General features: G+C 60.5%; 39 protein-coding genes, 1 tRNA gene and 2 rRNA genes (2 of these 42 only partly in view). 18 read left to right on the forward strand and 24 right to left on the reverse strand.

From position 1 onward, the window contains the following. A protein-coding gene (gene polA, locus C2U37_RS06800; protein WP_103858478.1) for a DNA polymerase I crosses the window boundary here: on the reverse strand, positions 1–2,207 show its 5' portion. 547 nt of this gene lie to the left of the window's left edge; the window shows 2,207 of its 2,754 coding nt (coding positions 1–2,207); it begins with the start codon at positions 2,205–2,207; its stop codon lies beyond the left edge, outside the window. Between the two features lie 401 nt (positions 2,208–2,608). Here polA and elbB point away from each other — a divergent pair, with 401 nt between their 5' ends. Next, positions 2,609–3,259, forward strand: coding sequence for an isoprenoid biosynthesis glyoxalase ElbB (gene elbB / locus C2U37_RS06805; RefSeq protein ID WP_048209468.1), 651 nt, complete (start codon positions 2,609–2,611; stop codon positions 3,257–3,259). 72 nt (positions 3,260–3,331) lie between these two features. On the opposite strand, the gene C2U37_RS24845 is transcribed toward elbB, so the two are convergent. The 4 genes from C2U37_RS24845 to fieF form a co-directional block, all read right to left on the reverse strand. Next, the gene (locus C2U37_RS24845) at positions 3,332–3,541 is read right to left on the reverse strand and encodes a cell division protein ZapB (RefSeq protein ID WP_010672454.1); all 210 of its coding nucleotides are present in this window, start codon (positions 3,539–3,541) and stop codon (positions 3,332–3,334) included. 221 nt (positions 3,542–3,762) lie between these two features. Then, complete coding sequence (locus tag C2U37_RS06815) at positions 3,763–5,043, reverse strand: hypothetical protein (protein ID WP_010672453.1); 1,281 nt, start codon at positions 5,041–5,043, stop codon at positions 3,763–3,765. Between the two features lie 21 nt (positions 5,044–5,064). After that, on the reverse strand, positions 5,065–5,844 hold the full coding sequence (cysE, locus tag C2U37_RS06820) for a serine O-acetyltransferase (RefSeq protein WP_010672452.1): 780 nt from the start codon (positions 5,842–5,844) through the stop codon (positions 5,065–5,067). An 8-nt stretch (positions 5,845–5,852) separates the two neighbouring features. Next, the gene (gene fieF / locus C2U37_RS06825) at positions 5,853–6,764 is read right to left on the reverse strand and encodes a cation efflux pump FieF (protein ID WP_010672451.1); all 912 of its coding nucleotides are present in this window, start codon (positions 6,762–6,764) and stop codon (positions 5,853–5,855) included. An 87-nt stretch (positions 6,765–6,851) separates the two neighbouring features. Between fieF and C2U37_RS06830 the strand changes: the two genes are divergently transcribed. The 3 genes from C2U37_RS06830 (at position 6,852) to trmL (ending at position 9,434) form a co-directional block, all read left to right on the forward strand. Then, a complete protein-coding gene (locus C2U37_RS06830) occupies positions 6,852–7,547 on the forward strand; it encodes a response regulator (protein WP_010672450.1) in 696 nt (231 codons plus the stop codon). Continuing rightward, entirely contained in the window at positions 7,544–8,899 is a 1,356-nt protein-coding gene (locus tag C2U37_RS06835) for an ATP-binding protein (protein WP_039041147.1), read from the forward strand. The genes C2U37_RS06830 and C2U37_RS06835 overlap by 4 nt, the downstream gene beginning before the upstream one ends. A 70-nt stretch (positions 8,900–8,969) precedes the next feature. Continuing rightward, complete coding sequence (gene trmL, locus C2U37_RS06840) at positions 8,970–9,434, forward strand: tRNA (uridine(34)/cytosine(34)/5-carboxymethylaminomethyluridine(34)-2'-O)-methyltransferase TrmL (RefSeq protein ID WP_010672448.1); 465 nt, start codon at positions 8,970–8,972, stop codon at positions 9,432–9,434. A gap of 31 nt (positions 9,435–9,465) precedes the next feature. Here the strand turns inward: trmL and C2U37_RS06845 are convergent, their stop codons facing one another. The 4 genes from C2U37_RS06845 to lexA all read right to left on the reverse strand — a co-directional run bounded on the left by C2U37_RS06845 (position 9,466) and on the right by lexA (position 12,935). Beyond that, on the reverse strand, positions 9,466–10,836 hold the full coding sequence (locus tag C2U37_RS06845) for an MATE family efflux transporter (protein ID WP_103858493.1): 1,371 nt from the start codon (positions 10,834–10,836) through the stop codon (positions 9,466–9,468). A gap of 14 nt (positions 10,837–10,850) precedes the next feature. Next, positions 10,851–11,477, reverse strand: coding sequence for an SCO family protein (locus tag C2U37_RS06850; RefSeq protein ID WP_103858479.1), 627 nt, complete (start codon positions 11,475–11,477; stop codon positions 10,851–10,853). Positions 11,478–11,667: 190 nt separating this feature from the next. Then, entirely contained in the window at positions 11,668–11,958 is a 291-nt protein-coding gene (locus tag C2U37_RS06855; protein ID WP_010672445.1) for a hypothetical protein, read from the reverse strand. Positions 11,959–12,308: 350 nt separating this feature from the next. Further along, positions 12,309–12,935 (reverse strand): transcriptional repressor LexA, encoded by a 627-nt coding sequence (gene lexA, locus C2U37_RS06860; protein ID WP_010672444.1) that lies wholly within the window; start codon positions 12,933–12,935, stop codon positions 12,309–12,311. A 204-nt stretch (positions 12,936–13,139) separates the two neighbouring features. Between lexA and plsB the strand changes: the two genes are divergently transcribed. Then, positions 13,140–15,563, forward strand: coding sequence for a glycerol-3-phosphate 1-O-acyltransferase PlsB (gene plsB / locus C2U37_RS06865; protein WP_103858480.1), 2,424 nt, complete (start codon positions 13,140–13,142; stop codon positions 15,561–15,563). Positions 15,564–15,626: 63 nt separating this feature from the next. Here the strand turns inward: plsB and ubiA are convergent, their stop codons facing one another. Both ubiA and C2U37_RS06875 read right to left on the reverse strand, forming a co-directional pair. Continuing rightward, positions 15,627–16,490, reverse strand: a complete 864-nt coding sequence (ubiA, locus tag C2U37_RS06870) for a 4-hydroxybenzoate octaprenyltransferase (RefSeq protein ID WP_010672442.1) — start codon at positions 16,488–16,490, stop codon at positions 15,627–15,629. Next, positions 16,487–17,038 carry a chorismate--pyruvate lyase family protein gene (locus C2U37_RS06875; protein WP_103858481.1) on the reverse strand — a complete coding sequence of 184 codons (552 nt, stop codon included), beginning with the start codon at positions 17,036–17,038 and terminating at the stop codon, positions 16,487–16,489. Before C2U37_RS06875 ends, ubiA begins: the two co-directional genes overlap by 4 nt. Before the next feature lie 145 nt (positions 17,039–17,183). Between C2U37_RS06875 and C2U37_RS06880 the strand changes: the two genes are divergently transcribed. Together C2U37_RS06880 and C2U37_RS06885 are read left to right on the forward strand one after the other, a co-directional pair. Further along, the gene (locus C2U37_RS06880; RefSeq protein ID WP_010672440.1) at positions 17,184–17,615 is read left to right on the forward strand and encodes a flagellar basal body-associated FliL family protein; all 432 of its coding nucleotides are present in this window, start codon (positions 17,184–17,186) and stop codon (positions 17,613–17,615) included. Positions 17,616–17,671: 56 nt separating this feature from the next. Continuing rightward, positions 17,672–17,842 carry a hypothetical protein gene (locus tag C2U37_RS06885; RefSeq protein ID WP_010672439.1) on the forward strand — a complete coding sequence of 57 codons (171 nt, stop codon included), beginning with the start codon at positions 17,672–17,674 and terminating at the stop codon, positions 17,840–17,842. 57 nt (positions 17,843–17,899) lie between these two features. Here the strand turns inward: C2U37_RS06885 and C2U37_RS06890 are convergent, their stop codons facing one another. From C2U37_RS06890 to C2U37_RS06900, 3 genes are all read right to left on the reverse strand, one after another. Next, positions 17,900–18,244: a DUF2799 domain-containing protein gene (locus tag C2U37_RS06890; protein WP_103858494.1), complete on the reverse strand. Its 345-nt coding sequence runs from the start codon at positions 18,242–18,244 to the stop codon at positions 17,900–17,902. 162 nt (positions 18,245–18,406) lie between these two features. Beyond that, positions 18,407–18,529 (reverse strand): hypothetical protein, encoded by a 123-nt coding sequence (locus tag C2U37_RS25240; protein ID WP_010672437.1) that lies wholly within the window; start codon positions 18,527–18,529, stop codon positions 18,407–18,409. 265 nt (positions 18,530–18,794) lie between these two features. Next, positions 18,795–19,817 carry a LacI family DNA-binding transcriptional regulator gene (locus C2U37_RS06900; RefSeq protein ID WP_039041139.1) on the reverse strand — a complete coding sequence of 341 codons (1,023 nt, stop codon included), beginning with the start codon at positions 19,815–19,817 and terminating at the stop codon, positions 18,795–18,797. A 252-nt stretch (positions 19,818–20,069) separates the two neighbouring features. Between C2U37_RS06900 and C2U37_RS06905 the strand changes: the two genes are divergently transcribed. From C2U37_RS06905 to C2U37_RS06920, 4 genes are all read left to right on the forward strand, one after another. After that, positions 20,070–20,513 carry a PTS sugar transporter subunit IIA gene (locus C2U37_RS06905; protein ID WP_103858482.1) on the forward strand — a complete coding sequence of 148 codons (444 nt, stop codon included), beginning with the start codon at positions 20,070–20,072 and terminating at the stop codon, positions 20,511–20,513. A 32-nt stretch (positions 20,514–20,545) separates the two neighbouring features. Further along, positions 20,546–20,833 (forward strand): PTS sugar transporter subunit IIB, encoded by a 288-nt coding sequence (locus C2U37_RS06910; protein ID WP_026142047.1) that lies wholly within the window; start codon positions 20,546–20,548, stop codon positions 20,831–20,833. A gap of 60 nt (positions 20,834–20,893) precedes the next feature. Then, complete coding sequence (locus tag C2U37_RS06915; protein WP_103858483.1) at positions 20,894–22,150, forward strand: PTS ascorbate transporter subunit IIC; 1,257 nt, start codon at positions 20,894–20,896, stop codon at positions 22,148–22,150. A 215-nt stretch (positions 22,151–22,365) separates the two neighbouring features. Further along, positions 22,366–23,430: a glycosyltransferase family 9 protein gene (locus C2U37_RS06920; protein WP_103858484.1), complete on the forward strand. Its 1,065-nt coding sequence runs from the start codon at positions 22,366–22,368 to the stop codon at positions 23,428–23,430. On the opposite strand, the gene C2U37_RS06925 is transcribed toward C2U37_RS06920, so the two are convergent. Genes C2U37_RS06925 through rfaD form a run of 5 tightly spaced genes read right to left on the reverse strand, consistent with a single transcriptional unit; the run spans position 23,381 to position 29,130 of the window. Next, a complete protein-coding gene (locus C2U37_RS06925; RefSeq protein WP_233768458.1) occupies positions 23,381–24,403 on the reverse strand; it encodes a glycosyltransferase family 9 protein in 1,023 nt (340 codons plus the stop codon). The two genes, C2U37_RS06920 and C2U37_RS06925, sit on opposite strands and share 50 nt — an antisense overlap. A gap of 56 nt (positions 24,404–24,459) precedes the next feature. Beyond that, positions 24,460–25,140: a glycosyltransferase family 25 protein gene (locus C2U37_RS06930; RefSeq protein WP_103244030.1), complete on the reverse strand. Its 681-nt coding sequence runs from the start codon at positions 25,138–25,140 to the stop codon at positions 24,460–24,462. After that, positions 25,137–26,354 (reverse strand): O-antigen ligase family protein, encoded by a 1,218-nt coding sequence (locus C2U37_RS06935; protein WP_103858486.1) that lies wholly within the window; start codon positions 26,352–26,354, stop codon positions 25,137–25,139. The genes C2U37_RS06930 and C2U37_RS06935 overlap by 4 nt, the downstream gene beginning before the upstream one ends. Positions 26,355–26,360: 6 nt before the next feature. Next, the gene (locus C2U37_RS06940) at positions 26,361–28,121 is read right to left on the reverse strand and encodes a polysaccharide deacetylase family protein (protein WP_103858487.1); all 1,761 of its coding nucleotides are present in this window, start codon (positions 28,119–28,121) and stop codon (positions 26,361–26,363) included. A gap of 49 nt (positions 28,122–28,170) precedes the next feature. After that, positions 28,171–29,130 (reverse strand): ADP-glyceromanno-heptose 6-epimerase, encoded by a 960-nt coding sequence (rfaD, locus tag C2U37_RS06945; protein ID WP_039041134.1) that lies wholly within the window; start codon positions 29,128–29,130, stop codon positions 28,171–28,173. Positions 29,131–29,284: 154 nt separating this feature from the next. Here rfaD and C2U37_RS06950 point away from each other — a divergent pair, with 154 nt between their 5' ends. The 5 genes from C2U37_RS06950 to C2U37_RS06970 all read left to right on the forward strand — a co-directional run bounded on the left by C2U37_RS06950 (position 29,285) and on the right by C2U37_RS06970 (position 35,478). Next, positions 29,285–29,929 (forward strand): TetR/AcrR family transcriptional regulator, encoded by a 645-nt coding sequence (locus C2U37_RS06950; protein WP_052815559.1) that lies wholly within the window; start codon positions 29,285–29,287, stop codon positions 29,927–29,929. Positions 29,930–30,112: 183 nt separating this feature from the next. Next, positions 30,113–31,303, forward strand: a complete 1,191-nt coding sequence (locus tag C2U37_RS06955; RefSeq protein WP_052815560.1) for a glycine C-acetyltransferase — start codon at positions 30,113–30,115, stop codon at positions 31,301–31,303. Between the two features lie 89 nt (positions 31,304–31,392). Next, complete coding sequence (gene tdh / locus C2U37_RS06960) at positions 31,393–32,418, forward strand: L-threonine 3-dehydrogenase (RefSeq protein ID WP_010672427.1); 1,026 nt, start codon at positions 31,393–31,395, stop codon at positions 32,416–32,418. A gap of 219 nt (positions 32,419–32,637) precedes the next feature. Then, positions 32,638–33,090, forward strand: coding sequence for a c-type cytochrome (locus tag C2U37_RS06965; protein ID WP_181023089.1), 453 nt, complete (start codon positions 32,638–32,640; stop codon positions 33,088–33,090). An 84-nt stretch (positions 33,091–33,174) separates the two neighbouring features. Beyond that, on the forward strand, positions 33,175–35,478 hold the full coding sequence (locus C2U37_RS06970) for a putative bifunctional diguanylate cyclase/phosphodiesterase (RefSeq protein WP_103858488.1): 2,304 nt from the start codon (positions 33,175–33,177) through the stop codon (positions 35,476–35,478). On the opposite strand, the gene rep is transcribed toward C2U37_RS06970, so the two are convergent. Beyond that, entirely contained in the window at positions 35,465–37,477 is a 2,013-nt protein-coding gene (gene rep / locus C2U37_RS06975; protein WP_103858496.1) for a DNA helicase Rep, read from the reverse strand. The two genes, C2U37_RS06970 and rep, sit on opposite strands and share 14 nt — an antisense overlap. 152 nt (positions 37,478–37,629) lie before the next feature. On the opposite strand from rep, the gene C2U37_RS06980 reads away from it, so the two are divergent. Both C2U37_RS06980 and C2U37_RS06985 read left to right on the forward strand, forming a co-directional pair. After that, positions 37,630–38,850 (forward strand): cysteine desulfurase, encoded by a 1,221-nt coding sequence (locus C2U37_RS06980; protein ID WP_103858489.1) that lies wholly within the window; start codon positions 37,630–37,632, stop codon positions 38,848–38,850. 13 nt (positions 38,851–38,863) lie between these two features. After that, a complete protein-coding gene (locus tag C2U37_RS06985; protein WP_181023090.1) occupies positions 38,864–39,298 on the forward strand; it encodes a SufE family protein in 435 nt (144 codons plus the stop codon). Positions 39,299–39,319: 21 nt separating this feature from the next. Here the strand turns inward: C2U37_RS06985 and tcdA are convergent, their stop codons facing one another. From tcdA to C2U37_RS07005, 4 genes are all read right to left on the reverse strand, one after another. Next, positions 39,320–40,156, reverse strand: coding sequence for a tRNA cyclic N6-threonylcarbamoyladenosine(37) synthase TcdA (gene tcdA / locus C2U37_RS06990; RefSeq protein ID WP_103858491.1), 837 nt, complete (start codon positions 40,154–40,156; stop codon positions 39,320–39,322). A gap of 147 nt (positions 40,157–40,303) precedes the next feature. Continuing rightward, a tRNA-Asp gene (locus C2U37_RS06995) sits at positions 40,304–40,380 on the reverse strand. A 97-nt stretch (positions 40,381–40,477) separates the two neighbouring features. Further along, positions 40,478–40,592 (reverse strand): 5S ribosomal RNA (gene rrf / locus C2U37_RS07000). An 83-nt stretch (positions 40,593–40,675) separates the two neighbouring features. Next, a 23S ribosomal RNA gene (locus C2U37_RS07005) occupies positions 40,676–42,500 on the reverse strand (it continues 1,064 nt past the right edge of the window).

A 42,500-nucleotide genomic window follows, 5' to 3' on the forward strand; every position in this document is an offset into this window, starting at 1 on the left:
GCATCGAGCGCGACCCCGAACACCTCGGCGGCGGTCGCCTTGTGGATGTCCTTGCCCTCGGCGAAGGCGGTCAGCAACCCCTTGTCACCGGAGAGGTGGGCCATGATGCGCAGCTCGATCTGGGAGTAGTCCGCCGCCACCAGCTTGTAACCGGCGCACGGAATGAAGGCCTGCCGAATGCGGCGCCCCTGTTCGTTGCGTACCGGAATGTTCTGCAGGTTGGGATCGGTGGACGAGAGCCGACCGGTCGCCGCCACCGCCTGATGATAGGAGGTGTGCACCCGCCCGGTCTGCGGCTTGATCATCAGCGGCAGCTTGTCGGTGTAGGTGGACTTGAGCTTGGCCAGCCCACGGTGCTCCATCAGCAGTTGCGGCAGCTCATAGGTCTCCGCCAGCTCGGCCAGCACCTCTTCCGCAGTGGATGGCGCTCCCTTGGGGGTCTTTTTGATGATAGGCAGCCCCAGCTTGGTGAAGAGGATTTCACCCAGCTGCTTGGGCGAGGAGAGATTGAACTCCTGCCCGGCCAGCTCGTGGGCCTGCTTCTCCAGCTCTGCCAGACGCACTTCGATCTCCTGGCTCTGCTGATGCAGCAGCTTGGGCTCGATGGTGGTACCGAGTCGCTCCATCCGCGCCAGAACCGGCAGCAGCGGCAATTCGATCTCTCTGAATACCTTGGCAAGTCCCGGCTCGGCAGAGAGCTTGCCCCACAGCGCCTGATGCAGACGCAGGGTGATGTCGGCATCTTCCGCCGCGTAAGGAGCCGCCTGCTCCAGTTCGATCTGGTTGAAGGTGAGCTGCTTGACCCCCTTGCCGGCAATGTCCTCGAACGAGATGGTCTCGACGTTCAGATACCTGCGGGCCAGGGAATCCATGTCGTGGCGGCTGGCGGTAGAGTTGAGCACATAGGATTCGAGCATGGTGTCGTAGGCGATACCCTGCAGCTCGATGCCGTGGTTGAGCAGCACATTGCGGTCGTACTTGAGGTTCTGCCCCACCTTGAGACGGGCCGGATCTTCCAGCAGCGGTTTGAGCTTGCCGAGTACCACGGCCTCGGTCAGCTGCACCGGCGCCCCCAGATAGTCGTGGCCGAAGGGCACGTAGGCCGCCTTGCCCGGTTCGATAGCAAAGGAGACGCCAACGACGCGCGCTTCCATATAGTCGAGACTGGTGGTCTCGGTGTCGAAGGCAAACAGCGGCGCCGCCTGCAACCGTGCCAGCCACTCGTCGAATTCGGCCTCATCCAGAATGCAGCGATAGTCGGTTTCGATGGCGGCTGCCGGGGCGGCGCCTTCCTCATCACCTTCTGCTTCGCTCTCCTCGGCGCCGCCGGACTCCAACTCTTTGATCAGGTTGCGCAGCTCGTACTCGCGATAGACCGCCAGCAGAGCCTCCTTGTCGATGGGGCCGAGCTGCAGCTCTTCCAGGCTCTGCTCCAGCGCCACATCGGTCTTGATGGTGGCCAGCACGTAGGAGAGGCGCACCTGCTCTTCCTGCTCGCGGAACTTGTCGGCGAACGCCTTGGAGCCACGGAAGCCGAGCGTAGCCACCTTGTCGAGGTTGGCGGCGATCTCGTCGATGCTGCCGATCCCCTGCAGCAGGGCCAGCGCGGTCTTCTCGCCGACGCCGGTCATGCCGGGAATGTTGTCCACCTTGTCCCCCATCAGCGCCAGGTAGTCGATGATGAGCTCGGGCGGTACGCCGAACTTCTCGATCACCCCTTCCCGATCGGTCTTCACATCTTTCATGGTGTCGATCAGGGTGACATGGTCGGAGACCAGCTGCGCCATGTCCTTGTCGCCGGTGCTGATGAGCACAGGCAGCTGTTTCTCGGTCGCCTGACGGGCCAGGGTGCCGATCACGTCGTCAGCCTCCACCCCTTCGACCATCAGGAAGGGGAAACCCATTGCCTTGATCATCTGGTGAATAGGGGCGACCTGGCTGCGCAGATCGTCCGGCATGCTGGCGCGTGTTGCCTTGTATTCGGGATAGATGTCGTCACGGAAGGTCTTGCCCTTGGCGTCGAACACCACGGCCACGTGGCAGTCAGGGTACTGCTTGCGAAGGCTGCGCATCATGTTGGCCATGACACGGACGGCGCCGCTCGGCAAGCCGGTCGAGGTGCGCAGATCGGCCTGCTGCGAGGCAAAGAAGGCGCGGTAAAGATATGAAGAGCCGTCGACCAGAATAAGAGGATTGCTAGAGGCCATGAAAATCGTCCTGCCAAGAATAAACAGCCGCTAGGATGCCACAGGGCCCGCACCACACCAAGGGGACTCCCACCATCACCCCGGCGCACCGGTGGGGCATATTGCTGTGGATAACTCTGTGCTCAAAAATGGCACCATTGCATCACTGCCGTGACAAAGCTGTGGATTAAAACAAAAAATATATTTTAAAACATTGTGTTGAGAACATGAAAACTCAACATGACACACTCATCATGATCTCGATCAATGTGGAAAAAAATTCAAGGGGGGTACTGAGGCAGGATCCAAAACGAAACAATCCTAGCACAGGGAGATGACTTGACCAGCGGAGGTCGAACGATAACCATACAAAAGTACAACAATCTACCCTGGCTCACATTTTCAACAACGAGGAGTCTGTCATGAAAAAAGTGGCCGTGATCTTGAGTGGTTGTGGCGTGTTTGACGGCGCCGAAATCCACGAGGCCGTCATCAGCCTGCTGGCGCTGGCCCGTCAGGGAGCATCCGTTCAATGCTTCGCCCCCAATGTCCCTCAGCTTCATGTCATCAATCACCTGACCGGCGAGGTCAACGAGGGAGAGAGCCGCAACGTGCTGGTCGAGGCGGCCCGCATCTGCCGCGGCCAGATCAGGGATGTGGCTGAACTGGATGCAGCTGACTTCGACGCCCTGCTGGTGCCGGGCGGCTTCGGCGCCGCCAAGAACCTGTGTGACTTCGCCATCAAGGGCGCAGAATGCCGCATCCAGCCGGATGTGCTGAAGGCCTGCCAGAGCTTTGCCAGAGCAGGCAAACCGGCCGCCTACATCTGTATCGCACCGGCCATGATCCCGCTCATCTATGGGGCAGGCACCCTGGCCACCATTGGCAACGACGAGGGCGCCGCCAACGCCATCGAAGCCATGGGTGGCAGTCATCTCGACTGCCCGGTGAGCGAATTCGTGGTGGATCAGGAGCGCAAGGTCATCTCCACCCCTGCCTACATGCTGGCCAACAATATTGTGGAGGCGGCGGACGGCATCGAGAAGACCGTCAAACAGCTGCTGGCACTCTGATTGCCCGGCAGACCAAAACAAGCGGGCCGCTCAAGGAGCGGCCCGCTTTCATTCCGGTCAGTCTAGACGAGATCAGATGGCATCGCCCATCTGGTCCATCTTGCCCAGCAGGGCACGCAGACGCTCTTGCCAGGCAACGTGCTCGTTGCGCAGTTGGTGGTTTTCGTCTTGCAGCTTGCTGTTCTGCTCTTTCAGCTCGTCCAGCTCCATCTTCAGCAAGGAGATGTTGTCGACGGCGGATTGTACTTTGGATTCGAGTTGCTCAAGGACTTCTAGTGACATATGCATACCTGTATGTTCAATTGCGATGCCCCACAGAGGGCGATTCAAGCGCGTGGAGCCAGCATACCCTGATGCGCTCGGCACAAACAAGCCAGCACGTTGCAAAATGCGCCCTGCGGCCCGGTATTGCTTAAATATGCGTCGGTTTTTCTCGCAGGCAGCAGGAACCTCGATCCCGGGCGTCCGCCGTGGCACAACCCGCCCTCCTGCCGATGCCGCCATCAGCCATGCAAGGCGATGAAGCCCCCCATCATCAGACAGGCCACGGCGTACATCAACAGGCCGTAGAGCAGGTTCCAGCGCAGCAGCAGCCCGGCGCTCAGGTTGTAGCGGGACGCCAGCGCCAGATTGGAGCCGGAGAGCGGGCTCGTCCCGGTCGCCAGCCCCCACCCCATGAGGAAGCACATGCCAAGCAGGCTGGGATCCGGTGCCAGCGGCCAGAGCAGCGGCGCCACCCCCGAGATGCTGATGAGAGGATGCACGCCCACTATGGCCACCAGGAAGATCAGCAGCAGGGTCAGACAGGCTTCCAGCCAGCCGAAGTGGTTGAACAGCGGCAGGCCGTGGCCACTGCCAAAGTCCAGTACTGACAGCGCGCTGTTGATGCCAGCCGCCAGCAGGCCGGCCCCCAGAAACAGCACAAGCTGGCCACCGATGGCCGGGAAGCGCTCCACCACCTGGCGCTTGAGAGCAGCCCCTCGCCCCGCTTGCGGCATGAACAGCAAGGCCAGCAAGGGCGCCACCAGGGCGATCACCGCCAAAATGCTGAGTCCGGGCCAGAAACGGTGGATCACCAGCACCAGCAGTGCCAGGGTCACCGGTAGCCCCAAGGTCTGGAGCCGCAGCGGATAACCTTCAAAGGTCTCCACGCCGAGCCGCTCTACCTGCCAGGCCGTCAGCCCCATGGCCAGCAAGGCCGCCAGTATGCCAAAAGGCAGTATGCTGCCCAATTGCAGACCCGGTGCATAGGTGAGGGCCACTGCCATGGCGACGAAGAAGGGGGACCAAAATGCAGCCGCACAGAAGATCCGGCTCAGCACCATGACCTGACGCCGCTCCAGCGTCCCGTTGCGCTCCAGCCGATCGCCGATGATGAAGAGCACCGAAAGATTGATGACGGCCCCCAGCAGATTGAGGCTGGCCATGGTGCTCCACAGCCCCTTGCGACCGGACCAGGAGGCGGTGCCGGTCAAGAGGCCGGAGGTAGCCAGATTGAGGGTGCTCACTGCGGCAAACATGGTCAGCATGTTGATGTTCGGCAAGAGCCAGTCACCTGGGCTGAGGCTGGCCCCCCGCCACCAGGAAAAGAGCAGCAGCAGGAGCGCCGCGCCGTAGAGGGCCAGCGCCTGGCGCCGTGCGGCACCCACCAGCCAGGGCCAGGTGAGCAGGGAAGCGGCCCAGGCCGCGATGGCGGCGGGCCAGGGGGAGAAGTCCAGATAAAGGTGCAGCAGGTTGAGCAGCCACATCCCCAGGATCAGAAAGCCTGACCAGCGCTTGACCATACAACGGCCTCGGTCAGGGGATCAGAGGCACTGATCCATGTCCAGGGAAGGTTTGTCGCACTCGGGGCGGCCCACAATCCTGGCAGGCACGCCAGCGACCGTGGTGTGAGGCGGCACCGGGTTGATCACCACGCTGCCGGCACCGATCTTGGCGCCGACGCCCACCTCGATGTTGCCGAGCACCTTGGCCCCCGCCCCTATCATCACCCCTTCCCGGATTTTGGGGTGACGATCACCACTCTCCTTGCCGGTCCCCCCCAGAGTCACACTCTGCAGGATGGAGACGTCGTTCTCGATGACGGCGGTTTCGCCGACCACGATACCGGTGGCATGGTCAAACATAATGCCCTTGCCGATGCGGGCGGCCGGGTGTACATCCACGCCGAACACCACGGAGATCTGGTTTTGCAGATAGAGCGCCAGGGCACGGCGTCCCTGACGCCACAGCCAGTTGGCCACCCGATACCCCTGAAGAGCATGGAATCCCTTGAGGTAGAGCAGCGGGGTGGAGAAGAGGTCGACCGCCGGGTCGCGATCCTGCACCGCGCAGATGTCGGCGGCCACTGCGGCCAGCAGCTCGGGCTCGCTGCGCAGGGCCAGCTCGATCACTTCCCGCAAGGCGATGGCAGGCATGGTGGTGCTGTCGAGCTTGTTGGCGAGCTGGAAGCTCAGCGCCGAGCGCAAATCCCGGTGATTGAGAATGGTGGAATGAAAGAAGCTGGCCAGCATGGGCTCCTGGGCCGCCATGCTCTGCGCTTCCTGCTGAATTTTTTGCCAGGTTCTGGCAACCAGATCATCCATGTTGCAGCCTACTGTTGTTCAGGGTGAGTGCTTTGTCGTTCTTTTGTCAGCACCGAGATGGGGTCCATGTGAATGATCACATCCATCCGCTCGAAGGCCTGGCGGACGGCCAGTTCAGCCTCGTCGGCTATCTGATGGGCCCTGACCAGAGGCAGTTGATCATCGAGTTCCAGATGCAACTGCACGAAACGGGTCGGCCCGGATTGGCGGGTACGCAGGTCATGTACGCCATGCACCCCCTCTACGGCGCAGCAGAGGGCCATTATTCTCGCTTGTTCCTCCTCTGGCAACTGACGATCGAGCAGGGCCTGCACCGATTCGTAGCCGATATGGACAGCCCCCCACACCAGGAACAGACCGATCAGAATGGCAAACAGGCCGTCGGCCCAGTACCACCCCTGCCCCGCCAGCACCAGTGCCACCAGCACGCCGCCATTGAGCAGTAGGTCGGAACGGTAGTGCAGCATGTCGGCCTTGATGGCCACACTGTTGGTCTTGCGGATGACAAAGCTCTGGAAGCTCACCAGCAGCAGAGTCAGCACGATGGAGCCGACGCTGACCCAGATCCCCGCCTCCAGGCGCACCACGGGCACCTGATTCAGCATCGACGAGATGCCGTGCATCACCAGCAGCAGGGCGGACCCCGAGATGAAGGCCGACTGCACCAGACCCGCCAGGGACTCCGCCTTGCCGTGGCCGAAGCGATGCTCTTCGTCGGCAGGGGCCAGCGCATAACGGATGGCCAGCAGATTGATGAGAGAGGCGCTGATGTCCATGAAGGAATCGGTCAGGGATGCCAGCAGGCTGGATGAATCCGTCATCAGCCAGGCGATCAGTTTGCCCAGGATGAGCAGGGTGGCGGTGGTCACAGCGGCCATGCTGGCCAGGGTGACCCAGCGGGAATAGTGTTGGTGGCTCAAAACCGGCTTTCCTCCGACGCGTAAAAACTTATTATACCCTGACCCGGACGTCAGTTTGGCGTGCAAAATCAACAGAGTGACTCCCAGATGAACAAAATACTCCTGGTCGACGACGATCTCGAGCTGACCCAGCTGCTCACCGAAATCCTGACCCTGGAGGGGTTTGAGGTCACCGTCGCCGAGGATGGGGAAGAGGGATTGCAGCGACTGGCAGAACAGGCATTCGACCTGGTGCTGCTGGACGTCATGATGCCCAGACTCAACGGTTTCGCGATGCTGACCCGGCTGCGCAAGACCCACGACACCCCGGTGTTGATGCTGACCGCCCGTGGCGACAGCCAGGATCGGGTCAACGGGCTGGAGGCCGGTGCCGACGACTATCTCGCCAAGCCGTTCGACGACAGGGAACTGCTGGCCCGGGTGCGCGCCATCCTGCGTCGAACCCAGAGCCAGGCTCCCCAGCGCGGCGGCAGCTCGGAAGAGGTGCGCTTCATGGATCTGGTGCTGCAGCCCGGCCTGCAACAGGCTCGCTGCGACGATCAGTTGCTGGAACTCACCGCCACCGAGTTCGGCCTGCTGGAGTGCCTGCTGCGCAATCCGGGCCAGATCGTCAGCAAGGGCCTGCTCTCCGAGCAGGTGCTGGGCAAGAAGCTCGAACCTTTCGATCGGGCCATCGACATGCACCTGAGCAACCTGCGCAAGAAGCTGCCGGAGCGGGCCGACGGCCAGCCCCGCTTCAAGACGGTGCGGGGACGAGGCTACCTGTGGCTGGAGCAGGCATGAAATCGGCCCGCACCTTCAACGGTCTTTCCACCCAGATCTTCCTCTGGTTCTGGTTCATCCTGCTGCTGGTCGTGGCCGCGGTGGTAATCCTCCCCACCCTGGACCCCCGCAACATCATCCCGCTGCCGGCCCACGAGATCACCCGTCTCAACAACAACCTGGCGGCGCTGCAACGGGGCGCGGATCCCGAGCAGGATTTCGATCTGGCCAAGGCCATCGATGCCGCGGGCCTCTTGCCGGTGGACAACATCTATCTACGCGATGCCAAGGGGCAGATGCAGTCCAGCACCCGGCTGAGCAAGTTCGTGATCCGTTTCATGCTCGACTCGGACAACCCGGCCAAGCCCATGCTGGGCAGCGAACACCAGCGCGCCATCGCCGGCCCCTTCCAGATGGTCCATCACGGCCAGACCTATCACGTCTATTTCGGTCTGAATGTCGAAAACTCCTACCTGTTCCTCTTCATCCAGATCCTGGATCACCCCATCCAGATCCTGGGCATCGCCATGCTGGTCAGCACCCCGCTCTGTCTGTTGCTCGCCTGGCGCCTGACCCGCCCCATACTGCAGTTGCAGCAGTCGGTCTCCCAACTCGCCCAGGGCAACCTGGAAATACAGATCCCCAACCTGGGGCGGCGCGACGAGATAGGCCAGCTGGCCGAACATGTCAGTCGCATGGTCGATACCCTCAAGGACATGATCCAGAAGCAGAAGCAGTTGCTCTCCGACATCTCCCACGAGCTGCGCAGCCCCCTGACCCGCATCCAGCTCGCACAGGCGCTGATCCGCCGCAAGCAGGGGGACAGCGCCGAGCTGGCGCGCATCGAAGGGGAGATAGCCCGGCTCGACAAGCTGATAGGGGATCTGCTGGATCTGTCGCGGGTGCAGCAACATGTGGAGGCGCCGGTGACGCTGCCCCTGGCGGAGCTGCTGGAGCCCATCCTGGACGATGCCATGTTCGAGGCAAACCAGAACGGCAAACAGCTCAGACTCCCTTCCCTGCCCGCCGAATCCCTCACCATGTGGCCAGAACTGTTGGCCCGCGCCCTGGAAAATCCCCTGCGCAACGCCCTCAAGTATGCCCGCGAGTTCATCAAGGTGGACTGGTACCGGGAGGGACGGGAATGGGTGATGACCATACGGGATGACGGCCCTGGCGTGCCGGTGGAGCAGCAGCCCCGGTTGTTCCTGCCCTTCTTTCGGGTGGACGATGCCCGCAACGCCAAGACCGGGGGCACTGGTCTCGGCCTTGCCATCGCCGCCGAGGCGATCCAGCGTCATGGGGGGACCATCCGGGCCAGCAGCAATCAGCCGACCGGACTGGTCATCACCATCCGTCTGCCCATGCCCTGACCTCCCCCTTTTCATCGGCACGGGTGCTGGGTATGCTGGCGCCCGTTTCGCACCAGCCCAGGATCCTTCCATGCTCGATATCGTGCTCTACCAACCGGAAATCCCCCCCAACACCGGCAACATCATTCGCCTCTGCGCCAATACCGGCTACCGGTTGCACCTGATAGAGCCTCTGGGGTTCGAGTGGGATGACAAACGGGTCAAGCGGGCCGGGCTCGACTATCACGAGTTTGCCGACATCAAGCGCTGGCCTGACTATGAGGCGTTTCTGGCGGCCGTCGCCCCCCAACGGGTCTTTGCCTGCACCACCAAGGGACGCACCGCCCACTCGGCGGCCCGGTTTGCCCCCGGTGACGCCCTGCTGTTCGGGCCCGAGAGCCGAGGCCTGCCCATGGAGATCATCGAGAGCCTGCCATTCGAGCAGCGGCTGCGCATTCCCATGCTGCCCCAGAGCCGCAGCATGAATCTGGCCAACGCCGTCGCGGTGTTCGTCTACGAGAGCTGGCGACAGTTCGACTATTCAGGCTCGCTCTGACCGCTGACGATATTGGCAAGGCGGCCAGGATTCAGACTGACTGCGCCGTCCCCTGCCCCGCCAGCAGCCGTCCATCACGCTCCAGTCGCCAGCAGAGCCAGCCCAGCGTCAGGCCACGACCGGCCATCAGGGCACTCATGGCGGCCCACAGGGCCGCCACACCCCATCCCTGGCAGAGCCACCAGATGGGAAAGAAGCCGGCAAACACCGCCACCAGCATGCTGTTGCGCATTTCCCGGGCCCGGGTGGCGCCGATAAAGACCCCGTCCAGCAGGAAGCACCAGACCGCCAGCAGCGGCATGGCCACCAGCCAGGGGAGCTGACGTTGCGCCTCGGCGATCACCGCCGGTATGTCGGTAATGTGGCGGATGAGCCAGTGGCCCCCCAGGGCAAACGAGAGGGTGAATGCCAGGGAGATCAGCAGCGCCCAGCCCAGATTGAGGACGATGGCCTCCCGCAGCAGCGGCCGATCGCGCCGCCCGATGGCGCGCCCTACCATGGCTTCCACCGCATAGGCAAATCCATCCAGCCCGTAGGAAATCAGCATCAGGAAATTGAGCAGCACCGCATTGGCGGCCACCGCCACATCCCCCAGCCTGGCCCCCTGCAGAGTCATGAACACGAAGCAGAGTTGCAGGCAGAGGGAGCGGATGAAAATATCCCGGTTCAGGGCGAGCAGCCGCAGCAGGGCCGGCCACTGGCGCCAGCGCTGCCAGGCGTTGTGCCACACCCCGGGATCAAGTCGGCGCAGATGCCGGCTCACCAGCCAGACCCCCACCCCGAGCGTGCTGTAATCCGCCAGCAGGGAAGCTGCGGCCACCCCTTTCACCTGCCAGCCCAATCCCAGCACGAACCAGGCATCCAGCACCATGTTGACGAGATTGCCCAGGATCAGCAGCAGCATGGGGCTGCGTGCATCCTGCATGCCCAGCAACCACCCCATGATGACCAGATTGCACAAGGCCGCCGGGGCGCTCCAGACCCGCACCGACACATATTGACCGGCATAGGTCTGTACCTCGGAAGAGCCGCCGCCGAGGGCGATGATGGCAGGCAGGAACGGCAGCAACAGGAGCAACAGCGCCATGCCCAGTCCGATCGCCAAGCCCAGGGCCCGCGCCAGGGTGTCGAGCTGCCCTTCGGCATGGGCTGCACCCTGAGCCTGGGCAGTCAGCCCTGTGGTGGACATGCGCAGGAAGCCAAGCAGCCAGAACAGCAGATTGATGAAGGTCGCACCGACCGACACGCCGCCGAGAAACCAGGCCTGGCCAAGATGACCGATCACCCAGGTGTCCACCAACCCCAGCAAGGGCGTGGTGACGTTGGAGAACACCATGGGCAGGGCCAGGGCGAAGACGGCTCGGTGGCGGCGAGGATCCTTCAACCAGGCGGGAATCAGCATGGTGCGCGCCGGGATCACTCGCCAGCCAGCCGCACGATGCGCGCGAAGTCGGCCACCATGGTCTGCATGTCCACGTGGGGCACCTCACCCGGTGCCACTTTGGGTCGGAAGGTGGCCACCAGCTTCCCCTCGGGGTTGATCAGCACGATGGAGGCGGAGTGGTCGATCAGGTAGTCCTTGCGATCCCCTTCCACGATGGAATAGACCAGCCCCAGATTGCGGACCAGAGGAAAGAGGGCACTGTGAGGTGCTGTCGCCGCCTTGAACTCGGGCTCGAAGAAGGCGGTATAGCTCTTCAGGCGGGCGCTGTCATCCCGCTGGGGATCCGCCGAGATGAATACCACCTGGCTAGTGGGGGCTATCTTCTTCAACGCCGGATAGACGCTGCGCAGATCCGCCAGCGTGGTCGGACAGACATCCGGGCAGTAGGTGTAGCCGATGAACAAAAAGCTCCAGTGTCCCGTCAGGTTGGCAGGGGTAAAGGGCTGTGCATCCGCATCCGTGAGGGTAAACGGGTTGATGTCTCGCCCCGCCGGGTAGTAATCGGCCTGTTCCGGCACCGCGGGCTGACTCCAGTAATAAGCCGCCGCAATGGCGCCGATGAACAGCAACAGCAGCAGGTAAAAGCGTGGTTTAACCATATAAAACAAAGCCTTGCTTATGTTAGAAGCCCAGGGGGGCAAAACCGGTAGGGGTCATTGTAACCCGCCTGCCCCCGCCGATGGCTAGTCTTGCATCCCGGCGGGAAAGCGTCTGTGCCATGGATAAGCCGCATCGGCGCCAAAACAAGAGCCCCGCTCTGGCGGGGCTCTTGTTTGTACAGGAGAGGGATCAGGGCCGCAGCCTGTGCTGCGGCTGGGCACGTCTCAGGGGGACGCGCAGCGGGATGACGGGGGCAGTCCAGGGCTCATCCGGCAATCCGATGTCGTGATGACGGCGAAACAGACGAACCAGGCGGACAATCTTGTCTTTGGGGCACCCAAGCCAGATGGTCCAACCATCTCCCTTGTGATAGACCCAGAGCGCATAGAACCATGTCATCCGACTGCCCTTGATGAATCGGGTGATGGAAGATGCGGGCGCTGCGGCCGGCACCGGATCCCACGGCGAGCTTGAAGCCATACCTGTCCTCCTTGCTCAACAGGTCACGCTGACGGGTCTCTTTGTCCCCAACGACGAACCAACCACGGCAGCGTACTGACTGTACGAGTCCCCAGTCTGAGGTGACTCTCCCTTCTGCGCACCGACCCGGCGATCATGCATCCCTGCCATGGCGTACTGCCCGGTGCGACTCCCCCTTCCCTGATCACCGACCATGACAGGGGCCTTATCAAAGGATATATCCGAAATGCATGTCGTGCGGCGAGACTATGTGCACAGGAAGGAGAAGCGAAAAGGTGGGGAGGGAGATGCCATCGGCAGATGAAAATGAAGAGGCCTCCCGCAGGAGGCCTCTTCATCGCATCGGATGCTTACATCCAGTCGGCGTTGCGGATCACGCCGACCGCCAGGCCCTCTATGGTGAGGTGCTGACTGGCGAGATCCACCTCGATGGGGGAGAGCTCTTCGTTTTCCGGCAGCAGCCACACCTGGCTGCCCTTGCGCTGGAAGCGCTTGACGGTGACGTCCTCGTCGAGCCGTGCCACAACGACCTGGCCGTTGCGTACCTCCTGGGTCTTGTGTACCGCCAGCAGGTCCCCGTCCATGATGCCGATGTTCTTCATGCTCATGCCCTGCACCCGCAGCAGGAAGTCTGCCCGCGGGTGGAACAGGGCGGGATCCACCTGGTAGTGGCTCTCGATGTGTTCCTGAGCCAGGATGGGTTCCCCGGCCGCCACCTTGCCGATCAGTGGCAGGCCGTTTTCTTCAGGCTGCACGTCCTCTTCTTCGAGCAGTAGACGAATGCCGCGGGACGTGCCCGGCATGATCTCGATGACCCCTTTTTTGGCCAGGGCCTTCAGATGTTCTTCGGCCGCGTTGGCCGACTTGAAGCCAAGCTTCTGGGCAATCTCGGCGCGAGTCGGCGGCATGCCGGTCTCGTTCATGTTCGCCTTGATGAGCTCGAGTACTTCAGCCTGGCGAGGGGTAAGGGGTTTCATAGCATGGGCACCTGTCTTTTTATACAGCACACTGGCAGTATATACAGTGCTGGGGCCAAGGCAAGGCGCAACTGGCATTTGTCGCGACCCGACGCACATTTGCCCCTCCCCCCGCTCTGAAGTACCGACTCATCGTACCTCTCGGCGACAAGCAGTCGGTGATTTGCTATGCTCACGCCGCATTTTTTTGGAGAGCAGACGCACATGTCCCTTGGACAGAAGATTTCCAGAGCCATCCTGCAATGGCCGGTCAGCGGCTTGGTCAATCACAAGAGCCTGCCGGAAAACCCCATCACCGAGCTCAAGCTGGATCCGGCCAGACCCATCGTCTATGCCCTGAAGACCAGCTCGATCACCGACCTGATGACCCTGCAACAGTGCTGCGAGGATCTCGGCCTGCCCGGCCCCTTCACGCCGCTGGAGCTGAACGGTCAACTGCTGCCACGCTACGTCTGTCTGGATCGTCCGCCTCCCCTGTTCGGCACACGCAACAAGCCACTCCCCTTCCTGCAGGAGTTCCACCAGTTGCTGGACCTGCACAAGCAGGATCCGGCGCTGGACATCCAGGTAGTACCCGTCACCCTGTTCTGGGGCCGCGCACCGGGCCGGGAAGGCGAGGAGGCCTCCGGCTGGAACATCATCAGCAGCCTGGCGCCAAACCGCCTGAAGAAGGCGCTGATCGTGATCCTGAAAGGGCGCGAGAACCTGGTGCGCTTCTCCCCGCCCCTCTCCCTGCGCTACATGGCGGACAAGCACGGCACCGACGAGGCCATCGCCCACAAGCTGGCGCGGGTGGCCCGTACCCACTTCAGCCGCCAGCAGCTGGCCGCCACCGGGCCCAAGCTGCCGAACCGCAACCTGCTGTTCAAGCAACTGCTGGATTCGAGCGTGATCCAGCAGGCCATCGAGGAGGAGGCCAGACGGGAAGGGATCAGCCTGGAGAAGGCGCAAAAGCGTGCCCACGGCTACATGGACGAGATCGCCTCCAATTTCTCCTATCGGTTGATCCGCCTCGGGGAGAGTTTCCTCGGCTGGCTGTGGAACAAGCTCTATCGCGGCCTCTCGGTCAACGGAGCAGAGCAGGTGCGCCAGCTCGCCCAGGAAGGGCACGAGATCGTCTACGTCCCCTGCCATCGCAGCCACATGGATTACCTGCTGCTCTCCTACGTCATCTACCACCAGGGCATGGTGCCGCCCCACATCGCGGCGGGCATCAACCTCAACTTCTGGCCGGCGGGCCCCATCTTCCGCCACGGCGGCGCCTTCTTCATCCGCCGCACCTTCAAGGGCAATCCGCTCTACAGCACGGTATTCCGGGAGTACCTCAACCTGCTGTTTGCCAAGGGCTACTCGGTGGAGTTCTTCACCGAGGGCGGGCGTTCGCGTACCGGTCGCCTGCTGCCCCCCAAGACCGGCATGCTGGCGATGACCCTGCAGGCCATGATGCGCGGGCTGGACAGGCCGGTGACCCTGGTCCCCGTCTACCTCGGCTACGAGCACGTGATGGAGGTGAACACCTACCACAACGAACTCAAGGGGAGCCGTAAGGAGAAGGAGAGCTTCCTGCAGGTGCTCGGCATCCTGCGCAAGCTGCGCAACTATGGCCGCGGCTTCGTCAACTTCGGTGAGCCGCTGACCCTCAACAATTACCTCAACGAGCACGTGCCCAGCTGGAAGGATCACATCGGTGAGGAGGAGCGTCCCGAATGGATGGCCTCCACCGTCAACCAATTGGCCGAGCTGCTGATGACCCGCATCAACGATGCCGCCGCCGTCAACGGCCTGACCCTGAGTGCCCTGGCCCTGCTGGCCGCCGAGCGCCACGCCCTGACCCGGGACGAACTCCAGGCCCAGCTCAACACCTATCTGGACCTGCTCAAGCAGGTGCCCTACAGCCCGCACAGCACCATGCCGGACGAGGACGCCAGGACCCTGCTGGAGCAGGCGATGGAGCTCAACAAGTTCGAGGTGAGCGAGGACAAGTTGGGCCAGATCATCAGCCTGGACCGCTATCAGGCGATCCTGCTCACCTACTACCGCAACAACATACTGCACCTGTTCGCCATGCCCTCCCTGGTGGCGGCTCTGATCGAGCGGTGCGAGGGGATCTCCCGCAGCGAGATCGTCGCCCGCTGTGTCGACATCTACCCCCTGCTCAAGACCGAACTCTTCCTGCGCTATGAAGAGGAGGAGCTGCCTGAACTGATCGATGCCCTGCTGGCCGAGCTGTTACGCCAGCAACTGGTCGAGGCACGCGACGGCGGCTACTGGGTCAACCCCGGCAACCAGATGCGCCTGCTGCTCTTGGCCGAAAGCATTCAGGAAACCCTGCAACGCTACGCCATCGTGCTGACCCGCATGCTGGCCCAGCCCCACATCGAGGCGGAGCAGCTGGAAGCGGACGGCCTGATGATGGCGGAGCGCCTCGGCACCCTGCACGGCATCAACGCCCCCGAGTTCTTCGACCAGAAGCTGTTCAGCACCCTGATCCACACCCTGCGCAGCGAAGGCTATCTGGATCCGGGCTGCAAACCGGATCTCGGCCGCTTCCAGGCATTGGCCGACAACATAGTGCCGCTGCTTAGCAACAAGATCCGCCGCACCATCCAGGCGGGCAACCGGCTCTGAGGCGTCGACACCCAATAAAAAGGCCGCATCATGCGGCCTTTTTTCATCAAGGAAGGGGGCGGGTTAGAGGTAGTGAACCATCACCCCGAGCAGCACCAGCGCCCCCACGTAGTTGTTGTTGAGGAAGGCCTGGAAGCAGGCTTCCCGCTGCCGCTCACGGATCAGTCGCTGTTGGTAGACGAACAGCGCCGCCGCCCCCAGCAGTCCCCAGTAATAACCTGACCCCAACCCCATCAGCTGCCCGACCCCCAGCAGGATCAGCAGGGTCGCCAGTTGCAGCGCGCCGATGATCCGCTTGTCGTGACGGCCGAACAGGATGGCGCTCGATTTCAGGCCGAGCTTGAGGTCGTCATCCCTGTCCACCATGGCGTACTCGGTGTCATAAGCGATAGTCCACAGCAGGTTGGCAAGAAACAACAGCCAGGCTTCCGGCGGCAGGGCATTGGCCTGAGCCGCGTAGGCCATGGGAATGGACCAGGAGAAGGCCATGCCGAGCACCAGCTGGGGGATGGGGATGAAGCGCTTCATGAAGGGGTAGCAGACCGCCAGCAGCAGACCGGCAAAGGACAGGCTGATGGTGAGTGGGTTCAACGTCAGCACCAGGGCGAACGAGAGAAGCGCCAGCACGGCGAACAGCACCAGCACTTCCCGCTCGGCGACCCGCCCCATGGGCAGCGGTCGCCCGGCGGTGCGTTTCACATGACCGTCGAAGTTGCGATCCGCATAGTCATTGATGACACAGCCGGCGGAGCGCATCAGAAAAACGCCCACCACGAACACGGTCAGGATCCAGGGGTCAGGCAGGCCACCAGCCGCCAGACATAGCGCCCACAGGGTCGGCCACAGCAGCAGCAGGGTACCGATGGGCTTGTCGATGCGGGCCAACTGCGCATAGGCCAGTCCCCGCTCCTTGGTTAACAGCTTCACTCCAGCTCCTTATCCGATGGCAACGAATGAGACGATAGCGAGGGCAGGAAAAGTTCATGGACCAGCAGTGGCCATTGCCCCAGAAACAGGCAGGAACGACGCCCCCAGACGGTGGCGGCCGGACACCAGGGATTGCTCGCTATCTCGAAACAGGCCAGTTGCAGGTGATCCCGCCGCGCCGGTGCCTCACCGAAAATGCGCTCTCCCAGCGGCTGCTCTCCCAGATCCTGCAAACCGCCCCCCTGCAAGGCCGCTTCGGCAAACAGGGTCCAACCCAGGATGGCAGGCCCGCCATCACCGTGCAGGATCACCTCGCGGCACATGCCCACGGGGGCCGACACCGCCACCAGCGCCTGCTCGTCCACCGTCAGCGACACGGCGCGATTGCCGAGCAGTTGCACCGAGAGGTGATGATTGTAACGACGCAGGCGCCGGGTCATGGAATCGGTCTCCAGCAACCAGGGACGCAGCGCCTCGGGCGGTTCGCACTCTGCAGGCGCCCGCCACGGGACGAGCTGGACGAGGGGAACAGTCAACTCGGACTTCACAGCTTCACCATCCGGAGATTTCCGTTGTCAGGTTAAAAACCGGTTTATTATCCGTAAATCAATGGCGAATTGTAAGAACATCCGTGCTTGACGGCCCCGATGGCAGCATCAAAAATGGGGCATCCGTCGCTGCCGAGCCATCCAGATGAAGATCTTCAGAATTCTGCTGCTGTCCCTGGGGTGTACCCTCTTGAATACACAGGCCTTCGCCAATGAGGAAGAGGCCACCGATCCCGCCTCCTCCGCCGTCCAGCCGGGATTCGCCTATCACGCACTGGATCCGGACATCATCACCAACTACCTTGGCGACGGCAAAACCCTCGGCTATGTACGGGTGACGGTAGAGCTGATGGCCACGGACGCTGCCGACCTCAAGTTGCTGGAGCAGCACGACCCCCTGATCCGCGACGCCATCATCCGGCTGATTGGCAGCAAGACGGGCGCACAGATCAAGTCCCTGGTGAACCGGGAAGAGCTGCGCAAGGAGTGTGAGGCCAAGGTCAACGAACTGCTGGTCAAGGAGACGGGCAAGAAGGCGGTCCGCGAGCTCATCTTCACCAAATACCTGTACCAGTAACCACACCGGGAGGGGTCCTGCCCCTCTCACCCGTTGCATTCACTGTCGAGGACGTCATGGGTCACAAGACGCTGTGTGAGTGGCGCCGTCACGAGATCCCCGCCGATCTCAAGACGCTGCGCAAGATTGTGCGCAAACCCAAATTCGTGTGTGGCAAGTGTGCCCGCAGCGCCAATGACAAGGATTACCTGTGCCAGCCGCTGCGGCTGAAGCATAAAGAAGGGTAGGTACCTCTTCTCACGAAGAGGTTCACGCAATATTTCAGAAGAGAGAGGAAGGCTGATTTATTGATCAGTCCAGCCATGGCGACCCTGTTCAAACAGGCGACGGGCCTGCACGTCGTTGGGACAGACGCCGCGATACTCCTCTCCCGACCGTCCTGCCAGATAGAGATGCTCGGGTCGGCAATACCAGGCCAGCCCCTTCTGGCGACCCAGCTCCCAAAGGGCAACGTCCACTTTTTCCCCGCACTGGGTCTGGTGAAAAGCCACCCGATGGCCAGCAAAACCGAGCTTGCCGTCCGCCTCTCCCACGTCGCTCCACACCTTCTCGCAAGGGTCGTCGGAGTTGGAAACACAGCCCCCGAGCAGGGCGGCACAAAACATGATGACGAGTGAGCGCATATTCATCCTTGGCGTCGTTGGAATCGTTGTTGAGCCGCTGCCTGCCTCGTACAGCGTCATTTGAGCAGTTCATTCTAACCAGCCCGCCCCGTTCTCACCAAGGGCTGCCCCCCTCGCCACACAAAAAATCGGGCGGGCACCAGGCCCGCCCTCAGGCGTTACAGGGAGTCACTGATCGTCGAGAGGGTCATAGTCCTGCCAGCTCTCGTCATCCAGCTCCTCCAGCTCGTCTTCCCAGGATTCCGGCTCCCAGTCATCATCGAGATCGAAATCAGGCGTCTGCGTACCCATGCTCATTCTCCTTGGATAGTGCACCGGCCTACAAAGTCTATCCAGAATAATGGGGCTCGCCAGTGGTTCCGATCAGAGCTTCACCAGGGTGCAGCCAGCCACCTGGAGTCATGGCTCCGGTGACATCCACGCTCTGCTCCAACCCGGTGACAGACCGGGCGAACACGTCGGCTGGCAGTTCCCGCGCAGGGCGACGGGGCACCGACCTGGTCTTCGGTCACAACGCCTTGAACATGCTTGCCTCGCCCTGTCGTGGCATCGCTCCTCAGGTGCTCTGACGCTTTTGCAATTGAAAATCCAGGGCGAGGCTCATGCCGGCCACCTCCTCTCCCGCCAGTTGGCGCAGGATCAGCTCCGCCGCCTCCCTGCCCATCTGGTGATAGGGGATCCTGACCGAAGTCAGCGCAGGATGACAGGCGCGCGCCACATCCAGATCGTCGAAACCGGCGATGGCGAGCTTGCCCGGCACGCTCAGATGGCGGCGCTGGCATTCGAACAGCACCCCGGCCGCCAGCTCGTCGTTGACGCAGATCAGCGCATCCAGTTCGGGCCAGCGCAGCAGAAACTCCCCCAGCATGGCCGCCCCCGTGCTAAAACTCGGCAGCTCAGAGGTGTTGATGATGGCGTCCGGGGAGAGGTAGTTGTCCAGCAGCGCCTTCTGCCAGCCCTGCATGCGCTGCTGCAGCATCCACTGCTCCTGGCGGGCACAGAGAAAGCCGATGTTGCGGTAGCCGCGCTCGATGAGGTGGCGGGTCAGCTGGTAGCCGGCATCGAAGTTGGAGACCCCGACGTTCATGTCGATGGGATGGCGCGCCATGGCTCCCACCTCCACCACCGGCAAGCGGGCCGCCTGCAGGCGCTGCCGGATGACCTCCCCGGGATCCCCCCCAAACAACACCACGGCGGCCGGATTGTGCTGCAGGAAATTGCTGAGCAGGCTGGCCTCCTGCTGCTTCAGGTGCTGGGCATCCCCCAGCATGATCTGGTAGCCCTCGGCGAGCAGGGTCTGCTGCAGCCCGGCAATCATGTCACCGCAGGCGCGCTCCGCCAGGCTGGGGACGATGACCACTATGGTCTGGGAAGTGGCGGAAGCCAGCGCCCCCGCCGCCCGATTGGGGATATAGCCGAGTTCATCCACCGCCGCCTCGATGCGCTCTCGCATCTTGTCGGACACCAGCTCGGGGGTGCGCAGAGCGCGCGACACCGTCATGGCTCCCACCCCAGCCAACTGGGCCACGTCGTTGAGGGTCACCCGACCCGTGCTGCGGCGTTTTTTCGCTTCTGACATCCTTTCCCTTCCTCGGCATGCGGGCATTCACTTTAAGGCAAAAGCGGGGCACTGACTATTTGCTCAAACCGGATTTTACCTTCTTTGAGGCCGATAAGGGGCAGGATGAATCCCTTCTGTGAGAGAAATGATAGCGCTATCACAGATCAATGTTAGCGCTATCTGGTAGCGCTAACTTTCGGGATCAAGCTCACAGTTATCAAAAGGCAAGATCGCTAGATTGGCGCCATCCTATCCAGCCCGGACACTGCCATGCTGACCCAATTGCTGACCGAGGAGGTCATTTCCATCGAAGCGGGCGCCCGCGACTGGCGCCACGCCATCGAGCTGGCCACCGCCCCCCTGCTGGCCAACGGCACCATAGAGCCCTCCTATGTGGCGGCGCTCTATCGCTCCCACGAGGAGCTCGGCCCCTACTACGTGCTGGGACCGGGCCTGGCCATGCCCCACGCCCGCCCGGAAGACGGCGTCAACCGGTTGGGACTGGCGCTGACCGTGCTGAAGGAGGGGGTCAACTTCGGCTCCGAGGGCAACGACCCGGTGCGGCTGCTGGTCACCCTGGCCGCCAGCGACAGCAACTCCCACGTGGAGACCATCGCCCGGCTGGCCGAGCTGTTCATGAATGAAGAAGACGTGGCGGCCATCATGGCGGCCACCAGCAAAGACGACATCTTGCGCATCCTGGCGCGTTATTGAGTGGCGCCCTGCGCCCGACAGAGGAAGAGAACATGAAGATTCTGGTTGTATGCGGACACGGCCTGGGCACCAGCCTGATGATGGAGATGAGCATCAAGAGCATTCTCAAGGAGCTGGCCGTGACGGCCGAGGTGGATCACCGGGATCTCGCCTCCGCCGGCAGCGAGCGCGCCGAGATCTTTGTCGCCACCCGCGACATTGCCGAACAGCTGGTCAGCATGGGGGTCGACGGCCGGCTGGTATCCCTGGACAACATGGTCGACAAGGCCGCCATGAAAGAAAAACTCGCCATCGCCCTGCGCGAGCTGGGCGCACTCTAACCCCTTTGCGACTGTCTGGGCGGCCGGTGAGCCGCCGCTTCCATCTGCTTGGAGCTGACCATGGAATTTTTCAATTTTCTGATGTTTGACGTGCTGTCGGAGCCGGCCGTGCTGGTTGGCCTCATCGCCCTCATCGGCCTGATCGCCCAGAAGAAACCTGTGACCGAGTGCATCAAGGGCACGGTCAAGACCATCATGGGCTTCGTCATCCTGGGGGCCGGCGCCACCCTGGTGGTGAACTCGCTGGGCGACTTCGCCACCATCTTCCAGCACGCCTTCGGCATCAAGGGGGTGGTCCCCAACAACGAGGCCATCGTCTCCATCGCCCAGCAGTCGTTCGGCAAAGAGATGGCGATGATCATGTTCTTCGCCATGCTGATGAACATCCTGATCGCCCGGCTCACCCCGTGGAAGTTCATCTTCCTGACCGGTCACCACACCCTGTTCATGTCGATGATGGTGGCGGCCATCCTCTCCGCCGGCGGCATGAGCGGCATTCCGCTCATCGCGGTGGGCAGCCTGGTGGTCGGCGTGACCATGGTGCTGTTCCCGGCCCTCGCCCACCCTTACATGAAGCAGATCACCGGCTCCGACGATGTGGCACTCGGCCACTTCTCCACCTGCTCCTACGTGCTGGCCGGCTGGATCGGCGCCAAGTTCGGCAACAAGGCCCACAGCAGCGAAGAGGTGCAGGTGCCCAAGAGCCTGCTGTTCCTGCGCGATACCCCGGTGGCCATCTCCTTCACCATGGGCATCATCTTCCTCATCACCTCCGCCTTCGCCGGGCCCGAGTTCGTCGCCAGCGTCGCCAAGGGCAAGCACTGGTTCATGTTCTCCCTGATGCAGTCCATCACCTTCGCCGCCGGGGTCTACGTGATCCTGCAGGGGGTACGGATGGTCATCGCCGAAATCGTGCCGGCCTTCAAGGGGATCTCCGACAAGCTGGTGCCCAACGCCAAGCCGGCGCTGGACTGCCCCATCGTCTTCCCCTACGCCCCCAATGCGGTGCTGATCGGCTTCCTGTCGAGCTTTGCCGCCGGTCTGGTGGGCATGGTGCTGCTCTATCTACTGGGGCTCACCGTCATCATTCCGGGGGTGGTACCGCACTTCTTCGTCGGCGCGGCGGCCGGGGTGTTCGGCAATGCCACCGGCGGTCGTCGCGGCGCCCTGCTGGGAGCCTTCGCCAACGGCCTGCTGATCACCTTCCTGCCGGTGTTCCTGCTGCCGGTACTGGGGGATCTCGGCTTTGCCAACACCACCTTCAGCGATGCCGACTTCGGCGTGGTGGGGATCCTGCTCGGCCTCATCGTACGCTGATCACTCTTGCCCATCGGGGGCATGGCCGACGGTGCCATGCCCCCGCTCATCCTCCCGTACTGCCAGCCGGGCCCCACCAGCCCAAACAACGTCGAAAATATGTGCAAACACAGTGCGTTGGATCGGATTTTCACCCCATAGCGGCAGCATCTGACAGGGGAGTACGATATGCTGATGCGCTGACGTTCAACCCGACCTCGCTCGAGGCCCTTTCCATGAAATACCTGGTAGTACAAACCAAACAGATAGGAGATGTGCTGATCTCCACCGCACTGTGCAACAACCTCAAGCAGCACGACCCTGCCGGGGAAGTTCACTATCTGGTCATGGATTACTGCGCGGGCATGGCAGAGGGAAACCCCAACATCGATCGATTGATCGTCATCGAGAAGGCGCGCCGCAACGAGTGGCGCTACATGAAGGATTTGCTGCTGGGCATTCGCCGCGAGCGCTACGATGTGGTGATCAACAGCCAGGGCCAGATGATAGGCCTGCTGACCTGCCTCTTCTCCGGCGCCCGCCTGCGGATCGGCTTCGACTCTTTCCCATGGCGCCTGGGCCACAACCGCATCGTGCGCTTTCGCCATGACACCGAGCATCAGGGCAACAGCACCCTGGTGGACGACCGGTTTTCACTGCTCAAGCCGCTCAAGCTGGCCAGCGAAGATCGCAACTACTACCTCTGGCTCAGCGACGGGGAGAGACAACGGGGGCGCGAGACCCTGCTGGCCGCTGGCGTCGACCCGACCCGGCCACTCATCGCCATGGGGGTCAACTCCCTCGGTCACTACAAGCGCTGGCCCATCGACTGCTTCGCCGAGGTGGCGCGCTGGCTGATCGAGCAGCACGACGCCCAGATCCTGATCTACTGCGGGCCGGGGGAAGAGGAGTACAACCGCAGCCTGAAGCCGTTACTGCCAGCAGCGCTGCAGGCCAGCGTGTTTGACCATGTTCAGACCCGCTCGGTACGGGAACTGGTGGGGCTCTTCGCCCATTGCCAGCTGTTTGTCGGCAACGACACTGGCCCACGGCACATGGCGCAGGCCATCGATCTGCCGCTGCTGACCATAGTGGCCCCAGGCGGCGACAAGATCATCGCCAACCCGGTGAACCACCCCCGGTATCAGGCCATCGATATCTTCGACGCCAAGGGGGCGGATTATCAGTTGCCGACCCAGGAGAAGGACTTCTTCGATGAAGCCCTGTTCCGCTCAATTACACCTGAGCTGGTTATTCAGCGGCTAGCGGCTCTGCTTGCTCAGTCACGGACAGCAGACTAGCTAGCGCCTCGCAGACGGCCCGGTCATCGACATTGTTCATGTCGGCATTCAGGCCAGGGGAGTCGCTAAACAGGATCCGGACCCGCGGCGTGCTGGTCGGCAACCACTGGTTGAACGTCTCACCATGGCGCGGATAGATAGCCACCAGCGGCTTCTCCAATCCGACGGCGATATGCACTATGGCGGTGTCCACCGACAGCACAGCCATGCACTGCTGAACACAATAAATAGCATCATCTATGGTTTTTACGCCATCCAGCAGCATAACATTGCTAGCCGCGCTAGCTCTGAGCATGGCCTCCGCCGCAGCATAAGTTGCGGGTGAAGAGAGCACTCCGAAGCGATAGGCAGCGAACTCGGTTGCCAAGGTCTTCAACAACTCAACCATCTTGGCGTGCGAGAACGACTTGTACTGAGTGCTGCCGAAGGGGTTGATGAGGATGAGGTCATCACAGGCCGAGGTCACATTCCCCTTCTCTGCCACTGGGATCATGTACTTCTGATCTACTTCTTTCGCACCCAGCAGTGACAGCAGATAGCGATATTTATCCTGGAACAGCATGCCCGCCGTCGCCTCGGACAACTTCACATTGACACGTCCGATACTGTCGTCGAGGGAGGCAACATTGGTCGACGAGAGTTTGTGCAGGAGATATAGATCCTTCATCTTCATCCCCTCGGTGAGATGTATCACCAGATCGACATGGGGAATGGCTGACACCATCTTGCCAATAGCACCGTAGCCGGGTCGCTTGTTGATCTCGATGACCTCATCAACCCCGAAACAATCCCGATACAGGCTGGCCAGGGCTGGGGTCGTGATAACCGTCACTTTCTTGTTGCCCGGCAGTTTTTTTAGCTCCCGGAAGAAAAAGGAGGAGATAAAGGAATCCCCCAGCTTGGCATCCCAGCGAACCACCAAAATATGCTTGATATCCCCCTGGATGCCGAGTGGCATCTTCTTGTCAAACAAGAGAATACCCAGGGCTCTGCGCACCCGATCACGTAATAGCTGTAAATAACCGATCACTATCGAACCTCGTCATCGGTCACATGAGGACCATAGTTACGATCATCGATCGTGGTATCGAACAGACCGACATCCATGCAGCAAGGCTCAACACCCGAGGCCGTCAGACCGTTGAGTTGCAAGCGGCCTGTCAGATAATCGGATGGCATCCGAATGGGGTAGGCCTTGCTCAGCAGTTTCTTGGCGCCAGACAGAGTCAAGATATATCCTGCCGTCGATATGATGCCTCGCTTGGAGTTCCGGCTCGGGGAGATATATTTGGCAAGACGATACCCTTCCGGCATCTTCTTCATCCATGGCCAAGACTTCACCTTGCCATGGTACAAGAAAATAATATCTGACTGGCAAGCAGACATGGCCTTCGACACTATGGCCTTGAAGTGGCTGTGCAGATAGATGTCATCCTCCAGCACGACACAGTGCTCTATATTCTTGGCAACCATCATCTCATATATGCGGATATGGCTCATGGCACAGCCAACCTCACCCAAACTCAGATCGTGACCACAAAACTGTCTGGCCATGAGGAAGTCCACGTTTTTCAACTCATCTTCTGAGAGTTTTTTACCATCAACGGCATCAAAGAAAACAAAATCGACAGCACGGCTGCTCATGTGCTTCTCAATAAAGGCGCGTCGATCATGGCTCCTGGCCAAACTGATCACGAAAACTGGAATCATGATATTTTATTTTCCCTATCATACTTTATTTCTATCGCACACCAGCAGAACACCAAACTCAGCACATATATATACAACGTGTTCTGATGTTCAAAAGGCACATCACTTAATGCACTGATGGCAAAGGATAGAGGAATCACTGCGTATGGAGTTCCCCATCCTTTTCTTTCTATGATAATTTTCATTGGGTAGAATATGAAAATAATCAGTGCCAATAGACCCACAATTCCTCGAATAATCAGATTCTGCATATACTGGTTATGAGCATGAGCCAATGCAGAATCCAATACTAGGGGTGAGATCAGTCCTTGCGACACCTGCTGTTCTTTGACGGATCTGAACCCATCCGAGCCCACACCTATCAGTGGTGCATCCAAAAAACCTAACCAGGCACTCTTCCAAGCCACAACGCGCAGTCCCCACGAAGACCCGTAAGAACCCACGCTCATTTGATTTATATCTGATGCTGCAGCAGAAATTCTATCTTGAACAAGTGTATTCGTATGATAGATCACACCAAGACACATAATAAACAGTAATGCTATGGCACTATATTTCCATGGTTTGAAAATAGCTTTATACAGTACAAGGTAACTAATAACGACACCCAATGCCAACCAGACACCACGACTTTGTGAAAGATAAAGTGCAAGTATAGAACACCCAAGTGAAATGAGAGAAAACACTTTCACCAATGGATATCCTCTAGATTTAACAAATACGCACCAATTCAGAATGACCAATGTCAGTGCTGCTTGAGAAAACAGGATTGCATTGGTGAAGCCTTCAACTCTGACAATACCATCTAAATGCTGCCAAACACTCAAGGCTCCTAACCCAACACCACCCATCAGGATAGATATAGCCCCCAGAGTCAACAGTATTTTCTTGCGCGGCATAACCAAAGAAAAAACCGCCACATATAATAAATTTCGCATGACTCCGTATTGGTCACCATGAATCATTCTATTCAGCATGATCACGGCACCGTAGAATATGAAGACCCAGATCAGGCGGCGATCGATAAAGAATACATCCTTGTTTCCTCCAACAAAGTAGTTCAACAGGCCAAAGAGACCCGACACCACCAGCAAGTTGGAGAGGATGCTCTGGCCAGGAGGGACCAGAAACAACCCACAGAAGGCAAACATTATGGTTAGTGCATAAACAGTGGTCGTTGCTCTATCGAGCAGTTCGTGAGGCTTAATAGACATCAATACTTATTTCCTGAATACATAGTTGCCACGGATCTTGCGCCACAGGCCGAACATGTCGGTGCGGGGGAAGATGGCGATCCGGCGGATCTGGAACGGATCCCGGTGCATGGCTCTGGGGCCGCTGTTGGTGGCCACAGCATAGCGATAACCGGCGGCAACGGCCTGGGCTTTTGCACTGTCGTTCAGATCCCCGTAAGGATAGGCAAACGAGATCAGGGGATGGCCGAGCAACTGCTCCAGCCAGGCCTTGTTGGCCTGGATCTGGTGGGCCTGCTCCTCTGGGGGGAGCGTACTCAGGCGGGGGTGAGTCAGGGTATGGCCCCCGATCTCCACATGACCGGAGGCCACCAGCGCCTTGATCTCCTCCGGGGTCATCAGGGTCACCGGGGTATCGGGGTGGGTCGGGTGCTCCACATCCCAGCGATTGTGATCCTCACCGGTCACCACATAGACCACCGCCTTGTAGCCATACTTTTCCAGCAGCGGCAGCATGCGGGTGAGGTTGTCCCGATAGCCGTCGTCCACGGTGATCATCAGGTACTTCTTGCCGTATTGCAGCCGGTGGATGAACCCGTTCTCCGCCAGGTCGGCAAATGTCAGCGTCTCGTAGCCCAGCCACTTCATCAGCTTGAGGTGCTTCTCGAACATGGCGACCGGGAGCCAGGTGCCATGCACTCCCTTTTCGCTCTCGTGCTCGATGAAGCGGTGATACATGATGACCGGCATCTCCCGGCGCAGAGTCTCGACCACGGCATCCTGATAGACGGATTCCAGCCCGGTCACGACGCCTTGCAAGTCATACTCTTGCAGGATCCGCTGGCGCACTGGGTCTGGCACCACCTTGGAGGCCAGCGCCGAGGGGATCTGCGCCTTCAGCCCGGCAAAGTCGATGGCCAGATCTCTGGGGCCGATGTCGCCGAAGTTGCTGGCAAGCGCTTCGTCCAGATTCTGCTCAGTCACCAGACCGATGGTCCTGGCTTCGCCGATGGCAAACGCCGGACGACCGCACAGCAGCGCCTCCATCGCCACCCGACCGGCACCGATCACCAGATCGCAGCCCGCCATCAGGGCGGGCACATCGTCCACATAACCGACGAAGTCGACCTTGTCCTGAAAACGCGCAAAACGCACCGGCACCTGGGTGCCGCTGACGACGCGCACCCGACAGGCTTCCAGATCCAGCACCTCGTCCAGCAGCCGGTAGCAGAGCTCCCCCTTGGGACCGCTCAGCCGGCCTATGATGGCGATCACCGGTTTGTCGTTGTCCGGTATCGGCACGGGCTGGAACTTGTCGGTCTCGATGCCGTTGCGCAGCACCTGCACCATGGCCGGGTCCACCCCCAGGTTGTCGATGATCTGGCTGGCGATATCCTCGCACACCGCCACCGCCCGATAGCCCAACGCATGGAATGCCTTGCGGGAGGCGTGTACCGGCTGGCGCCCGTGCACCGTGGTGATCATGGGGGTTCTGGTCAGCTTGCAGGCGACGTAGCTGCTCCAGCCCGAGGCGCGCGAATGGGCGTGCACAAGCTGGATCCTGTGCTTGCGGATCAGATAGATGAGATAGAAGACGTGCCAGAAGCGGCGCAGGATACTGCGCTTGTTGAAGCGCAACCGAAAGACCGGCCCCAGAGTCGGCTTGGTCAGGGTGTCAGAGACGTAGAAAACCTGGTGGCCACGGCGGGTCAGCTCGTTGCCGACCGTGGTGGCATAGACCTCCGCGCCCGTCACTTCGAGCTGGGAGAGAGCCATCAATATGTTCATGCAAGCGCATCCGATCGACGGGTGGCCAGAGCCACCCGCCAGAGGGGTATCAAGCCCGGTTCAACCAGGCCATGTAATCGGCCACGCCTTCGGCCACAGTCTTGAACTCGCCGTCATAGCCGACGCCGCGCAACTTGGTGAGATCCGCCTGGGTGAAGCTCTGGTAGCGACCCTTGAGGTGATCCGGGAAGGGAATGTATTCGATGGCGCCTTTCTGGTGATGCCTGATCACGGCTTCCGCCACGTTCTGGAACGGCTCAGCCCGGCCGGTGCCGCAGTTGAAGATGCCGGAGTGCTGAGGATTCTGCCAGAACCAGAGGTTCACCTTGCAGACGTCGTCCACGTAGATGAAGTCGCGCATCTGGCCGCCATCCGGGAAGCCGTCACAGCCCTCGAACAGCTTGGGATTGTCACCCTGCTTCACCTGGGTATTGAGGTGGAAGGCCACGGACGCCATGGAGCCCTTGTGCTGCTCGCGGGGACCATAGACGTTGAAGTACTTGAGACCCACCACCTGGGAGTTGATCTCCGGCATCCAGCGACGCACGTACTGATCGAACAGCTGCTTGGAGTAGCCGTAGACGTTGAGGGGCTGCTCGAACCTCGGGTCTTCGATGAAGTTGTCGTTGCGCCCGCCATAGGTCGCGGCGGAAGAGGCGTAGATGAAGGGGATTTCCCGTTCGATGCAGTAGTGGAACAGATCCTTGGAGTACTCGTAGTTGACCTCCATGATGAACTTGCCGTTCCACTCGGTGGTCGCGGAGCAGGCGCCTTCGTGGAAGATCACCTCGATGCCGTCATCCCACTCCTCGAATTCGTCACCGGAGACGATCCGCGCCTGGAACTCGTCCTTGTCCATGTAGTCGGCGATGGTGAGGTCGACCAGGTTGACGAACTTGGTGCCGTCGGTCAGGTCATCGATGACCACGATATCGGTCCGTCCTTGAGCGTTCAGCTGCTTGACCAGATTGCTGCCGATAAAGCCAGCACCGCCAGTTACTACGATCATGGAGTTTGCCTCGCGTACGTTGTGGCCCCGTGTGACTGCCTGTTAAAGCTGTGTATAGTGGGCCAATTTGAAATTGCCGAAAAGTTTATCACGGGCCGCAAGGGGATTCGACCTCGATGACTTTTCCCCTTCGGGCCCGGCAGAGGGACCAGCGATGAAGACCAGAGACAGGATCATCCACAGCGCCACCGAGCTGTTCAACGATCAGGGCGAGCGCAACATCACCACCAACCACATTGCCGCACACCTTGGCATCAGCCCGGGCAACCTTTACTACCACTTCAGAAACAAAGAAGACATCATCCACTCCATCTTCGATCAGTACGCCCGCCACCTGAGCGACAGCTTCACTCCGATCCGCAGCAGCGAGATCCGGCTGGAGGATCTGATGGGCTACCTGGATGCCATCTTTTATTTGATGTGGCAGTTCCGCTTCTTCTACGCGAACCTGCCGGACATCCTGAGTCGCGACGAGCTTCTGCAGCAGAAATACCTCAAGGCACAGGAGCAGCTCCGTGCCACCGTGGAGACGCTGCTCAGAAGCCTGCGCGAAGGCGGTATCATCGCCGTCAGCGATGAAGACCTGCCGGATCTCGGTCAGACCATCAAGATGGTCGTCACCTGCTGGATCCCGTTCCAGATCGCCCAGGCCCCGGCCACCCGCATCACCAAGCCCCTGCTCTACCAGGGGGTCTTGCGGGTGCTGTTTTTGCTGCGCCCCTACGTGCAGCCACAAGTGGCCCCCCAGATACATCAACTGGAGCAACATTATCTCCAACTGGCCCAACCAGCCGGGTGAGATCTGTTTCACAATTGTTGATTATCAGCATAAAAATTTGAATTTATACGCAGGGATTACAGTAAAATGTTGCCCATTCTAGGGTCTGTCGGCGTTTCGTCGCGACCGTGACAACGCCGAACCATGCGGGTTGCACGGCCCGGGATCCTGATAACACAGTCGATACAGCAATGAGGACCGAGGATGTCTAACGGATTCTATCGTCACCTGACCGAACAGCTCGAACAGGTCAAGGCGGAAGGGCTATACAAGCAGGAGCGCATCATCACCTCGGCCCAGCAGGCCCAGATTGCGGTGGGCGGCGAGCAGGTACTGAACTTCTGTGCCAACAACTACCTGGGGCTGGCCAACCACCCCGACCTGATTGCCGCCGCCCATCAGGGGCTCGAGAGCCACGGCTTCGGCATGGCCTCCGTGCGCTTCATCTGCGGTACCCAGGACCAGCACAAGGAGCTGGAGCAGAAGCTGTCCGCCTTCCTCGGCACCGAAGACAGCATCCTCTACTCCTCCTGCTTCGACGCCAACGGCGGTCTGTTCGAGACCCTATTCGGTGCCGAAGACGCCATCATCTCCGACGCCCTCAACCATGCCTCCATCATCGATGGGGTGCGGTTGTGCAAGGCCAGGCGCTATCGCTACGCCAACAACGACATGGCCGAACTGGAAGCCCAGCTCAAGCAGGCCGATGCCGACGGCGCCCGCTTCAAACTGATCGCCACCGACGGTGTCTTCTCCATGGATGGCGTCATCGCCGACCTCAAATCCATCTGCGATCTGGCCGACAAGTACGATGCGCTGGTGATGGTGGATGACTCCCACGCCGTCGGCTTCATCGGTGAGAACGGCCGCGGCACCCACGAATACTGCGAGGTGATGGAACGGGTCGACATCATCACCGGTACCCTGGGCAAGGCGCTGGGTGGCGCGTCCGGTGGCTACACCTCCGGCAAGAAAGAGGTGATCGACTGGTTGCGTCAGCGCTCCCGTCCCTACCTCTTCTCCAACTCCCTGGCACCCTCCATCGTCTCGGCCACCATCAAGGTGATCGACATGCTGGCCGAGGGTCACGACCTGCGTGCCCGCCTCAAGGAGAACAGTGCCTACTTCCGCGAGCGCATGAGCGCCGCCGGCTTTACCCTGGCCGGTGCCGATCACGCCATCATTCCGGTCATGCTGGGGGATGCCAAACTGGCCGCCGAGATGGCGAGCCGCATGCTGGACGCCGGTATCTATGTGGTGGGCTTCTCCTTCCCCGTGGTACCCAAGGGTCAGGCGCGCATCCGGACCCAGATGTCCGCCGCCCATACCCGGGAGCAACTGGACAAGGCGATCGATGCCTTCATTCGCATCGGTCGCGAGCTCGGTGTGATTTGATCACATGGCTGGCTGATTAAAACGGGGGCCAAGGTTGGGCCCCATTTTATTACCCTCTGTACCCGGCATGGCGCCGTGAGGAATCTGTCATGAAAGCACTCTCCAAACTCAAATCCGAAGTCGGCATCTGGATGACTGATGTCCCGGCTCCCGAGCTCGGCCACAACGATCTGCTCATCAAGATCCGCAAGACCGCCATCTGCGGCACCGACATGCACATCTACAACTGGGACGAGTGGGCCCAGAAGACCATTCCCGTCCCCATGGTGGTGGGGCACGAGTATGTGGGAGAGGTGGTCGCCGTCGGCCAGGAAGTGCGCGGCTTCGCCATCGGCGATCGCGTCTCCGGCGAAGGCCACATCACCTGCGGCCACTGCCGCAACTGCCGTGCCGGTCGCACCCACCTGTGCCGCAACACCATTGGTGTGGGTGTGAACCGCCCGGGTTCCTTCGCCGAATACCTGGTGATCCCGGCCTTCAACGCCTTCAAGCTGCCGGACAACATCCCCGATGAGCTGGCCGCCATCTTCGATCCGTTCGGCAACGCCGTGCACACCGCCCTCTCCTTCGATCTGGTGGGTGAAGACGTGCTCATCACCGGCGCAGGCCCCATCGGCATCATGGCCGCTGCCGTCTGCCGTCACGTTGGCGCCCGTCACGTGGTGATCACCGACGTCAACGAATACCGGCTGGAACTGGCCCGCAAGATGGGCGCCACCCGTGCCGTCAACGTAGCCAAGGAGAAGCTCTCCGATGTCATGGAAGATCTCGGCATGACCGAAGGGTTCGATGTGGGGCTGGAGATGTCCGGGGTGCCCAGCGCCTTCCAGGACATGATCGACAAGATGAACCACGGCGGCAAAATCGCCATGCTCGGCATTCCTCCCTCCACCATGGCCATCGACTGGGGCAAGGTGATCTTCAAGGGACTCTTCATCAAGGGGATCTACGGCCGCGAAATGTTCGAAACCTGGTACAAGATGGCAAGCCTCATCCAGTCTGGCCTGGATCTCAGCCCCATCATCACCCACCATTTCCATATCGATGACTTCCAGCAGGGCTTCGAAGCCATGGGCTCCGGCAAGTCCGGCAAGGTGATCCTGAACTGGGATTGAGGACACGCGAGGGGCGCCTGGGCAATCAGCGCGCCCTATTTTGTTCAGCCTCACGAAACCCGGCGCATGCCGGTTTTTTTTATGTGGGATCACCCCTTCCCGCTCTACCACTTTGTTTGCAGATTGCTTAACACTTCACACACAAGCGTTTAAATGGCTGTAACTATTCGGTTATAATCCCGTCGTTTTCTGGGGATAATAAGAGCCTGCTGGGAGTACATGAGCGTGTTGAAAAAACTGAGCTATTTGCTGGCTGCCGGGATGGCGGCCGCCACTCTGTCCGGCGCAGTCCTTGCCGCCGATGACATGTCGACAGAGGCCATCGCCGAGCGTATTGCCCCGGTTGGCCAGGTTTATACCGCCAAGGATCTGGAAGGCATTGCGACCGCCGCGGCCGCGCCTGCGGCAGCCTCCTCCGGCCCCCGTGACGGCGAAACCGTGTTCAAGGGTGCCTGCTTCGCCTGCCACGATACCGGTGCCGCCGGCGCCCCCAAGCGAGGTGACAAGGCCGCCTGGGAGCCACGCATCGCCCAGGGCTTCGACACCTTGCGCAAACACGCCATCGAAGGCTTCACCGGCAAGGCTGGCATGATGCCACCGCGGGGGACCTGCGCCAACTGCAGTGACGAAGAGATCGAGAACGCCATTCACTACATGATCGACAAGCTCTAAGTAATTGAAAGGGCTCCTCTTGCAGCCCTTTCAATCCCATCACTTCCGACTACGCTTGAAGGTAAGTTTTTTCGGGAGTGTTGCATGTCAGTTCAGCCCACCACACCGCCAGACTCGCACTCCTTGCTGGCGGTCGTCTCCTCCATCATGGATTTCCCCGCCCCCGGCATTGCCTCCCCCGAGGATTACGCCCGACTGGTCGGTCTGCTGGACACACTCTGCCCTCTGCAACATTTCGCCATGCTGGGGCTGGCCGACGGGGGGCTGAACTGGCGCTACACCTATCAGCTTCCCGACGTGTTCAAGCAACAATTGGGACGGGAAGAACCTCGCCTCACCGAACAGCTCACCCGGCTCGATGAAGGTCAGGGCTGGTGCGTGCAGCCTGTGGAGCATATCGACGTGCAGTGGTTGCTGGCACGCAGCACCCCGGATCAGGCACCCACCCTGAGGCTGCTGTTGGAGTGCCTGGCCAAACGACTGCACGAAACCCAGACCGGTACTCAGCTGGCGGGGCAGGCCTCCCCTCTCATGCAGCGGGATCCCCAGTGGCAGGAGAAAATCGAGAAGATCGGCCGAGTGATGCGCCTGGCTCACAACCTGCCTCAGCATGCCCTGTTTGCCCAGTTGGAAGCTGTGTTGCGCCAGATGCTCTCGGTCAGCGACATGTTGCTGATCCGGCTGGAAAACCAGCGACTGGAGCGACTCTATCCACCACACCTGACATACGACGATGACATCATTCGGGCCATGTGCCACAGCACCAACAGCGTAGAGCGCCATGAAGAGGGGCTTTACTGGTACAGCCTGCCCCTGCGCCAGCAGCAGCAATACTTTGCCCACCTCATCCTCAACATGACCCGGCCTCTGGAAACCGATGACAGGCTGTTCCTCGATTTCCTGCGCCATCAGCTGACCCTGTTGCTGGAGCTCAAAAGGGTGCGACAGCAACTCGATGAGCTCAACTCGGAGGAGTCCATCAACCAGCGCCTCCAACAGCTGCGCCAAACCAACCTGAGGTTGCAGAAACGGCTCAAGCATCATCAGGAGCTGGAGCGGCGGCTCCAGTTCAATGCCCTGCACGACCCGCTGACCCAGTTGCCAAACCGGGCGCTGCTGATGAATCACCTGCATCATGCCATGACCCGCTACCGCCGCTACCAGACAGCCGGCTTCACCCTGATCTTCGTCGATGTGGATCACTTCAAGCAGGTCAATGACGCCTTGGGCCACAGTGCTGGCGATCAGTTGCTGCAGGAGCTGGGCAGCAGGCTGCAAGGCTGCATCCGGCAAAATGACATGGTGGCGAGGCTCGGAGGGGACGAATTCGTCATCTATCTGGACAACAGCCAGCGGGAAGAGGACATCAGCCCCGTGCTCAATCGCCTGATTGGCCGTATCGGCCATCCGTTCCGGATCCAGGGCAACGAACTGACCATCACCGTCAGTCTGGGGGTCGCCAGCGTGACGGAGCAAACGGCCGATGTCAGTGAACTGCTGCACCAGGCAGACCTCGCCATGTACCAGGCCAAGCGCAACGGTCGCAGCCGCATCGTCATGTATTCGGAGGCCTGTACCGAACAGGCGGGGTCACCGGAAGAGCGGCTCTTCAGAGCCTTGCGGGAAGGGCGGATTGTGCCCTACTTCCAGCCGGTGATCAGGCTGTGTGACAGCCGCCTGGTCGGACTGGAGGTGATGGCGCGCTGGATAACGGAGGAAGGGGAGCTCAAGGATGCATTCGACTTCATTCCTCTGGCGGAACAGTGCGGCCTCATTCAGGATCTGGACCGCCAGATCCTCAAGCGCACCTGCCAGCAACTGAAGCTTTGGCAGCCCGCCTCCGGGGTCGGTCGTTTCAGGATAGCCATCAACCTCTCCGGCAAGCACCTGGCCAGCCACGAGCAGATCATGCAACTGCTCACCATCATGGAGGAGGAGGGTGTCATCCCCGCATGTTTCATCTTTGAGTTCAACGAACGCGAGCTCTCCCGGCAGAGTGCCGACTCCCTCACAGCCTTGCATGAACTGAGGGCGAAAGGGATCCAGGTCAGCCTGGATGACTTCGGCACCGGCTTCTCTTCTCTCAACGCCCTGTTTCACTTCCCAGTGGATTACATCAAGGTGGACGACAGCTTCACCCATCGCATGTTGAACTCACCCAAGGATCTGGCGCTGATCCGCGCCATGCGGGACATCTGCCAGGACCTCGACTTCACCCTGGTGGTCGAGGGGATCGAAAATCAGCAACAGTTGCAAAAGCTCATCGAGCTTGGCTGCGCCCTCGGGCAGGGGCGCCACATCTCCCCCCCGCTGCCGGGAGCCGATATTCCCCCCCTGCTGGGTCAGGCCGCCCGAGAGGCCAAGCCTTCCGGCCTCAATCCTTCTTGAACAGGGCCCGCAGGTTGGCGACACCAACCTGCCCCTTCTGCTGGCGCTCCTCTGCCGTCACCTTCTTCTGGTTTTCCCACTCCAGGTCATCCTGGGGCAGCTCCAGCAGGAAGCGGCTCGGCTCCGGCCGCACCGACTCGCCAAACTGGCGACGCTCCTTGCAGAGGGTAAAGGTCAGCTCGGTCTGGGCCCGGGTAATCCCCACGTAGGCGAGGCGTCGCTCCTCCTCCACGTTGTCCTCGTCGATGCTGGTCTGGTGCGGCAGTAACCCCTCCTCCATTCCCACCATGTAGACATAGGGAAACTCCAGTCCCTTGGAGGCGTGCAATGTCATCAGCTGCACCTGATCCGCCTCATCCTCCCCTTCGTTGCGCTCCATCATGTCCCGCAGGGTGAGGCGAGTCACCACCTGAGCAAGCGTCATCGACTCCTCCAGCTCATCCCCCTCCAGCATCTCGCTGATCCAGCGATAAAGGGTGGAGACGTTTTGCATCCGCATCTCCGCCGCCTTCGGACTGGGGGAGGTCTCATAGAGCCACTCCTCATAGTGGATCTCCTTGATCATGTCCCGCACCGCCTCCACCGGATTGCCGCGCAGCGCCTGATCGCCGAGCCGTACCAGCCAGTTGGTGAAGGCCTGCAAGGCGGATAGACCGCGCCCGGAGAGGTGTTGCTCCAGCCCCAGCTCGAAGCTGGCGGCAAACAGGCTCTTGCCGCGCTGGTTGGCGTACTGGCCCAGTTTTTCGAGGGTGGTGGGGCCTATCTCGCGGCGCGGCAGGTTGACCACCCGCAGGAAGGCAGTGTCCTCGTCCGGGTTCACCAGCAGCTTGAGGTAGGCCATGATGTCCTTGATCTCGGTGCGGGAGAAAAATGAGGTACCGCCGGAGATACGGTAGGGAATGCGGTTGGTCATCAGCGCCTTCTCGAAGATGCGCGACTGATGGTTGCCCCGGTAGAGGATGGCGTAATCCTTGAAGCGGGTGCGGTTCATGAACTTGTGGCCCATCAGCTCGGCGGCGATGCGCTCCGCCTCGTGCTCCTCATTCTTGGCAAACAGCACCTTGAGCTTCACCCCTTCATCGAGCTCGGAGAAAAGCGCCTTGTCATAGACGTGGGGGTTGTTGGCGATCAGGATGTTGGCGCACTTGAGGATGCGCCGCTTGGAGCGGTAGTTCTGCTCCAGCTTGATGAGCCGCAGATTGGGGAAATCTTCGTTCAGCAGCACCAGGTTCTGCGGCTTGGCACCGCGCCAGGAGTAGATGGACTGGTCGTCGTCCCCCACCACGGTGAAGCGGGCCCGCTCGCCGACGATCTGCTTCACCAGCTCGTACTGGCTGGTATTGGTGTCCTGGTATTCATCGACCAGCAGGTAGCGGATCTTGTTCTGCCAGCGCTCGCGCACCTCCTGGTTGCTCTTGAGCAACAGGGTCGGCATCACGATGAGGTCGTCGAAATCCAGCGCGTTGTAGGCCACCATCTGGCGGTGGTAACGCTCATAGAGCTGAGCCATCAGCACCTCTTCCGGCCCGCGGGCGATGCGCATGGCCCGGGCAGGCAGGATGAGGTCGTTCTTCCAGTTGGAGATCTGGCTGATGAGGGCCGAGAGCTTGTCCTTGTCGTTGTCGAGCTCTGCCTCGGTCAGCTCCTTGAGCAGCGCCAGCTGATCGGTGTCGTCGAACAGGGAGAAGTTGACCTTGAGGTTCAGGCTCTTGTGCTCGCGGCGAATGATCTCGAGCCCCAGGGTATGGAAGGTGGAGACCATCAGCCCCCGCGCCTCCTTGCGACCCAGGGTCTGACCGACCCGCTCCTTCATCTCCCGCGCCGCCTTGTTGGTAAAGGTGACCGCCGCTATGTTGCGTGCGTTGTAGCCGCACTGCTGCACCAGATAGGCAATCTTGTTGGTGATGACGCGGGTTTTGCCCGATCCGGCACCCGCCAGCACCAGGCAAGGGCCGGAGACATACTTGACCGCTTCGTTCTGATTGGGGTTGAGCTTCATGGGCCGGATCTCTTGGCTTATGATGAGGGGCGGCATTGTAGCAGAGATCCCGCGGGCAGCCGAAACCGGGCACGGGGTCCCGCCACTTCATCTTGTGTTTGCCCGCCATTTTCCGGATCATGACCGACTTTTCCAGACGAGATGAGGGGAGCATGAATCAGCAACAGCACGCCCGGCTGCGCGGCCAGTTTCCGGCCTTGGCGCAGGAGGTGAACGGCCACCCTCTGGTCTATCTGGACAACGCCGCCACCACCCAGAAACCGCAAGCCGTGCTGGATGCGATCAATCACTACTATCGGGCCGACAATGCCAACGTGCACCGCGCCGCCCATGCCCTGAGCGGCCGGGCCACACGCGCCTTCGAAGATGCCCGTGAGACGGTTGCCCGCTTTATCAATGCCTCTCGCAGCCACGAAGTGATATGGACCCGTGGCACCACGGAGGCGATCAATCTGGTGGCACAGAGCTGGGGGATGAGCGAGCTGAGGGCGGGGGATGAAATCGTGCTCAGCACCCTGGAGCATCACGCCAATATCGTCCCCTGGCAGCTGGTCGCCCAGCGTACCGGTGCCGTCATCCGGGTCATCCCCCTCGATGAGCGGGGCGATCTCGATCTGGCCGCCTATCACGCCATGTTGGGGCCACGGACCCGACTGGTAAGCGTGGCTCACGTCTCCAATGCCCTTGGCACCGTCAATCCAGTCAAAGAGATGGTGGCAGCGGCCAAGGCGGTCGGGTCCCTGAGTCTGATCGACGGTGCCCAGGCAGTGGCTCACCTGGAGGTAGATGTGCAGGCCATAGGTTGCGACTTCTACGCCTTCTCCGGTCACAAGCTCTATGGCCCGACCGGCATCGGTGTGTTGTGGGGCCGCACCGAACTACTGGAGCGGATGCCGCCCTGGCAAGCGGGAGGCGAGATGATCGACAGGGTCAGCTTTGCCGGTACCACCTTCAACACCCTGCCCTTCAAATTCGAGGCAGGCACCCCCCATATTGCCGGCGCCATCGGCCTGGCCGCAGCCATCGACTTTGTGATGAAGCAGGACAGGGACTCACTGGCCAGCCATGAAGCAGCGCTGACCGACTATCTGGTTGCCGGACTGCAACAGGTGCCGGGGCTGCGTCTGGTCGGCGAACCCGGCCAGCGCGCCGGCGCCGTCTCCTTCCTGCTGGAGGATATCCACCCGCAGGACGCCGCCACCCTGCTCGACATGCAGGGCATAGCCCTGCGGGTCGGCCATCACTGCGCCATGCCGCTGATGGAATCGCTCGGTGTCGGCGGCACGATGCGCGCCTCGCTGGCCTGCTACAACAATCGGGACGATGTCGACGCCCTGCTGGCCGCCCTGCACAAACTCCGTGATTTCTTCTAAGGCAGACAATCCAATGAACAGCCTCGCAACCTATACCCCCATAGGCCTTGAGCCCGACGCAAATAGCATCCGTCAGCAGTTTGCGGCAGCAAACGGCTGGGAGAACCAGTACCGGCTCATCATCCAGCTCGGCAAGCTGTTACCCACGCTACCCGGCGAATGGCAGCAGGAGGCATTTTGCCTCAAGGGGTGTGAGAGCCAGGCCTGGCTGAAGGGGGAGAAAGGTGAGGATGGTAACTGGCACTTTGCCTGTGATTCCGATGCCCGCATCGTGCGGGGCCTTATCGTCATCGTGCTGGCCGCACTCAACCACCAACCTGCAGCGGCGATCCACTCCTTCGACATGGAGGGCTATTTCAGCGAACTGGGGCTTGAGAAACATTTGAGCCCGTCGCGGGGCAACGGGCTCAGAGCTATCGTGTTGGCAATCCGGGAGCAGGCTGTCTAACCCGCCTTGTGCAGTAGTCGATCAGGCTTCGCCAATCGACCCTGCGCCTTCATTTCCGGCCTCTTTCTCGGCGCGGGCTCCCCGCTCGGCAATCTTCTTCAATACCCGGGACGCGGCAACCAAGCCAAAGGTGGCCGTCACCGGCGTCACGGCACCGAAGCCGGAGGCGCAATCCATCTTCATATTGCCGTCGCTGGCCGCCTTGGCCTGGCAAGTGCCGCCATTGCCATCCGGATAACTCAGCTGCTCGGTTGAGAAGACGCACTCCACCCCGAATTTGCGCGCCGGATTCTTGCTGAAGTTGTGCAGTCGGCGCAGGTCGGAGCGCACCTTGGCGGCCAGCGGATCCTGAATGGTCTTGGCCAGGTCGGCCACGGTGATCTGGGTCGGGTCCATCTGCCCGCCGGCACCGCCCGCCACGATCACCGGGATCTTGTTGCGCTTGCAGAAGGCAATCAGCGCCACCTTGGCCTTGACCGAGTCGATGGCATCCACCACATAGTCAAACTCCCGCTTGATATGCTCGCCCAGGTTGTCGGCGGTGACGAAGTCATCCACCTCGATCACCTCGCAATCCGGGTTGATGGCACGGATGCGCTCGGCCATCACCTCCGTCTTGAGACGGCCGACCGTGCCCTGCATGGCATGGATCTGGCGATTGGTGTTGGTGATGCAGATATCATCCATGTCGATCAGAGTGATCTGGTTGATGCCGGCCCGAGCCAGCGCCTCGGCCGCCCAGGAGCCGACGCCACCGATCCCGACCACGCAGATTTTCGCCTGGCTGAAGGAGCCAAGGGCACGCTGGCCATAAAGACGGGCTATGCCCCCGAATCGCTGTAGATACTCTGCTTTCATACCATCACCTTGCTTGAGGGCGGCCATTATAGCGGCAACCGCCGTCAGGGGCGATGATCAGATGATGGCGATGTTGATGTAAGGGGAAATGAGTGCTGTCTCGGGAACGAAAAGAAGCCCAGTCGTTAGACTGGGCTTCTTGAGTAGTGGCGGAGCGGACGGGACTCGAACCCGCGACCCCCGGCGTGACAGGCCGGTATTCTAACCGACTGAACTACCGCTCCGCATTCGGTTAGCTTTCGCTAAATCTTTTGCTGCTTGTTGTGAGGTGTCATCCTCGCAGCCGGTCATGTGATTCTTCACATCACCGTTTAATTGGGTGCCTGGCAGTGTCCTACTCTCGCATGGCGAATGCCACACTACCATCGGCGCTACAGCGTTTCACTTCTGAGTTCGGCATGGGGTCAGGTGGTTCCACTGCGCTATTGCCGCCAGGCAAAATCTTCAATCTGAAAAAGCTGATTTAGTTATTCGTTCTCGGTATCTGCTACAAGTCTCTGAACACTTCTTGGGTGTTGTATGGTTAAGCCTCACGGGTAATTAGTATGGGTTAGCTCAACGTATCGCTACGCTTACACACCCCACCTATCAACGTTGTGGTCTCCAACGGCCCTTTAGGACCCTCAAGGGGTCAGGGATGACTCATCTCAGGGCTCGCTTCCCGCTTAGATGCTTTCAGCGGTTATCGATTCCGAACTTAGCTACCGGGCAGTGCCACTGGCGTGACAACCCGAACACCAGAGGTTCGTTCACTCCGGTCCTCTCGTACTAGGAGCAACTCCCTTCAATCATCCAACGCCCACGGCAGATAGGGACCGAACTGTCTCACGACGTTCTGAACCCAGCTCGCGTACCACTTTAAATGGCGAACAGCCATACCCTTGGGACCGACTTCAGCCCCAGGATGTGATGAGCCGACATCGAGGTGCCAAACACCGCCGTCGATATGAACTCTTGGGCGGTATCAGCCTGTTATCCCCGGAGTACCTTTTATCCGTTGAGCGATGGCCCTTCCATTCAGAACCACCGGATCACTATGACCTACTTTCGTACCTGCTCGACCTGTCCGTCTCGCAGTTAAGCTGGCTTATGCCATTGCACTAACCTCCTGATGTCCGACCAGGATTAGCCAACCTTCGTGCTCCTCCGTTACTCTTTGGGAGGAGACCGCCCCAGTCAAACTACCCACCAGGCACTGTCCGCGAGCCCGATTCAGGGCCCTGCGTTAGAACATCAAACATACAAGGGTGGTATTTCAAGGACGGCTCCAGCGCAACTGGCGTCACGCCTTCAAAGCCTCCCACCTATCCTACACATGTAGGTTCAATGTTCAGTGCCAAGCTGTAGTAAAGGTTCACGGGGTCTTTCCGTCTAGCCGCGGGTACACCGCATCTTCACGGCGAATTCGATTTCACTGAGTCTCGGGTGGAGACAGCATGGCCATGGTTACACCATTCGTGCAGGTCGGAACTTACCCGACAAGGAATTTCGCTACCTTAGGACCGTTATAGTTACGGCCGCCGTTTACCGGGGCTTCGATCAAGAGCTTCGCTTGCGCTAACCCCATCAATTAACCTTCCGGCACCGGGCAGGTGTCACACCCTATACGTCCACTTTCGTGTTTGCAGAGTGCTGTGTTTTTGATAAACAGTCCCAGCCATCTGGTCACTGCGACTCCCGACAGCTCCATCCGCAAGGGACTTCACCATCAAGAGCGAACCTTCTCCCGAAGTTACGGTTCTATTTTGCCTAGTTCCTTCACCCGAGTTCTCTCAAGCGCCTTGGTATTCTCTACCCGACCACCTGTGTCGGTTTGGGGTACGATGACTTGTAATCTGAAGCTTAGAGGCTTTTCCTGGAAGCAGGGCATCAATGGCTTCCGCACCGTAGTGCGTTCGTCTCGTGTCTCAGTGTTGTATCAGCGGATTTGCCTACCGATACCACCTACGCACTTTCACCAGGACAACCGTCGCCTGGCCCACCTAGCCTTCTCCGTCCCCCCATCGCAATTACAAGTCGTGCAGGAATATTAACCTGCTTCCCATCGATTACGCCTTTCGGCCTCACCTTAGGGGTCGACTCACCCTGCCCCGATTAACGTTGGACAGGAACCCTTGGTCTTCCGGCGAGGAGGCTTTTCACCCCCTTTATCGTTACTTACGTCAGCATTCGCACTTCTGATATCTCCAGCATGCCTCTCGACACACCTTCGCAGACTTACAGAACGCTCCCCTACCACTCACGCTTAGCGTGAATCCGCGGCTTCGGTGCCTGGTTTGAGCCCCGTTACATCTTCCGCGCAGGCCGACTCGACTAGTGAGCTATTACGCTTTCTTTAAATGAT

The organism is Aeromonas sp. ASNIH1 (assembly GCF_002934285.1).
Lineage (GTDB): Bacteria > Pseudomonadota > Gammaproteobacteria > Enterobacterales > Aeromonadaceae > Aeromonas > Aeromonas caviae.

Coding starts and splice junctions, on each gene's coding strand:
- C2U37_RS06920 (WP_103858484.1), top strand. CDS start 22,366: ATGAAATACCTGGTAGTACAAACCAAACAGATAGGAGATGTGCTGATC.
- rep (WP_103858496.1), bottom strand. CDS start 37,477: ATGAAGCTCAACCCCAATCAGAACGAAGCGGTCAAGTATGTCTCCGGC.
- C2U37_RS06880 (WP_010672440.1), top strand. CDS start 17,184: ATGAAGATCTTCAGAATTCTGCTGCTGTCCCTGGGGTGTACCCTCTTG.
- C2U37_RS06855 (WP_010672445.1), bottom strand. CDS start 11,958: ATGGCTTCAAGCTCGCCGTGGGATCCGGTGCCGGCCGCAGCGCCCGCA.
- C2U37_RS06985 (WP_181023090.1), top strand. CDS start 38,864: ATGAACAGCCTCGCAACCTATACCCCCATAGGCCTTGAGCCCGACGCA.
- cysE (WP_010672452.1), bottom strand. CDS start 5,844: ATGGATGATCTGGTTGCCAGAACCTGGCAAAAAATTCAGCAGGAAGCG.
- C2U37_RS06885 (WP_010672439.1), top strand. CDS start 17,672: ATGGGTCACAAGACGCTGTGTGAGTGGCGCCGTCACGAGATCCCCGCC.
- C2U37_RS25240 (WP_010672437.1), bottom strand. CDS start 18,529: ATGGGTACGCAGACGCCTGATTTCGATCTCGATGATGACTGGGAGCCG.
- C2U37_RS06970 (WP_103858488.1), top strand. CDS start 33,175: ATGTCAGTTCAGCCCACCACACCGCCAGACTCGCACTCCTTGCTGGCG.
- C2U37_RS06965 (WP_181023089.1), top strand. CDS start 32,638: ATGAGCGTGTTGAAAAAACTGAGCTATTTGCTGGCTGCCGGGATGGCG.
- trmL (WP_010672448.1), top strand. CDS start 8,970: ATGCTCGATATCGTGCTCTACCAACCGGAAATCCCCCCCAACACCGGC.
- C2U37_RS06950 (WP_052815559.1), top strand. CDS start 29,285: ATGAAGACCAGAGACAGGATCATCCACAGCGCCACCGAGCTGTTCAAC.
- C2U37_RS06835 (WP_039041147.1), top strand. CDS start 7,544: ATGAAATCGGCCCGCACCTTCAACGGTCTTTCCACCCAGATCTTCCTC.
- C2U37_RS06845 (WP_103858493.1), bottom strand. CDS start 10,836: ATGCTGATTCCCGCCTGGTTGAAGGATCCTCGCCGCCACCGAGCCGTC.
- C2U37_RS06940 (WP_103858487.1), bottom strand. CDS start 28,121: ATGAACATATTGATGGCTCTCTCCCAGCTCGAAGTGACGGGCGCGGAG.
- C2U37_RS06930 (WP_103244030.1), bottom strand. CDS start 25,140: ATGATTCCAGTTTTCGTGATCAGTTTGGCCAGGAGCCATGATCGACGC.
- lexA (WP_010672444.1), bottom strand. CDS start 12,935: ATGAAACCCCTTACCCCTCGCCAGGCTGAAGTACTCGAGCTCATCAAG.
- C2U37_RS24845 (WP_010672454.1), bottom strand. CDS start 3,541: ATGTCACTAGAAGTCCTTGAGCAACTCGAATCCAAAGTACAATCCGCC.
- C2U37_RS06955 (WP_052815560.1), top strand. CDS start 30,113: ATGTCTAACGGATTCTATCGTCACCTGACCGAACAGCTCGAACAGGTC.
- C2U37_RS06980 (WP_103858489.1), top strand. CDS start 37,630: ATGAATCAGCAACAGCACGCCCGGCTGCGCGGCCAGTTTCCGGCCTTG.
- rfaD (WP_039041134.1), bottom strand. CDS start 29,130: ATGATCGTAGTAACTGGCGGTGCTGGCTTTATCGGCAGCAATCTGGTC.
- C2U37_RS06890 (WP_103858494.1), bottom strand. CDS start 18,244: ATGAATATGCGCTCACTCGTCATCATGTTTTGTGCCGCCCTGCTCGGG.
- tcdA (WP_103858491.1), bottom strand. CDS start 40,156: ATGAAAGCAGAGTATCTACAGCGATTCGGGGGCATAGCCCGTCTTTAT.
- C2U37_RS06915 (WP_103858483.1), top strand. CDS start 20,894: ATGGAATTTTTCAATTTTCTGATGTTTGACGTGCTGTCGGAGCCGGCC.
- tdh (WP_010672427.1), top strand. CDS start 31,393: ATGAAAGCACTCTCCAAACTCAAATCCGAAGTCGGCATCTGGATGACT.
- C2U37_RS06910 (WP_026142047.1), top strand. CDS start 20,546: ATGAAGATTCTGGTTGTATGCGGACACGGCCTGGGCACCAGCCTGATG.
- C2U37_RS06815 (WP_010672453.1), bottom strand. CDS start 5,043: ATGGTCAAGCGCTGGTCAGGCTTTCTGATCCTGGGGATGTGGCTGCTC.
- C2U37_RS06850 (WP_103858479.1), bottom strand. CDS start 11,477: ATGGTTAAACCACGCTTTTACCTGCTGCTGTTGCTGTTCATCGGCGCC.
- C2U37_RS06900 (WP_039041139.1), bottom strand. CDS start 19,817: ATGTCAGAAGCGAAAAAACGCCGCAGCACGGGTCGGGTGACCCTCAAC.
- elbB (WP_048209468.1), top strand. CDS start 2,609: ATGAAAAAAGTGGCCGTGATCTTGAGTGGTTGTGGCGTGTTTGACGGC.
- C2U37_RS06935 (WP_103858486.1), bottom strand. CDS start 26,354: ATGTCTATTAAGCCTCACGAACTGCTCGATAGAGCAACGACCACTGTT.
- C2U37_RS06905 (WP_103858482.1), top strand. CDS start 20,070: ATGCTGACCCAATTGCTGACCGAGGAGGTCATTTCCATCGAAGCGGGC.
- plsB (WP_103858480.1), top strand. CDS start 13,140: ATGTCCCTTGGACAGAAGATTTCCAGAGCCATCCTGCAATGGCCGGTC.
- C2U37_RS06830 (WP_010672450.1), top strand. CDS start 6,852: ATGAACAAAATACTCCTGGTCGACGACGATCTCGAGCTGACCCAGCTG.